Here is a 56,987-nt window from a genome sequence, read left to right on the forward strand (position 1 = left end):
GAACGAGTTCGGCTTGGTGTGGTCGAACCCGTTGTCGAGGGTGATCAGCGCGACGGGGCCGTCGATGCCGGGCACCTCGACGAGCTTGGTGTAGGCGTTCGTGACGACCTCGTCGGCGAACAGGGACGAAAGCTCGCTCATGACTACTTGTCTCCCTCGAAGTTGGGGTTCTCCCAGATCACGGTGCCGCCCATGCCGAGGCCGATGCACATCGTGGTCAGGCCGTAGCGCACCTCGGGGTGCCGGGCGAACTGCCGGGAGAGCTGGGTCATCAGGCGCACGCCGGACGACGCGAGCGGGTGGCCGCAGGCGATGGCGCCGCCCCACTGGTTGACCCGCGGGTCGTCGTCGTCGATGCCGAAGTGTTCGAGAAACGCGAGCACCTGCACGGCGAAGGCCTCGTTGATCTCGAACAGGCCGATGTCGTCGATGGTCAGGCCGGTGCGGGCGAGAACCTTCTCGGTCGCCGGCACCGGGCCGATGCCCATCACGGCCGGGTCGACGCCCTGGAAGGCGAAGCCGACCATGCGCATGCCGATCTGCAGACCGAGTTCGCGGGCGGTGTCCTCGCCGGCGAGGAGGCAGGCCGTCGCGCCGTCGTTGAGGCCGGCGGCGTTGCCGGCGGTGATGCGGCCGGCGGGGCGGAACGGCGTCTTGAGCTTCGCGAGATCCTCGAGCGTGGTGCCCGGGCGCGGCGGCTCGTCCTCGGTGGCCAGGCCCCAGCCGGTCGCCGACCGGGTGGCGACGGGCACGAGGGTCTCGGCGATGTAGCCGGCCTTCTTCGCGGCGTCGAACTTGTTCTGGCTGGCGACGGCGTAGGCGTCGGTGCGGGCCTTGGTGATACCGGGGAACCGGTCGTGCAGGTTCTCGGCGGTGTTGCCCATCACCAGGGCGCTGGGGTCGACGAGTTTGTCGGCGAGGAACCGGGGGTTCGGATCGGCGCCCTGACCCATCGGGTGGCGGCCCATGTGCTCGACGCCGCCGGCGATCACCACGTCGTACTGACCGAAGCCGATTCCGGAGGCGGTGGTGGTGACTGCGGTCATCGCGCCGGCGCACATGCGGTCGATCGCGAAGCCCGGCACGGTCTCCGGTAGGCCGGCGAGGATCGCGGCAGTGCGGCCGATGGTCAGGCCCTGGTCGCCGGTCTGGGTGGTCGCGGCGACGGCGACCTCGTCGATGCGCGCGGGGTCGAGCTGCGGGTTGCGGCGCAGCAGCTCCCGGATGGTCTTGACGACGAGGTCGTCGGCGCGGGTCTCCGCGTAGATGCCCTTCGGGCCCGCTTTCCCGAACGGGGTGCGTACGCCGTCGACGAAGACGACATTGCGTTGAGTTGTGGTGGTTGACGCCACGCGTATTCCTCCCGATGGAGCGATGCTCGCCGACGCCGGCGAGGCCAGGGTTCCGGGAACATCCCGGCGCCGGGCAGCCCGGACGCCAGCGTGTTACCGACCAGTAACTTACCATCCGCGCCGGGCGTCACCGGAGGGGTGCGCGCGCCGGGCAGCCACCGGTCTCGCCGGCGGTCTGGGCGTCCTGCGGCGAGGCCGGTGGCCGCGGGGGTTGCGGGGCGCGCTCGTGACCATCAGGGGAACTCGCCGCGCTGGTCCCGAGTACGTTGCTCTGAACAGCGGGTATGCGGAAGCGCTCGACGCCGAGGCGGTGGCGAATGCAGGGATCGGGCGTGACGCGACCGTGGGTCCGCGGGTCGGGACGGTGGGAACGGGTCAGTCCGCGGTCAGCGCCTTCGCCAGGCGCGGCGCCGTCAGCTCCCGCTGCCAGGGCCGTGCCCCGTCGGTGGCGAACCGTTCCTCGATGTACGCGACGACGTCGGTATCCGCCGACACCCGCCACTCCCAGCACAACCGGCGCACCAGTTCGGGGCCGACGAGATTCTCCACCGGCACCTGGACCTGCTCGCTGAGCTCGGCGAGCGCGGCACGGGCCGCGGTGAGCCGCGCGGCGGCGTCGGGATCGTGCCGGGCCCAGCGGTTGGCCGGCGGCGGGCCGGTGAACGGCTGTGTAACGGGTGGCAGCTCCGATTTCGGCAGCGCCCGGGCCCGCTCGATCGCTCCCAGCCACACCCGCGACGACCGGCGCTGCCGCGGCCCCCCGAAGACCGGCAGGGCGCGCAGCTCGTCGACGGTACGGGGGGCGGCCTCGGCTGCGGCGACGATCGCGGAGTCCGGCAGCACCCGGCCCGGGGCGATGTCCCGGCGTGCCGCGAGTTCGTCTCGCGCCGTCCACAGCTCGCGCACGATCGCGAGCCGCCGCGGATCCTTGAGGGTGTGGATGCGGGAGGTGCGGCGCCAGCGGTCGGGCTTGGGGGCCGGAGGCCCGGCGCGACGGATGTGCTCGAACTCCTGCGCGGCCCACTCCGACTTGCCCTGCTGCTCGAGCTCGGCCGCCATCGCGTCCCGCAGCTCGACGAGGATCTCGACGTCGAGAGCCGCATAGTTCAGCCAGGCGTCGGGGAGCGGCCGGGTGGACCAGTCGGCCGCCCCGTGGCCCTTGCGCAGCTCGAAACCGAGGGTGCGTTCGACGATGGCGGCCAGCCCCACCCGATCGAAGCCGGCGAGACGCCCGGCCAGTTCGGTGTCGTAGAGCACCGCGGGCCGCAGGCCCAGCTCGTCGAGGCCGGGCAGGTCCTGGTCGGCGGAGTGCAGCACCCACTCGAGATCGTTGATCGCCGCCGCGAGCGGCGCGAGCGCGTCGGCCGTCGGGATCGGGTCGAGCAGCACCGTGCCGGCGCCGGCGCGACGCAGCTGCACCAGATAGGCGCGCGCGGAGTACCGGAAGCCCGAAGCCCGCTCGGCGTCGACGGCGAGCGGCCCGCTGCCCGCGGCGAGCGCTTCCGCCGCCGCGGCCACCCCGGCTGCCGTGGTGACGACCTCGGGGACGCCGTCACGCGGGGTCAGCAGCGGGACCGTCGCCCCTGCGGGCTCGTGTTCGTTGGCTACCGACATGGTTCGTGACTCTATCCGGGTGGCGGTGGTCTGGGCGTCGACCCGGTCAACCGCGCGGTCGACGTGCCGATTCCCGGTGTGACGAGTGGCACACGACCGCGCGGGCTGCTGCGCGGATTCTACGGTGCGGTGTCGAGTTCGTCGAGCGCCGAAGGGAAGGCGTCGACGAGCGCCCAGACGTCGGGAACAAGTTCGGGGCACGTGAGCACGCCGACATCGAGCGCGCCGTCCAACGACATCACGGTGATGTTGAGTCCGACCCCGTGGAAGATCGGTCCCAGCGGGTACATGGCCCGGATCCGGGCCCCGAGGAAGTACAGGGGCATCGCAGGGCCGGGCACGTTCGAGACCACCAGGTTGTGGACCACGGGGTGGCGTTCCGCGAGCCGCAGCGACGCGTACGTGCGCATCGCTGCGCCGAACACCGCGGGCGCCATGAACTGCGTCCAGTCCTGCAGCAGGCTTGCGCCCAGGGCCGAATTATGTTCTTTGGCACAGGCATTCGCATCCGCGATCGCGTGCAGTCGCTCGATCGGATCGGCGATGTGGGTGTGCAGGCTCGCGAACATCGGCGAGACCTGGTTGCGTCCGGGCCGGTCCGACTTGCCGCGCACCGACACCGGGACCATGCCGATCAGCGGGGAGTCGGGGAGCTCGTCGCGGTCGGCGAGGTAACGGCGCAGCGCACCGGCGCACACGGCCATGACCACGTCGTTGACCTTCACCCCGTGCTCGTCCTTCACGGACTTGACCCGGCCCAGGTCGAACTGCGCGAATCCGACGCTGCGGTGGCCGGTGATCGTGCCGTTGAAGGAGGTGCGCGGAGCGGTGAACGGTGCCGGCATGGCCTCGCCGCGACGGGCCCGGGTGATCCACCGGGGCACCAGCTCCACGGTCTTGGGCAGCGCCCGCACCAGCCCCAGCGGGCGGGTGGCGACGTTGAACAGGCCGCCGAGGGCGATCCCGAGCGCCGAGCCGCCGCCGGCCCCGTCGGTGACGGGCTCGGGCCGTGGCGCGTCCGGTTCGAGGCTGCACAGCTGCGCCACGAGGTCCGCGCCGGTGACGCCGTCGGCGCCGGCGTGGTGGATCTTCGTCATCACCGCGACCGATCCGTCCTCGAGGCCCTCGATCACCACCATCTCCCACAGCGGCCGGGAGCGGTCGAGCGGCTGTGCGGCGATGTGCCCGCACAGGTCCGCGAGCTCCTCCCGGCGCCCGGGCGCCGGGACCGCGACCCGGTGCAGGTGGCGGTCGAGGTCGAAGTCCGGATCGTCCACCCATACCGGATGGTCGAGGTTGAACGGGCTGTCGGCGATCTTCTGGCGGAACAACGGTACGGCCGTGAGGCGGGCCGCGAGTTCCGCGCGCAGTGCCTCGTAGCGGTACCCGTCCGGAACGGTCGTCGTGTCGAGGACGATCAGTCCGCACACGTGCAGCAGCTGCGTCGGCGTCTCGAGGTACAGGAATCCGGCGTCGAGGCCGCTGAGTCGATGCATGGCCACATTCTAGAACAGGTTCTAGTATCGGCGGGGGAAGCCTGGTCCACCTGCCCGAGCGGGTCTTCGTCGCCCCGGCGGTCCGGAACCCGTTCCCCGGGCGCCGCGACGGGCGCCGGTCAGCTCGGCGCGGCGAGCGGGGCCGGCGGAGCGCCCGGCACCCGGTCGGCCAGCTCCGCGAGAGCAGCCGGGAAGCCGTCGGCCAGCCGCCACAGGTCCGGCAGCAGGTCGGGGCACGACTGCAGACCGAAGTGCAGGCCGCCGTCGAGCGACAGGACGGTGATGTTCAGGCCCGCGCCGTGGTAGATCGGCCCGAACGGGTACAGCGCGGTGATCCGCGCGCCGAGGTAGTACAGCGTGTCCGTCGGCCCGGGGATGTCGGAGACCACGAGATTGTTCAGCACCGGGAGCACGTTGGGCAGCCGCAGCGCCGAATACAACCGCAGGGCCGCCCCGAACGCCGCGCCCGGAGCCACCTGGCCCCAGCTGCCGAGCAGGTCGGGGTCGAAGGTGGCGTGGTGGGCCTTGGCCGCAGTCTCGTCCGCCGCGACGGCGTGCAGCCGCACGACGGGATCGGCGATCTCGGTGTGCAGCCGCCCCATCAGCACCGAAATCTGGTTGCCGGCGTCCCCCCGGGCGCGTCCGTGCACCGAGACCGGGACGGCGGCCACCAGGGGAGAGGCCGGCAGTTCGCCGCGGGCGGCGAGATATCGGCGCAGAACCGAGGCGCACAGGGCCAGCACGACATCGTTGACCGTGACGCCGAACGCGCGCTTGACCGCCTTCACGGCCGCGAAATCCAGCGTCACGAACGCGACGTTGCGACGGCCGGTGACGCGGCGGTTGAACGACGTCCGCGGCGCCGTGAGCGGCACCGCCATCGCCTCCCCTCGCCGCGCCCGGCCCACCCACCGGGGCACCATGGCCGCGCTGGACCGCACCGCGCGGGCGAGGTCCAGCGGCCGGGTGGCGAGATCGGCAACGCCGCCCGCGGCGACGGTCAGGCGGTTCGCCCCACCGACGCCGGGCGACTCGGGCCGCGGTGGCGGGGCGCCGGGTTCGCGGTCGCACAGCTGCGCCAGCAGGGTCGCCCCGGCGAGGCCGTCCACGACGGCGTGGTGGATGCGCGTCAGCACCGCGACCGAGCCGTCGGCCAGTCCCTCGAACACCGCGGTCTCCCACAGCGGCCCGGACCGGTCGAACCGCTGGGCGAAACGCTGCCCACAGAGCACGGCCAGTTCGGCCGCGGTGCCCGGGGGCGGCACGGTGAACCGGCGCACGTGCCGGCCGACGTCGAAATCGGGGTCGTCCACCCACACGGGATGGCCGGGATTGAGCCGGGAGTCGACCACTCGCCGGCGCAGCAGCGGCACCGCCGCAACGCGCGCCTCCAGGTCGGAGCCGAGCCGTTCGAAGGAGTAGCCGCCCGGCACGGTCGAGACGTCGAGCAGGGCCAAGCCGCCGATCTGCACGGGCAGCCCCGGCGAGTCGGTGTAGAGGAGCGCGGCGTCGAGCCCGCTGAGCCGACGCATGCCTCGATCATAGGACCGCGGGGTGCGCCGGTGCACCGCTCTCCGTGCCGTCGGCGACTCGGGACTCGGCGACGGCTCAGTGCTGCAGGCGCGTCACGCCCGCCGGGGGCAGGCCCGCCGCATACGCGAGCACCTCGCAGAACGCCTCCACGTGCGGTCCGAGCTCGCCGGACTGTGCGGTCCACGACGCCCGTAGCTCCAGCTGATGCGCCCGCGCCGGGCCGGCGATGTCGCCGAAGCGCACCGAACTCGTCGACGTCACGGTGCCGCCGAGCGCCGTCAGCGGCTCGCCGTGCGCGTCGAGCGCATCGACCAGCCAGCTCCAGGCCACCTCCGGCAGCAGCGGATCGGCAGCCAGGGTGGCGTCCACGTCGGCCTGGATGTAGGCGACGAGCCGCATGGTGCCGTTCCAGGCCTCGTCGCCCTCCGGGTCGTACAGCAGGATCAGCCTGCCGAACGCGTCGCCCTCCGATTGCTCGGGCACCAGGTCGGTGTCCGGATGGAGCACCTCCGCGCCCAGCGCATAGCTGTACGGAGCCAGCCGCTGCGGCGGCCGGATCGGACCCACCTCGATCTCCGGCCGCACGGTGGCCGCGTTCATCGAGTCGATGGCAGCGCGGAACTGGGCCGGCTCGGCGGGCGAGGTGGTCACGACAGCGGACGTTAGACCGGGTGACCGGGACCACGCGGGAGGCGCGCCGATTCCGGAGGGGTGGCCGGGCGTGGCAGCATGGGCAGCGACCCGTGCCCTTGGACGAACGAGGATCAATGACCGGCCTGGAGAACACGAACGTCGGCTCCACCCCGCGTGTGGATTACCCGACGCGGCGCCAGCTCCCGCAGGCGCCCCTGCTCGCCGCCGCGCGGGGACTCGAGCCGGCGCACCGGCCCGTGTGGTTCATGCGGCAGGCCGGCCGGTCGCTGCCGGAGTACCGCGAGATCCGGGCGAACATCGGCATGCTCGAGTCCTGCTTCGATCCCGAACTGGTCTGCGAGATCACCCTGCAGCCGGTGCGCCGGCACCGGGTGGACGCCGCGATCCTGTTCTCGGACATCGTCGTTCCGCTCAAGGCCGCCGGGATCGACCTCGACATCGTGGCCGGGACCGGACCGGTGATCGCGAACCCCGTGCGCACCGCGGCGGACGTCGCGAAGCTGCCCACCCTCGAACACGACGAGGTCGGTGCCGTCGCACGGGCGGTGGGGCTGCTCACTCGCGAACTCGGCGACGTCCCGCTCATCGGCTTCGCCGGGGCGCCGTTCACCCTCGCCTCCTACCTCGTCGAGGGCGGACCCAGCCGGAACCACGAGCGCACCAAGGCCCTCATGCACGCCGATCCGCGCACCTGGCACGCCCTGCTGGGGCGGCTCGCCGACATCACGATCGCGTTCCTGCAGGCTCAGCTGCACTCCGGCGTCGACGCGATCCAGCTGTTCGACTCGTGGGCCGGCGCGCTGTCGCTGGCCGACTACCGCGAATTCGTGCTGCCCCATTCGGAACGCGTGTTCGCCGAGGTCGAGTCCGCCGGCGTGCCGCGCATCCACTTCGGTGTCGGCACCGGCGAACTGCTCGGCGCCATGGGCGAGGCCGGCGCCGATGTGGTCGGCGTGGACTGGCGGGTGCCGCTGGACGTCGCCGTCACCCGGGTGGGGGCCGGAAAAGCGTTGCAAGGCAATCTCGATCCCGCGATCCTGTTCGCCGGACCCGAGGTGGTCCAGGCCGAGGTGCGCCGCATCGTCGCCGAGGGTGACCGCGCCCGCGCCGCGGGGGCGACCGGGCACATCTTCAACCTCGGGCACGGCGTCCTGCCCGACACCGATCCGGACGTCCTCACCGCCGTCGTCGAACTGGTGCACTCGCTGTGAGCGGTGCAGGAGCACCGAGCGTCGCCGTCGTCGGCGGCGGCATCACCGGGCTCGTCGCGGCGTACCGGTTGCGTCGCCTGCTCGGCGCGCACGCCCGGATCATCCTCCTCGAGGGCTCCGAGCGGCTCGGCGGGAAGCTGCGCACCGTGCCGCTCGCCGGGGATCCGGTCGATGTGGGGGCGGAGGCGTTCATCGGCCGCCGCCCCGAGGTCCCCGCGCTGCTCGAGGAGCTGGGCCTGAGCGACCAGCTCGTGCACCCGTCCGGGGCCCGGCCGCTGATCTACGCCGGTGCCGCGCTGCATCCGCTGCCCAGCGGCACCCTGATGGGGATCCCCGCCGACGCCGGGTCGCTGACCGGTCTCGTCGACGCCGACACCCTTGCGCGGATAGCGGCCGAGCCCACCGTCCCGCTGTACTGGGACCGCGCCGGCGACGTCTCGGTGGCCGACCTGGTCGCCGACCGGTTCGGCGAGCAGGTGGTGCGCCGCTCCGTCGACCCCCTCCTCGGCGGCGTCTACTCCGGGCTCTCCGACACCGCGGGCGTGCGGGCCACCCTGCCGACCCTGGCCACAGCCCTCGACGCGGGTACCCCGAGCCTGAGCGAGGCGGTCACCCGTGCGCTGCCGGAGCCCTCGGACGCGCCGGTGTTCGGCACCCTGCGCGACGGCTACGGCACGCTGCTCGACGCGCTGGAGAAGGCCGCCGACGCCGAGATCCGGCACGCCGCCGCGAGCGGTCTGCGCCGCGCCGGCGGCCGCTGGAACCTCGACCCGATCGGACCCGTCGACGGTGTCGTACTCGCGGTGCCGGCCGACCGTGCCGCCGAGCTGCTCGCCGACGCCGTCCCGGCGGCGGCCGCGCAGGCGTCCCGGATCCCGCTCGCCTCGTCCGCGGTGGTGGCGCTGGCACTGCCGAGCGGTGCCGCGTTGCCGCAGAACTCCGGGATCCTCGTCGCCACCGGTGAGGACCTGTCCGCCAAGGCGTTCACCCTGTCGAGCCGCAAGTGGCCCCACCTGGCCGGGCGCGACGTCGCGCTGGCCCGCGCGTCGTTCGGCCGTTACGGCGAAGCCGCGATCGTCGACGCCCCCGACGACGAGCTGATCGCCCGCGCTCGCGCCGACCTCGCCACCGTCACCGGGGTCACCGACGAGCCCGTGGCCACGTTCGTCCAGCGCTGGCACGGCGGCCTGCCCCAGTACCGGGCCGGGCACCTCGACGTGGTCGCCGTCCTCGAGGACGCGATCGCTACCGTCGACGGCCTCGAGGTCGCCGGCGCGATGCTTCACGGCGTCGGAGTCCCCGCCTGTGTCGCATCAGGCACGACGGCCGCGACGCGGCTCGCTACGCGAGTGGCAGGATGAGCGGCATGGCACGTCTCGACTTCGACAAGCTCAACTCCACCCTCCGCTACGCGATGTTCTCGGTGTTCCAGGTCCGGCCCGGTGTCCTCGGCGAGGACCGCACCGCGGCGATCGAGGACGCGCAGAAGTTCTTCGCGTCCTTCGAGAACACCGATGTGATCGTCCGCGGCATCTACGACGTCGCCGGCGTCCGCGCCGACGCCGACTTCATGATCTGGACCCACGCCGAGCGGCTCGAGGATCTGCAGAAGCTCTACTCCGATTTCCGGCGCACCACCGTCCTCGGCCGCGCCAGCGCTCCGGTCTGGTCGAACGTCGCGCTGCACCGGCCGGCGGAGTTCAACAAGAGCCACGTCCCGGCCTTCATCGCCGGCGAGGACCCCGGCAACTACATTTGCGTCTACCCCTTCGTGCGGTCGTACGAGTGGTACCTGCTGCCCGACGCCGAGCGCCGCAAGATGCTCGCCGACCACGGCAAGGCCGGCCGTGGCTACCCGGACGTGCGCGCCAATACCGTCCCCGCGTTCGCGCTCGGCGACTACGAGTGGATCCTGGCGTTCGAGGCGCCCGAACTGGACCGCATCGTCGATCTCATGCGTGACCTGCGCGCCACCGAGGCCCGCATGCACGTCCGGGAGGAGACCCCGTTCTTCACCGGTCCTCGCGTCGACGTCGAGAAGCTGATCACCGCGCTGCCCTGACCCGCGCCGCGGCGCCGCCACCGGGGACGGCGCCGCAGCCCGGGCGTGCTCAGGCGGGCAGCCCCGCGATCCGCTCACCGATCCGTTTCGCCGCCTCGCGCAGCAGTTCCAGTTCCTCCGGTGTCAGGTCCAGCTCGACGATGCGCCGCACGCCGCGGCGCCCCAGGACCACCGGGAGACCGACGAACACGTCGCCGATGCCGTACTCGCCGTTCGGGCGCACCGTCGCCGACACGACCGTTCCCGAGTCGGCGACCATCGCCAGCACCATGTGCGCGGCGGCGGTGCCGGGACCGAAGAACGCGCTGCCGGACTTCAGCAGCCCCAGAACCTCCGCGCCCGAGGTGCGGGTGCGGTCGACCAGCTCGTCGAGGCGCGCGGCGTCGAGACGCGCGGCGATCTCCGGTGCCTGCGACAGCGGGATCACCATCTCCTCGCCGTGGCTCCCGAGCGCCACGGCGCCGAGCTCCCGCGCCGCCCCGGCCCCGTCCGCGGCGGCCAGCGCCCGGAACCGCCCCGCGTCGAGCAGCCCGGCCATGCCCAGCACCTGCTCCGCCGGCAACCCCGAGCTGCGCCACGCCTGGTACGTCATCTCGTCCAACGGGTTCGTCACCACGACGAGCACCACGTCGGGGGAGACCGCCGCCGCGCGCCCGGCCACGTCGCCGACGATCCGGGCGTTCGTCGCGGTGAGGTCGCTGCGACTCATCCCCGGCCGGCGGGCCTTGCCGGCGGTGATGATCACGTAGTCCGCGGGACCGGCCTCCTCCAGCGACACCGCCCCCCGTACCCGCGTCCCGGAGCCCGTCAGCGCGCCGGTGTGGGTCAGGTCCAGAGCGATCCCCGCCGCCAGGCCGGGTTCGACGTCGACGAGCACGACCTCGTCGAACACGTCCGCGTCGGCCAGGCGCATCGCCGAGATCATGCCGACGTGCCCGGCTCCGACCACCACCGCGCGGGCCGGGGCCCCGCCGGATTCGACACCTTCCGCCATCAACGCCTCCCTCTCGTCGGGTACGGCTGTCGCCGTCCGTCGATGCCCACGCTAGGTCCCCGGGCGCCGCTCGGCTCGCCGATCGGACGCTGCGCGCCCACTGGCAGACTGTGCCCCATGAGTTCTCGAGCCGTGCGACACCAGCACATGGCGCACTGGGGGATGTTCGAGGTCGAGACGGACGAGGGCGACGTCACCGCCGTGCACCCCTTCGAAGGCGACACCGATCCGTCGCCGATTCTCGCCAACGCCGTCGGCTCGGTGCGGCACCGGTCGCGCGTGGCCGGACCTGCGGTGCGCCGGGGCTGGCTCGAAGCAGGACCGGGCCCCAGCGACCGACGTGGGGTCGACGAGTTCGTCGCGGTGTCCTGGGACGAGCTGACCGAGCTGCTCGCCGGTGAGCTGCGGCGCGTGGTCGACACGCACGGCAACCGGGCGATCTTCGGCGGCTCGTACGGCTGGTCGTCGCCGGGCCGGTTCCACCACGCGCAGAGCCAGGTCCACCGGTTCCTGAAGATGCTCGGCGGTTACACCCGATCGGTGCACAGCTATTCGCTCGGCGCGACCGGCGTGATCATGCCGCGCGTGGTCGGCACGCACTGGAAGCTGTTCGCCCGCGCCACGAACTGGGACGTCATCGCCCGCGAGACCGACCTGATGGTGTGCTTCGGTGGGGTGCCGCTGAAGAACACGGCGGTCAACGACGGCGGCACCAGCCACCACCCCACCCGCGGCGCGCTCGACGCCCTGCGCGCCCGCGGCGGGACCGTGGTGTCGATCAGCCCCCTGCACGACGACCTGCACGGCGCCGCCGAGCGGCTCGCGCCCCGGCCCGGCACGGACGTCGCGGTCATGCTCGCCCTCGCCTACGTGCTCGCCACCGAGGACCTCGCCGACCGCGACTTCCTCGACCGCTACTGCGTCGGCTACGACCGGTTCGAGGACTATCTCCTCGGCCGCACCGACGGCGTCGCCAAGACCCCGCGGTGGGCAGCCGGCCTGTCCGGCCTGCCCGCCGAGGCCATCGCCGCGCTGGCCCGGCGCATGGCCGCGGGCCGCACCCTGATCACGGTCACCTGGTCGCTGCAGCGGGTCCGGCACGGCGAGCAGGCGCCGTGGGCGGGGGTGACCCTCGCCGCGATGCTCGGCCAGATCGGTCTGCCCGGCGGCGGCTTCGGGCACGGCTACGGCTCGATGAACGAACCCGGCATCGCGCCCGTCCCGTATCCGCTGCCGACCCTGTTCCAGGGCAACAACCCGGTCGACGACCTGATCCCGGTGGCCGCGATCTCCGACCTGCTGCTGCGGCCGGGGCAGGAGTACGACTTCGACGGCCGGCGCCTGACGTACCCCGACATCCGGCTCGTGTACTGGGCCGGCGGCAACCCGTTCCACCACCACCAGGACCTGGGCCGGCTGCGCCGCGCTCTGACCCGGCCGGACACGATCGTCGTGCACGACCCCTACTGGACCGCGACGGCCAAGCACGCCGACATCGTGGTGCCGTCCACCACGTCTCTCGAACGCGAGGATCTCAGCTGCACCCGCAACGACCCGCTGCTCGTCGCGATGCACGCCGCCGCCCCGCGATTCGCCGACGCCCGCGACGACTACGACACGTTCGCCGCCCTGGCGCACCGGCTCGGCTTCGGTGAGCGGTTCACGGAGGGTCGCAGCGCCCGCGAGTGGCTCGAGCACCTGTACGGGCAGTGGCGTGGCTTCGTTCTCGCCGACGAGAACCGCGTCGAGACACCGCCCGAGTTCGACGAGTTCTGGCGGCGCGGCCACGTGCGGATGCGCAGCGAGGACGGGCTCACCCTGTTCGAGGAGTTCCGTGCCGACCCGCAGCGCAATCCGCTGGGCACCCCCAGCGGGCGCATCGAGATCTTCTCCGCCGATATCGACGGCTTCGGATACGACGACTGCGCCGGGCATCCCGCCTGGTTCGAGCCGGAGGAGTGGCTCGGGGGCCCGCGGGCGCAGCATTACCCGCTGCACCTGATCGCGAACCAGCCGAAGACCCGCCTGCACAGCCAGCTCGACCACGGCGCCACCAGCCAGGCCTCGAAGATCCGCGGGCGTGAGCCGATCCGGATGCACCCGGACGACGCGGCGGCACGCGGCGTGGCGGCCGACGACGTTGTGCGGGTCTTCAACGATCGGGGCGCCTGCCTGGCCGGCGCCGTCCTCGACGACGGCCTGCTGCCCGGCGTGGTGCAGCTGGGCACCGGCGCCTGGTACGACCCCCTCGACCCGGCCGACCCCGGCTCGATGTGCGTGCACGGCAACCCCAACGTGCTCACCGCCGACATCGGCACGTCGCGTCTCGCACGCGGTTGCACGGGCCAGCACGTGCTCGTGCAGATCGAGCGCTTCGACGGGGAACTGCCGCCGGTCCGGGCCTTCGACCCGCCGGTGATCCGCACGCGCTGACCCTCCCGGCTTCCCGTGCGCCGAGCGAATGTATCGCTCGCTACCGCTACGGAGATCGACGATACATTCGCTCGGAGCCGGGCCCGGCGGTCACAGCCCCAGCGAGCGCTGCACCTCCCGCAGCGTCTGCGCCGACGCCCGCAGCCCGGCGGCCTCGTCGGGCGACAGCGGGATCTCGAGCACCCGGCCGGCCCCGCGGCCGTCGACGATCGTCGGCAGCGACAGGCACACCCCGTCGATCCCGTGCACGCCGCGCTGCAGCGTCGAGACCGGCAGCACCCGGTGCTGGTCCCTCAGCACCGCCTCCACGATCCGGGCGGTGGACAGGCCGATGGCCAGGTTGGTGGCCCCCTTGCCCAGGATGATCTCGTAGGCGCTGCGGACCACCCGCGTGGAGATCTGCTCCCGGATCGCGGCGTCGAACGCCGCCGCACCGTTCTCGTCCCGGTACTCCGTGGCCGGCACCCCGCCCACCGTCGCGCTCGACCACAGCGTGATCTCGGAGTCGCCGTGCTCGCCGACGATGAGGGCGTGCACGTTCTCCACCGCGATGCCGACGTGCTGCGCGACGAGGAAGCGCAACCGCCCGGAGTCGAGAACCGTGCCGGACCCGAGGATCTGTCCGGCGGGGGCGTCGGTCGCGCGGATCGCCGCATACGTCACCACGTCGACCGGGTTGCTGACGAACAGCACCACGGCGTCGGGGGAGAGCGCGAGGAGGGCGGGCGTGAGCTCCTGCACGATGCGCACGTTCGCCGCCGCCAGCTCGAGCCGTGACTGGCCCGGCTTCTGCTTGGCGCCCGCCGTCACGACGATCAGGTCGGAGCCGGCGGTGACGGCGAGGTCGTCGGCGCCGTCGATGCGGCACGCCGGGGCGAACTGGGTGCCGTGGTTCAGGTCGAGCACCTCGGCCCGCACCTTGTCGGTGTTCGGATCGAACAGGGCCAGCGAATCCGCGGAGCCACGGATCAGGCACGCGTAGGCGACGGCGGTGCCGACGCTGCCGGCACCGACGATCGAAACCTTGGACTTGCGGGACGCACGGGTCGTCGACATGGACTCGATCGTCGTCGCTCCGCGCTCGATCCGCAGCCCGACCCCGCGGCCGCTAGCCTTCGAACCATGAGCGTTCCACCGTTCGACGCCGTGCTGTTCGACTTCTCCGGCACGTTGTTCCGGCTCGAGGAGGACGAATCCTGGCTGGCCGACGTCACCGACGACCGGGGCCGACCGTTCGACGTGCACCGGCAGGCCGAGCTGATGCGCCGGATGACCGCCCCGACCGGCCAGCCCGTCGAGATGGATGCCGCCGAGCATCACGCCTGGATCAACCGCGACCGGGATCCCCGCTGGCACCGCGACGCCTACCTCACGGTGCTGCGCCGCTCCGGGGTCGCCGACGAGGAGCAGGCCCTCGGCCTGTACGCGAAGCTGACCGATCCGCGGTGCTGGACGGTGTACCCGGACACGGTCCCGGTGATCGAGGCCCTCGCCGGCGAGGGCCTCGCCGTGGCGGTGCTGAGCAACATCGCCTTCGACATCCGGCCGGCGTTCGCGGCGCTCGGCATCGACGACCTGGTGTCGGAGTTCGTGTTGTCCTTCGAGGTCGGCGCGGTCAAGCCGGAGCCGGAGATCTTCCGCCACGCCGTCGATGCGCTCGGTGTGTCCCCGGAGCGCACGCTGATGGTGGGCGACAGCGAGGAGGCCGACGGCGCGGCCCGACGCATCGGCTGCTCGTTCGCCCTCGTGGAGCCGCTGCCCACCGCCGAGCGTCGCCGGGGGTTGTGGCGGGCCCTGTTCGCGGCCGGCCTCAGTCCTTCGGAACCAGGCGCAGGGAGATCGAGTTGATGCAGTACCGCTGATCGGTCGGGGTCGGGTACCCCTCGCCCTCGAACACGTGCCCGAGGTGGCTGTGGCAGGACGCGCACAGTACCTCCACCCGGCGCATGCCGAGGGAGTCGTCGGACCGCAGGATCACCGCGTCGCTCGTCGCCGGATCGAAGAAGGAGGGCCACCCGCAGTGCGAATGGAACTTCTCGGTGCTGCGGAACAGTTCGGTCCCGCAGGCGCGGCACTCGTACACGCCCTCGGTCTCCGTGTCGGTGTACTCGCCGACGAAGGGCCGCTCGGTGCCGGCCTGCCGCAGCACCGCGTACTCCTCGGGGGTGAGGCGCGCGCGCCATTCGTCGTCGCTCAGGGACACCTTCGGCGCGGGTTCGGTCGGGACAGGGTCAGCCATGCGCTCCACGCTAGCCCTCACCACGGTTCGTCGCCACGAGCTCGGCCTGCGGCGCGGTCTTGCGTTCCGGCAACAGGAACGACGGCTCGATGCCGTCCGCCAGCCGGCCCTCCCGCCGGGCGGCCAGGTACCGGTCGAGCAGCACCGCGAAGATCACGATGAGCAGCAGCGACCAGCCGAACGTCGTCTTCATGTACTCGGCGGCGCGCCCGGCCTCCGGCCACCGCCCCGACAGCCAGCTGTCGTAGCTCATGAAGCCGTAGACCGCGAGCCACGCCGGCCAGTTCCGCATCACCGAGTTGGGCAGCACCACCGTCATCAGCAGCGGGAACAGCATCATCGAGTAGTACATCTGGCCGAGCGAACCGAGCAGGAACGACGCGGTGAGCAGCACCCCGGTGCTCGTGCCGACGAAGAACAGCTCGTCGTGGCGGCAGTACCGGTACAGCAGCCACAGCGAGACGACGACCATGACACCCAGCACGACGCGCAGCGCGAGGATCAACCACGCCGGCAGGCCGTAGTACATGCCGTTGCCGACGATCGCGCTGTTGAAGTAGTCGCGCGCCTCGAACAGGTACGGCGTGGTGCGCTCGACGAACGCCCACGCATCCACCGAGAGCGGCCACGCGACGAGCGTCAGTCCGAGGGGGACCGCCGCGGCGGTGGCGAACACCTTCCACTGCCGCCGCACGAACGGAATCAGCAGCAGCGGCGCGAGGATCGGTTTGACCGCGAACGTCAGCCCGATCGCGACGCCCGCCCACAGGTCGCGCCGCCGGAGCAGCAGCGCCAGGAAGGTGACCTCGCCGAGCAGGACGAGGCCGTTGATGTTGGTGAACACCAGGGTGTTCGTCACCGTCTCGGAGCTGAACGCCGCGAGCAGCAGGATCGGCGCGAGCACCGAGTCGAGGCCGTAGCCGAACATCCGCAGCAGCAGGTACAGCGCCACGATGATCGCGATCGCGTTGGCGATGATGAACAGCCACCGCGATCGCTCCGGGTCGATCACCGCGATCGGGGAGATCAGCAGGGTCCCGGACGGCGGGTACAGGTAGTGCGGGTCCACCCACTCGAAGTTCGCGGTGTACACGGGCCGGCGGTTGAGAAACGCCAGGGCCGCGTTGTAGACGGGGGTGAAATCGTCGGTGCGGAATCCGTTGACGGCCTTGACCGCCACACGGTGCAGCACCGTGAGCACGGCCAACGGCCACACAACGCACTTGACCACCTCCGCGGTGGTGCGGGCGGTGCGGGGCTCGAGGCGGCTGAGGAACACTACGGCACGGTACACCGGGAGCCGGTGGTGGCCACCCACCGTCCCCTCCTCGCGGCGCCGGGCCCGGGCCACGTCGGACGCGGGGTCACGCCGGGCACAGGCTGCCGTTCGGCGGTAGCGCACCGGTGTCGAGATACTCCGCCACCCGTGTCTGGATGCAGCCGGAGTGCAGGGCCGCGGAGTATCCGGCGCCCTGCCACGACAGCGCCGCCCACCGCGCCGAGACGGCGGTGAGGGCTCCGGTGACCGAGTCGAGCCCCGCGCTGCCGACGAGCGGGTCGGCGGCGCCCGTCGTCACCAGCACGGGCACGCGGACTTCCGCCGGCAGCGGCGGGGTCGGCATGCTCGGCCAGGCGCTGCACGCGGTGAGACCGATCGCCGCGTCGCCACCGAACAGTGGGTAGTTCGCCGACCACGTCCGCTGCAGTTCGGCGGCCCGTGCCGTCGTGGGCCACCGCTGCCCGTCGCTGCAGCGGGAGACGAACTGCCCGTCGGACAACAGCACGGCCTCGGCGGCTCCGACGAGCTCGAGCATCGGCGTCACGTCGCCCGCGCCGGCCGCGGACAGCGCGTCGGACAGCTCGCGGACCCGGGTCGGCGCGTCGCTGCGGGGAGTCCCCAGGAACCACGTCACCGCGGTGAGCAGGGAGTTCGACGACAGCGGGGCGAGCGTGCCGGCCGCGGCCCGGGCGTGCAGATCCTCGAGCGCGGCCCGCGGATCCGGGCCCAGCGAGCACGCCAGCGCAACGCACTGGCGGGCGAACGCGTCGACCGCCGACTCTGCGCCGCGCACCCGGCTCTCGGCGAGCATCTCGGCGTCGGCGGTGGCCGCGGCGGGGGAGTCGAGGACGAGACGGCCGAGGGTCGTCGGGTACTTCGACGCGTAGGCCAGGGCGACCGTGGCGCCGTTGCCGATGCCGAGCACACCGATCCGCTCGACCCCCCACGTGGTGCGCAGCTGCTCGAGATCGTCGGCGGCGTGGGCGGCCCCGAACAGCAGTTCCTGCGGCTGCAGGTAGTCGGTGCATGCGATGGTGGCCTGCCGGCCGAGCTCGGCGACCCGGTCGGGTCCGTCGCCGGTACGACCGAACTGTCCGTGGTCGGCCAGGGCGCGTCGGTCCGCTCCGAAGATGCACTCGATCGGCTGGGACGCACCGAGGCCGCGCCGATCCACCGCGACGACCGGCCGGGAGGCCACGAGCTCGGCGAGCGAGCCGGTCGACAGCGCGGCCAGCGCCCGGGTGGAGGGCAGGTCCGCCCCTGTCGTCATGACGAGCGGGGCCGCATCGGCGGGGGTCTGCGCCAGCCGGGCACGCAGCACGTCGAGGGGGAACGAGCCCGGCACGGTGCCCGCGGCGTCGATCGCGGCCGGAATCTGGGCGCACTCGAGGACGAGACCCGTCGGGCCCGGCGGCAGGGCCTGCGCGGCGAGGGTGTCGGCGGTGCAGTCGCGCCAGTCCAGGTCCCGGGCGGGCACCGGCAACTCGGGCGCGGCGGCCGGGTCCTCGCCGGTGGGGGTGGCCCGGCCGTCCGCCTCCTGCACCACGGCGACGTCGGGACGCACCGAGGGGCCCGCCCCGCACGCGGCGGTCATCGCTCCGAGCACGACGATGCCCATCGTGAGCACACCGGTTCTGCGCATGGGCACAGCCTGCCAGGTCGGTGCGGCGGGCCGCGCACGTGACCGGATCGTCCGATCCGCCGGACGTGACGATCAGGTGTACGTGATGTGAAGTAGGTCGCAATCTGCCCTCGGTGTACCGGTCGCCTCGAGCTCCGGCCCTACCCTGGAGAAATGCACGAACGTCTCGTCGATCGCAATCCCGTGGTGCCGTCCGACCAACTGGTGGCCCAGATGGTTCCGCCCGCGATGTTCGACGACGTGAGCTTCGCGTCCTACATTCCCGATCCGAACGAGCCGAGCCAGGCGACCGCCGTCCGGACGGCGGAGGAGTTCGCCCACAAGATCGCCAAGATCCGGGGCGGTGGCCGGCGCGGCCTGTTCGGCCGCAAGGCGCCGTCCACCGGCGCCGGGCTCTACCTCGACGGCGGCTTCGGCGTCGGCAAGACCCACCTGCTGGCCTCGATCTTCCACGCGGCGCCGTCGCCGAAGGCGTTCGGCACGTTCGTGGAGCTGACCCACGTGGTCGGCGCTCTCGGCTTCAACAAGGCCGTCGAGGAGCTGTCGAACCACAGCGTGCTGTGCATCGACGAGTTCGAGCTCGACGACCCGGGCGACACGATGCTGGTGTCCCGGCTGCTGACCGAGCTGTCCGCGCGAGGCGTGTCCATCGTCGCGACGTCCAACACCCTGCCCGGGCAGCTGGGGGAGGGCCGGTTCGCGGCGCAGGACTTCCTGCGCGAGATCAAGAAGCTCGCCGCCGTCTTCGAGACCATCCGTGTGGACGGCCCCGACTACCGGCACCGCGACCTGCCCCCGGCACCGGACCCGATCAGCTCCGAGGACCTGCTCGATCGAGCCGATGCGGTGGCCGGCGCCACCCTCGACGACTTCGACGAATTGTGCGCGCACCTGAGCACGCTGCACCCGTCGCGGTACGGCAAGCTCGTCGAGGGCGTTCCGGCGGTCTTCCTCAACGGGGTCCATCCCGCCCACGACCAGTCGGTGGCGCTGCGCCTGGTGGTTCTCGCCGACCGGCTCTACGATGCGAGCATCCCGGTGACCGTCGCCGGCGCGAAGCTGGACGAGATCTTCACCGCCGAGATGCTTGCCGGCGGCTACCGCAAGAAGTACCTGCGCGCGACGTCGCGCCTGCTGGCACTGTCGCGGTTCGAGACCGCGGCCAGCTGAGTCACGCTCCCGGCGGACGCCGCCGGGAGCGCAGGACCTCGCGTCAGAGGGTGCGTTGCATGACGTAGTCGTGGTGGGTCTGCGAGCCGACCTGGAACGTCCGCGTCCCCACGACCTCGAACTCGTTCTTGGCGTAGAACCGCCGGGCGCGTGAGTTCTGTTGGTTGACCCCCAGCCACAGCCCCCGGCAGCCGGTCGCCCGGGCGTGGTCGACGATGGCAGCCATCAGTGCCGCCGCAACACCGGTGCCGTGCTTGCCCGGGAGCACGTAGAGCTTGCTGATCTCGGTGGTCGGCAGCGCCGTCACGGCTTCGCGGACCGCCGGGTCGGCCGGTTCGGCATCGATTGCCATGAGGTAGCCCACGATCTCGCCACCGACCGTCGCCTTGAGGACGATGCGGGTCGGGTCGGTGAGGTACTCGCTGAACCGTTCCGCGGACAGGGTCTCGTCGATGAAGGCGGCGATGTCCTCCTGGGAGGCATCGGACGGGCAGGCCAGGGGGAATGTGGTGGCCGCGACGTCGGCGATGGTCTCGGCATCCCAGATCCCGGCCTGCTCGACGGAGACGTTCGCGGTGGATTCCTCGAGTGACGGCGTTGGCATAGCAACCAGTAGATCACTCGGCGCTCCGCCGCGGCGACGCTCGGGGGACGGAGCACGCCCGAGGTCCGGAAATGGCTGAACCCCAGCCTTGGATGGGGGGTCATGGCTGGGGTTCATTACCATCGGGGGGATGGCACCTCCGACGATACATGAGGGATTCCTCAGGTTCCAGCCGGGTGGGTCACGGTTCGGTCACGCGCCGGTTACCGGGGTGGTTGCCTTCTGCGAGCCGACGCTCTACTGTGGGCTCTCATGAAGCGCGTACTCGTAGTTCACCGCCGTAGCGGGGTCTGATTCGGACCGACCCCTCGCTGCGGGTCGTTGAGCTACCTGTCGGTCCTTCCTTCGCGCGGAAGACCTCCTTCGATGAACGCCTTCACCTCCACCGCTCTGATTCCTGCCGCCGGCTGCACGGACACTCCCCGCTCGGCGCCGATCGATCCCTTCGCCGCACGCTACGGTCGGTTCCTGCCGCGCGAGCTGCGCGCCGAGTCCGCCGGCATGAGCTGGGCCGAGTTCACCGCCACCTATGCGCCGCAGCACGGGCCCGTGCGGCTCGGTGGCTGGTACGCCGAGGCTGCGCGCGCCGGCCGCTGCAACTACGAGGCCACCTTCGGCGTGGGGGAGACCATCCACACCGCCGCGGCGACCGCCACCGGCCCGGTGTCTGCGATGACCGCCATGATGCACACCCTCGGGATGCCGCTCGAGATCCTCTCCTTCCACCAGTTCGACCTCGGTGACACCCACGCGACATTCCTGCTGTGCGAGGCGGACGGCCGCCGGCTCTGGAGCATGGGAATCGCGGCGACCGGGACCGAATCGGCACTGCGCGCGATGACCGCCGGCGCCAACCGGCTGCACGCCTCCCGTTGACGGGGTGGCGATACGGCGAAGGCCCTCCCGGTCGGGAGGGCCTTCGCCGTGTGGATGGTGCGCGATACTGGGATTGAACCAGTGACCTCTTCCGTGTCAGGGAAGCGCTCTCCCGCTGAGCTAATCGCGCGGGTGGTGGAGCGGATGACGGGATTCGAACCCGCGACCCTCACCTTGGCAAGGTGATGCGCTACCAGCTGCGCTACATCCGCATGTGCACCTCTCTTCCCGGTGGCCGGGGTCGAGAAGTGCGGGGTGAAACCTGGTCGATCGTGGTGCGCGATACTGGGATTGAACCAGTGACCTCTTCCGTGTCAGGGAAGCGCTCTCCCGCTGAGCTAATCGCGCGAGGTGGAGACGGGAATCGAACCCGTGTGCACGGCTTTGCAGGCCGTTGCCTCACCACTCGGCCACTCCACCGTAAAAGGTCGAGTCCAACCTCTCGAGCGGATGACGGGATTCGAACCCGCGACCCTCACCTTGGCAAGGTGATGCGCTACCAGCTGCGCTACATCCGCATCGCACCGTCCGGCGTCGTGCTCTCCGTGGTGCGGTTGAGAACATTAGCCGACCATCGTCAGAACACACAAATCTGCAGGTGAGGGCGCGGACGAGGCGTCCTCGTGGGTCGTGAGGGCCCTCACCGGCGCCGGCGTGCGGGCTCCGGCGGATCCGGCGTGCGCGGCACGGGCTCCCGCGCCGGGGCCGATGGCGGTGCGCCCGGCCTCCGTCGCCACCGAAAACGGGGGTCGACCAGGCGATTCGTGTTCACCCGGTGGGCGTGTTAATGTTCCTTCTCGTTCGAGCCGCTGCGAAGCGGCCCGGTCCCGTGGCTCAGTGGAAGAGCGTCCCGTTCACACCGGGGAGGTCGCTGGTTCGATCCCAGCCGGGACCACAGCACCGACGAAGGGCACCCCCACGGGGGTGCCCTTCGTCGTTTCGGGCGCGGCTCGATGCGCGCCCGGACGGAACAGCCGTCGGCGGAGCGGTCGTGACCTGCGCGTTCATCGGACCGCACTGCGCAGATGGCAGGATTGCGGTCGGTGTGAGGAGGATGCGGCTGATGAGTGTCGCCGACAACAACTGGCCCCTGGTCGGGGCCACAGGAGCACGATTCGGATCTGCCGGCCGACGGCGGAAGGACCGCCCGGCCCCGGCCCCCGGCGCGACCGACCGGCACGAGGCCACGCCCGCGGTGGACCCGCCGGCGACGGGTGCCTTCGCGACCGTCGCCGCCCCGGCGTCGACCCCGATGCCCGCCGCCGTGACCGCGGTCCCGAGGGAAGAGGAGCCGAGCGGGGCGCAGCCGTCGTTCGTGCGGCCCTTCGTGCGCAGCCAGGGACGGACCCGCGCCGAGGTGGATCTCCCGCTCGAGGTCCTCGTCTCGGCCGTGCCCGACGCCGTGGGAGCCGCGGGCCTCGAAGAACACCGCACCATTCTGGCGCTGTGCGCCGAACCCCGCTCCATCATGGAGATCGCGGCTCTGGCCAAGCTGCCCCTGGGGGTCGCGCGGGTCCTGGTGGGCGACCTCGCCGCCACCGGGGAACTCACCGTCCACCGGACCGTCGACGGGGTCGGCCCCGACGCCCAGCTCCTGTCGCGGGTTCTCGGCGGACTGCGCCGCCTGTAGCCTGCACCGCTCCAGCCTGCACCGCCCCAGCCTGCACCGCTCCGGCCCGCACCGCCCCGGCGGTGCCCGGGTGAACGGGCGACCGGGGTGGTGTCGATAGCATGGTCTGGTTGCCGACGCGTGGCATGCCCCGCGGCGTCGGTGCACCCATCACCGGCACGAGCCCGAGGAGCCCACCACAGTGACGACGCCCGCATCCGTAGACCCAGCCGTGCTCGTCCGGGTGCCCGCGGGGACCACTGCCGGTGCCGCCCTCCGGGAGGCCGGCCTACCCAACAGCGGACCCGACGCGATCGTCGTGGTCCGCGACGGCGAGGGCCGGCTGCGCGACCTGTCGTGGACGCCGGAACAGGACACCGAGATCGAGCCGGTCGCCGCCGGTACCGAGGACGGCCGCTCCGTCATCCGGCACTCCGCGGCACACGTCCTCGCCCAGGCCGTGCAGCAGGAGTTCCCGGAGGCCAAACTGGGCATCGGGCCCCCGATCAAGGACGGCTTCTACTACGACTTCCAGGTCGACCGACCCTTCACCCCGGAGGACCTCGCGAAGCTCGAGAAGCGCATGAAGCAGATCGTCAAGGGCGCGCAGCGGTTCTCCCGCCGCGTCGTCGAGAACCTGGACGACGCACGCGAGGAACTGAAGAACGAGCCGTTCAAGCTCGAACTGATCAGTGAGAAGTCGGCCGGCAACAGTTCCCTCGACGAGGACCCCGAGATCATGGAGGTCGGCGGCGCGGAACTGACGATCTACGACAACCTCAACCCTCGGACGGGCGAGAAGATCTGGGGCGACCTGTGCCGCGGCCCGCACATCCCCACCACCAAGTACATCCCGGCGTTCAAGCTCACCCGCAGCTCCGCCGCCTACTGGCGCGGTGACCAGGACAACGCCGGCCTGCAGCGCATCTACGGCACCGCGTGGGAATCCCCGGAGGCACAGGAGCGCTACCTCGAGCTGCTCGCCGAGGCCGAGCGCCGCGACCACCGCAAGCTCGGCAACGAGCTCGACCTGTTCAGCTTCCCCGACGAGCTCGGTTCCGGTCTGCCGGTGTTCCACCCCAAGGGCGGCATCATCCGCCAGGAGATGGAGAACTACTCGCGCCGGCGGCACGTCGAGGCCGGCTACGAGTTCGTGTACTCCCCGCACATCACCAAGGGGCACCTCTACGAGGTGTCCGGTCACCTCGACTGGTACCGCGACGGCATGTTCCCGGCGATGCACATCGACGAGGAACTCAACGAGGACGGCACCGTGCGCAAGCCGGGCCAGGACTACTACCTCAAGCCGATGAACTGCCCGATGCACAACCTCGTGTTCCGTTCCCGCGGCCGCTCCTACCGGGAGCTGCCGCTGCGGCTCTTCGAGTTCGGCTCGGTCTACCGGTACGAGAAGTCCGGCGTCGTCCACGGCCTGACCCGGGTGCGCGGTATGACGCAGGACGACGCGCACATCTACTGCACCCGCGAGCAGATGCGCGACGAGCTGACCACGACGCTGAACTTCGTCCTCGACCTGCTGAGGGACTACGGCCTCGAGGACTACCACCTGGAGCTGTCGACGAAGAACCCCAAGAAGTTCGTCGGCGACGACGTCCTGTGGGAGGAGGCCACCGACACGCTGCGCGAGGTGGCCGAGGGCTCCGGGCTCGATCTCGTGCCGGACCCGGGTGGCGCCGCCTTCTACGGGCCGAAGATCTCCGTCCAGGTGCAGGACGCGCTCGGGCGCAGCTGGCAGATGTCGACGATCCAGCTCGACTTCAACCTGCCCGAGCGGTTCGAGCTCGAATACACCGGTCCCGACGGCAGCAAGCATCGGCCGGTGATGATCCACCGGGCCCTGTTCGGCTCGATCGAGCGCTTCTTCGGCGTGCTCACCGAGCACTACGCCGGCGCCTTCCCGGCGTGGCTCGCCCCCGTGCAGGTCGTCGGGATCCCCGTCGCGGAGGCCTTCGAGGATCACCTGTTCGACGTCACCCGGCAGCTGAAGGCGGCCGGGGTGCGTGCGGAGGTCGACACCAGCGACGACCGGATGCAGAAGAAGATCCGCAACCACACCACGCAGAAGGTGCCGTTCATGCTGCTCGCGGGCGAGCGTGACGTCGAGGCCGGGGCGGTCAGCTTCCGGTTCCGGGACGGCACCCAGGTCAACGGTGTGCCCGTGGCCGACGCGATCCGTCTGGTCACCGAGTGGATCGGACGGCGGGAGAACGCCTCGCCCACCGCGGAGCTCGTCGCTCCCGTCGACCGGGGCGGCGCCGCGTGAGCGGCGACTGCTCCGACGACGCCCTCGTCGATCGCGGTGCCGGAGAACCCGACCACCTGCAGCGGCTGTGGTCCCCGCACCGGATGTCGTACATCGCGGAGGCACCGCGATCCAAGGAGGCGCCGTACGAGCCCTTCACGGACATCCCGAAGATGCGGGACGAGGAGGGTCTCGTCGTCGCGCGCGGCGAGCACGTGTACGCGGTGCTCAACCTGTACCCGTACAACCCCGGTCATCTGATGGTCGTGCCGTACCGCCGGGTCGCCAACCTCGAGGACCTGACCCCCGAGGAGAGCACCGAGTTGATGGCATTCGCGCAGCGGGCGATCCGGGTCATCAAGAGCGTCTCGCGGCCGCACGGCTTCAACGTGGGCCTCAACCTCGGGGCCGCCGCCGGCGGCTCGCTCGCCGAACACCTGCACCTGCACGTGGTGCCGCGGTGGGGCGGCGACGCCAACTTCATCACCGTCCTCGGCGGCGCCAAGGTCATGCCGCAGCTGCTGCGGGACACCCGCGCGTTGCTCGCGGCGGCCTGGAACGAGTGACGCCGCACCGGGCCCCGGCCCCGGTGTCCGTCGCCGCCCCCGCCTGTATGTTTGTCGCCGTTCGCGGGCGTGGCAGGATCGTGTCCCGGACGCAACGGTGTGAACGGAAGACGGGGGTCGGTGGATGCTGAGCTTTTTCGGGCGTGCGTCGGTGTCGAAGGTCACCGCCCCGCTCGGCAGGGCCTTGATCCGCACCGGCCTCACGCCGGACGCGGTGACACTCATCGGCACCGTTGCCACGATCGCCGCCGCCGTGACGCTGTTCCCGATGGGGCAGCTGTTCTGGGGTGCGATCGTGATCTGGCTGTTCGTGATGTTCGACATGCTCGACGGGGCGATGGCCCGCGCCCGCGGCGGCGGCACCCGCTTCGGCGCCGTCCTCGACGCCACCTGTGACCGCCTCGCCGACGGCGCGATCTTCGCCGGGCTGGCCTGGTGGGCCGTCTACGGGGAACAGAGCCGACCGTTGCTGATCGCAACTCTGATCTGCCTGGTCACCTCCCAGGTCATCTCGTACGCCAAGGCCCGCGCCGAAGCGAGTGGCCTGTCCGCCGACGGCGGCCTGATCGAGCGGCCCGACCGGCTCGTCATCGTGCTGGTCGGCGCCGGCGTCACCGGACTCGGCGTGTGGTGGGCGATCCACGCCGCCATGTGGCTGCTCGCCGCCGGCTCGGTGATCACCGTGTTCCAGCGGGTGCTCGCCGTGCGCCGCTCCCCGGATGCCCGCGAGCTGCTGCCCCTGCCGTCGTCGACCCCGGCCGACGGAGAAGCCCGATGAGCGCGACCGAACGTGCCTCCGACCTCGGCTACGCCGCCGGGTGGCGGCTCGTGCGGGCGCTGCCCGAGTCCACCGCCTGCCGCCTGTTCGACCTCGGCGCCGACGTCGCCGCCCGGCGCCACGGTGGCCCGCAGCAGTTGCGCCGCAACCTCGCCCGGGTCCTGGGCGTGCCCGCCGCGCAGGTCCCGGACGAGCTGATCCGGCAGTCCGTGCGGTCCTACGCCCGCTACTGGCGGGAAGCGTTCCGGCTGCCCTCGATGGACCTGACCGTGACGGCCGCCGCCCTCGATCACGCCGTCGAGGGCCGCGAGCACATCGAGCAAGCACTGGCGGCCGGGCGCGGTGTGATCCTCGCGCTGCCGCACAGCGGGAACTGGGACATGGCCGGCGTGTGGTGCACGCAGACCTACGGTGGCCTGTCGACGGTGGCCGAACGCCTGCGCCCCGAATCGCTCTACCAGCGGTTCGTCGCGTACCGCGAGAGCCTCGGCTTCGAGATCTTCCCGCTCAGCGGGGGTGAGTCGCCGCCGTTCGACCGGCTCGCGACACGGCTGCGCGAGAACCGGATCGTCTGCCTGCTCGGCGAGCGCGACCTGGCCCGCAAGGGCGTGCCGGTGACGTTCTTCGGGGAGCCCACCCGCATGCCCGCCGGCCCGGCGAAGCTCGCCGCCGAGACCGGCGCGCCGCTGCTGCCGGTGCACTGCTGGTTCACCGACGGCGGCTGGGGTTTCCGGGTCCACCCCGAACTCGACGTCACCGGCGGGATCGGGCCGGCGACACAGGCTCTCGCCGACTGCTTCGCCGCCGACATCGCCGAACACCCCGCGGACTGGCACATGCTGCAACCGCTCTGGTTCGACGACCTCTCCGAGGCCCGCCTGGCCCGGATGGAGGCGCGGTGAAGATCGGGATGGTGTGCCCGTACTCGTTCGACGTACCGGGCGGGGTGCAGGCGCACGTCGTGGACCTGGCCCACGTGCTCATCGAACGCGGCCACAAGGTCAGCGTCCTCGCCCCGGCGTCCGACAGCACGGAGCTGCCGGACTTCGTCGTCTCCGCCGGGCGCGCCGTCGCCATCCCCTACAACGGGTCCGTGGCGCGCCTGAGCTTCGGCCCCGTCTCCTATGCGCGGGTCCGGCGGTGGATCAACGACAACGACTTCGACGTCCTGCACATCCACGAGCCGAACGCGCCGAGCCTGTCGATGCTCGCGCTGAAGATCGCCGAGGGCCCCATCGTCGCGACGTTCCACACGTCGACGACCAAATCGCTGGTGCTGAGCACCTTCCAGGGTGTGCTGCAGCCGTATCTCGAGAAGATCAGCGGCCGCATCGCCGTGTCCGAACTCGCCCGGCGCTGGCAGGTGACGTCGCTCGGCTCGGACGCCGTGGAGATCCCGAACGGTGTCGACGTGTCCTCGTTCGCTCACGCCCCGACGCTGCCCGGCTATCCCCGCGCCGGCCGCACCGTGCTGTTCCTCGGCCGGTACGACGAGCCGCGCAAGGGCATGGCGGTGCTGCTCGGCGCGTTGCCGCTGCTCGTCGAGCACTACCCGGACCTCGAGATCCTCGTGGTCGGCCGCGGGGACGAGGACCGGTTGCGCAAGGAGGCCGGCCGGTACGCCCGGCACCTGCGGCTGCTCGGCCAGGTGTCCGACGCGGAGAAGGCCTCGGCGATGCGCAGCGCCGACGTGTACTGCGCCCCCAACCTCGGTGGGGAGAGTTTCGGGATCGTGCTGGTGGAGGCGATGGCCGCCGGTACCCCTGTGGTGGCCGGCGAACTCGACGCGTTCCGCCGGGTACTGCGCGACGGGCGCGCCGGCGTGCTCGTCCCGCTGGGCGACTCGGAGGCGCTCGCCGCCGCGATCCGCGGCCTGCTCGACGACGGTGCCCGCCGTCGCGCCCTGGTGGCGGCGGCGAACGAGATCGTCGGCTCCTACGACTGGCCGGTGGTGGCCGAGCAGATCCTGCGCGTATACGAAACCGTCACCGTCGGCGCCGGGCCGGTTCGGGAGGTCCGGTCGTGAGGTGCGGGCCGGCGACGGCACCGCGTGAGGGGAGTGGGACGTGACGCTGTCCGCGGTCACCGTTCTCGTCCTGGCGCTGATCTCCGCGATCATCGTCGCGCTCGGGTTGTGGGCCTACGGCACGGCCAACCGGCTGGACCGGCTCCACGTGCGTTCGGACCTCTCCTGGCAGGCGCTCGACGCCGCCCTGGCCCGTCGCGCCGTGGTGGCGCGCGGCATCGCGGCCTCCACCCCGGTCGCCGAGGGCCGTCGGCTGGCCGCGCTGGCCGACCGCGCCGAACGGGCGGACCGTGCCGAACGGGAATCGGCGGAGAACGCGCTGTCGGCCGCGTTGGCCGCGGTGGACACCGAGCGGCTGCGCCCGCAGTTGGTGGCCGAACTCGCCGATGCCGAGGCGCGGGTGCTGATCGCACGGCGGTTCCACAACGACGCCGTCCGCGACACGCTGACGCTGCGCAGCCGCCGGCCGGTGCGCTGGCTGCATCTCGGCGGCACGGCGCCGTTGCCGAACTACTTCGAGATCGCCGAGCGCACGAACCCGGCCGCGGCGACGGGCCTGTCGCTCGACGAGACGCGCACCTCGGCGCGGGTGGTGCTGTTCGACCACGAGGGACGGGTGCTGCTACTGCGGGGCCACGACCCGACCACGCCGGACGTGCACTTCTGGTTCACCGTCGGCGGTGCGGTCGAGGTGGGGGAGACGCTGCGCGCGGCCGCCGTCCGCGAGGTGGGGGAGGAGACCGGGTTGCCGGTCGCGCCCGAGCAGCTGTGCGGGCCCATGTGGCGGCGGGTGGCGGTGTTCCCCTTCAACGGCGAGCTCATCCGCTCGGAGGAACTGTTCTTCGCGCTGCAGACGCCCGCCTTCGAGCCGGGCGACGGCGGATTCACCGACCTCGAGCGCCGCATGAGCCTCGAGCACCGCTGGTTCGCCGAGGGCGAGATCCGGGACCTGCAGCGCCACGGCGAGGCCGTGTATCCGCAGGATCTCGCAGACCTGCTGGGGGAGGCGCGCGACGTCGCCGTGCGTCGTGTGGAGCCGGAGGTCCGCGCCATCCGGTGAGCGCCGGCACTCGAGGCAGGCGGAGTCGATTGCCTGCGAGGCAGGCGGAGTCGATTGCCTACGAGGCAGGCGGAGTCGATTGCCTGCGAGGCAGGCGGAGTCCGATTGCCTGCGAGGCAGGCCAGGGCCTCGCGACTGGCTATGGGACGGTCCCCGCGGTGCCCCTAGAATCGGGAGCGGCGCCGCGACGTGCCCGATTCCGTCCGCCGCGTCAGTTTCTGCAGGCCATACCCCAGGAGTTCTTGCTGTGAGCAGCCCCGAGTCCGTTCCCACCACCGGCACCGCCCGCGTCAAGCGCGGTATGGCCGAGATGCTCAAGGGCGGCGTGATCATGGACGTGGTCACCCCCGAGCAGGCGAAGATCGCCGAGGACGCGGGTGCCGTCGCCGTCATGGCGCTCGAGCGCGTCCCCGCCGACATCCGCGCCCAGGGTGGCGTGTCCCGCATGTCCGACCCGGACATGATCGAAGGCATCATCGAGGCCGTGTCCATCCCCGTGATGGCCAAGGCCCGCATCGGTCACTTCGTCGAGGCACAGATCCTGCAGGCCCTCGGCGTGGACTACGTCGACGAGTCGGAGGTGCTCACCCCCGCCGACTACGAGAACCACATCGACAAGTTCGCCTTCACCGTGCCGTTCGTGTGCGGCGCCACCAACCTCGGTGAGGCGCTGCGCCGCATCAACGAGGGCGCGGCGATGATCCGCTCCAAGGGCGAGGCCGGCACCGGCGACGTCTCCAACGCCACCACCCACATGCGGAAGATCCGCCAGGAGATCCGGCGGCTGACCTCCCTGCCCGAGGACGAGCTCTACGTCGCGGCCAAGGAACTGCAGGCGCCGTACGACCTGGTGGTCGAGGTCGCGAAGGCCGGCAAGCTGCCGGTGACGCTGTTCACGGCCGGCGGCATCGCCACCCCGGCCGATGCGGCGATGATGATGCAGCTCGGCGCCGAGGGTGTGTTCGTCGGCTCGGGCATCTTCAAGTCCGGCAACCCCGCCGAGCGTGCCGCCGCGATCGTCAAGGCCACCACCTTCTACGACGACCCGGACGTGCTCGCAAAGGTCTCGCGTGGCCTGGGCGAGGCCATGGTCGGCATCAACGTCGACGACATCCCGGTTCCGCACCGCCTCGCCGAGCGGGGCTGGTGACCCCACCGCCGCCGGCATCCCCGCGTGCGACGGGAGCCTCCGACCGTGTCGGAGGCTCCCGTCGCTTCTCGCCGGGCCCTGCGGATAGCCTGTCGCAGGACCGGGAAGGAGCCCGCATGGCGAAGATCGAGGAGATCCTGGCGCTCGAACACCTCGAGAAGAACATCTTCCGGGGCGTGGCGACGGAGACGTCGCTGCAGCGCACCTTCGGGGGGCAGGTCGCCGGACAGGCGCTGGTATCCGCGGTGCGCACCGTCGATCCCGCGTACTCGGTGCATTCGCTGCACGGGTACTTCGTCCGCCCCGGCAACCCCGAGAAGCCGATCGTGTATCTCGTCGACCCGATCCGCGACGGCCGGTCGTTCGGCACCCGGCGGGTGACCGCCGTGCAGGACGGGCAGGCGATCTTCACCATGTCCGCGTCGTTCCACGTCCAGGACGACGGCATCGAGCACCAGGACGAGATGCCCCAGGTGCCGGATCCCGACGACCTCGCCGACCTCGCGGACTCGGACGACCCCGGAAACCTGTGGGCCAGGCGCGAGTGGCCGGAATGGGACCTGCGACGGGTGCCGGAGGATCGCCTCTTCCGGCGCGCCGGCATCGTGTCACAGCAGCAGGTGTGGTTCCGGGTCCGTGACCCGCTCCCGGACGACAACGTGCTGCACGTGTGCACCCTGGCGTACATGAGCGACATGACGCTGCTCGGCTCCGCGAGCGTCGCCCATCCCGACGAGCAGACGCAGGGCGCCTCCCTCGACCACGCCATGTGGTTCCTGCGCTCGTTCCGCGCCGACGACTGGCTGCTGTACGACCAGACGTCCCCGTCGGCAGGTTTCGGGCGGGCCCTGACGCAGGGCCGCATCTTCGACCGGAACGGGCGGATGGTCGCCGCGGTGGTGCAAGAGGGACTGGCCCGCTACCTGCGCTGATGCGCCGGCATCCGGCTCGCGGTCCGTGAGCGGGGACACCCCGCCGCGGCTGCTAGCGTTGATATCCAGGCTTCGGACGGGTGTCGTCCCGTCCCCGACAGAACAGGCGACAGTGGGAAGTTCTCCGACCATCGGCGTGCTCGCGCTCCAGGGCGATGTACGCGAGCACCTGACCGCACTCGAGGCGGCCGGCGCCCGCGCGATCGGGGTGCGCCGGACCGCCGAACTCGACGCCGTCGACGGCCTGGTGATTCCCGGCGGGGAGTCCACCACGATGAGCCGGCTGCTGCAGGTGTTCGACCTGCTCGAGCCGCTGCGCGCCCGGTTGAAGGCCGGCCTGCCCGCCTACGGGTCCTGCGCGGGCATGATCCTGCTCGCCTCGCAGGTGCTCGACACCCGCCCCGACGCCGAGCACCTCGACGCCCTCGACATCACCGTCCGGCGCAACGCGTTCGGCCGGCAGGTCGACTCGTTCGAGGCCGACCTCGACGTCGCGGGCATCGAGGGGGATCCGGTGCGCGCGGTGTTCATCCGAGCGCCCTGGGTGGAGGAGGTCGGTCCCGGCGTGCAGGTCCTGGCCACCGTCCCCGAGGGACCGGCCGCCGGACGGGTGGTCGCGGTGCGGCAGGGAGCGGTGCTGGCGACGTCGTTCCACCCCGAGGTCACCGGTGACCTGCGGGTGCATCGGCTGTTCGTCGACACCGTCCGTTCGGGGCAGGTCGGCGCGGAGTAGAATCGACCCTCCGAACCAGTCGGACCCGGTCCGACCTCACCTCGCCGGAAGGGGCTCCAATCGAATGAGCGGCCACTCCAAATGGGCCACCACCAAGCACAAGAAGGCGGCCATCGACGCCAAGCGCGGCAAGATGTTCGCGAAGCTGATCAAGAACATCGAGGTGGCGGCCCGGACCGGCGGTGGTGACCCGGCGGGCAACCCGACGCTGTACGACGCCATCCAGAAGGCGAAGAAGAACTCGGTCCCCAACGACAACATCGAGCGGGCCCGCAAGCGCGGCGGCGGCGAGGAAGCCGGCGGCGCGGACTGGCAGACCATCACCTACGAGGGCTACGGCCCCAGCGGTGTCGCCATCCTCATCGAGTGCCTCACCGACAATCGCAACCGCGCGGCGGGCGAGGTCCGCACCGCGATGACCCGCAACGGCGGCAACATGGCCGACCCCGGCTCGGTGTCCTACCTGTTCACCCGCAAGGGCGTCGTCGTGCTCGAGAAGAACGGCCGCACCGAGGACGAGATCCTCGAGGTCGTGCTCGAGGCCGGCGCCGAGGAGATCAACGACCTCGGCGACAGCTTCGAGATCGTTTCCGAGGCCGGCGATCTCATCGCTGTGCGCACCGCGCTCGTCGAGGCCGGCATCGACTACGAATCTGCCGACCCGGACTTCCGGGCCTCGGTCGAGGTCCCCGTCGACGCGGACAGCGCCCGCAAGGTGTTCAAGCTCGTCGACGCCCTCGAGGATTCCGATGACGTGCAGAACGTCTACACCAACGTCGACGTCTCCGACGAGGTCCTCGCCGAACTCGACGCCTGAGACGGACGGCTCGCGGCCGGGGCTGCGTGTCGATACGGCGACGCGCCGCCCCGGCCGCTATGCTCTCGAACAGTTGTTCGTAGCGGTCGAGAGGTGAACGGGTGCGCGTGATGGGTGTGGACCCGGGACTGACGCGATGCGGCTTCGGCATCGTGGACACCGGCCGCGGACGCGAGGTCGCCGCCGTGGCGGTGGACGTGATCCGCACACCCCCCGACCTGGAACTGCCGTCGCGGCTGCTGCGCATCTCCGCGGCCGCCGAGGACTGGCTCGACCGATTCCGGCCCGATGTCGTCGCCGTCGAGCGGGTGTTCTCCCAGCACAACGTCCGCACCGCGATGGGCACCGCCCAGGCCGGGGGAGTGGTGGCGCTCTCCGCTGCCCGACGCGGCATCCCGGTGGCGTTCCACACCCCCAGCCAGGTGAAGTCCGCCGTGACCGGGAACGGCTCGGCCGACAAGAAGCAGGTCACGGCCATGGTCACCAAGATCCTGGGCCTCGCCACCGCGCCGAAGCCCGCGGACGCCGCGGACGCCCTCGCCCTCGCGATCTGCCACTGCTGGCGTGCGCCCATGCTCGCACGCATGGCCGCCGCCGAGGCCGCCGCGGCCGAACAGAAACGACGATACGAAGCGCGGCTGCGGGAACAGGCCGCCGCGCGGAAGGCAGGTGCACGGTGATCGCCTCGGTGCGCGGGGAAGTGCTCGAGATCGCACTCGACCACGTCGTCATCGAATCCGCGGGGGTCGGTTACCGGATCCACGCCACGCCCGCCACCCTGGCCACGCTCCGCCGTGGCGAGGACACCCGCCTGGTGACGGCGATGATCGTGCGCGAGGATTCGATGACGCTGTACGGGTTCCCCGACCCCGACGCCCGGGACCTGTTCGGGTTGCTGCAGACGGTTTCCGGTGTCGGACCCCGCCTCGCCATGGCCACCCTGGCCGTGCTGGATCCGGATTCGTTGCGTGCGGCCCTCGCCGACGGCAACACCGCCGCCCTGACCCGGGTCCCGGGCATCGGCAAGCGTGGCGCCGAACGCATGGTCGTCGAACTGCGGGACAAGGTCGCCGCGTTCGCCGGAACCTCCGCCCCGGCCGCGGTGGTCGGCTCGCCCATGCGCGACCAGGTGGTCGAGGCTCTCGTCGGACTCGGCTTCCCCGTCAAACAGGCGGAGCAGTCCACCGACACGATCCTCGCGGGTGACCCGCACTCCGACACCTCCACCGCGCTGCGTTCGGCGCTGGCCTTGCTGGGCAAGAGCCGATGATCGAGGACTTCCCCCCTGCGGGTGCCCCCGACGAGGCGCCGATGACCGCCGAGTACACCCCCGCCGACGGCGACGTCGAGGCGAGCCTGCGGCCGAAGAACCTCGACGACTTCATCGGCCAGCCTCGGGTGCGGGAACAGCTGCAGCTGGTGCTGCGCGGGGCGAAGCTGCGCGGCGGCACCCCGGATCACATCCTGCTGTCGGGCCCGCCGGGCCTGGGCAAGACGTCGATGGCCATGATCATCGCCGCCGAACTCGGGTCGTCGCTGCGGCTGACGTCGGGCCCCGCACTCGAGCGGGCCGGCGACCTGGCCGCGATGCTGTCCAACCTCGTCGAAGGCGACGTGCTGTTCATCGACGAGATCCACCGCATCGCGCGTCCCGCCGAGGAGATGCTGTACCTGGCGATGGAGGACTTCCGGGTCGACGTCGTCGTCGGCAAGGGCCCGGGCGCGACGTCGATTCCGCTCGAGGTCGCCCCGTTCACCCTCGTCGGCGCCACCACCCGTTCCGGCGCGCTGACCGGACCCTTGCGCGACCGGTTCGGTTTCACCGCGCACATGGACTTCTACGACCCGGCGGAACTGCAGCAGATCCTGCTGCGCTCGGCCCGGATCCTCGGCATCGACCTGGGCGAGGAGGCGAGCATCGAGATCGCCGGCCGTTCCCGCGGCACCCCGCGCATCGCCAACCGGCTGCTGCGCCGGGTCCGCGACTACGCCGAGGTCCGCGCCGACGGCATCATCACCCGCGAGATCGCGCAGGCCGCCCTGGCGGTCTACGACGTCGACGCGCTCGGCCTGGACCGGCTCGACCGTGCCGTGCTCGGCGCGCTGGTCCGCAGCTTCGGGGGCGGGCCGGTGGGCGTGTCCACGCTCGCGGTGGCCGTCGGTGAGGAACCCGGCACCGTCGAGGAGGTCTGCGAACCGTTCCTGGTACGGGCGGGGATGATCGCGCGCACTCCGCGCGGGCGGGTCGCGACCCAGGCCGCGTGGCTGCAGCTCGGACTGACACCGCCGCCGGAGGCTGCTACCGGCGGCATCGAGGTGCGGGCCCGCGAACCGCAACCCGGCCTGTTCGACGACGAATGACCGGTCGGCCACCGGCGCCGGTACAGGAGCCGCGCCGGTAATGGCACACTGGTCTACTGCGCCGGTCCACGACCGCCGGCGCCCGATACCGGACGACCTCGAGGACTGACTTCAACGATGGAACTGCTCTTCCCGCTGCTGATCCTTGCCCTGCTGGTGCCGACGTTCCTCGGCATCCGGCGCCAGAAGAAGGAGATGCAGAAGACCGCGGAACTGCAGGACGCGCTGCGGGTCGGTGACCGGGTGATGACCACGGCGGGGCTGCACGCCACCATCGTCGCGCTCACCGACACCACCGTCGATCTCGAGATCGCTCCCGGCGTGGTGACCACCTGGGCCCGGGTCGTGGTCCGCGAGCGGGTCACCGAACTCGGCTCGGCGGCGGACGAGACCGGTGGCCTCTCGCTGGACAAGGGCGACGACACCGAGCCGCCCGCCGGCCGGCCGACCGAGCACTGAACGGTCGGACACCGACCGGTCGACACCCCGGCCGATGTGCGGGCCGCGCCGGGGGCCGCGCCCCGACGGGTGCGGTGGCCCCGTGACCAGCGCATCACTCACTCGCATCGAGGAGACTGACAGACCGTGGCACCTTCCAACGGATCGGTGCATCCAGTTCGCTCCCTCGCCCTGTTCGGGGCGATCCTGGTGGCGCTGTATGCCCTGATCTTCTTCACCGGGGACAAGTCGGCGACGCCGAAACTCGGCATCGACCTGCAGGGCGGCACCCGGGTGACCCTCACCGCCCGCACCCCGGACGGCAGCGCGCCCAGCCAGGACAGTCTCCGGCAGGCCCAGCAGATCATCGAGACCCGCGTGAACGGCCTCGGCGTGTCCGGCTCCGAGGTGGTGATCGACGGTGACAACCTGGTGATCACGGTTCCCGGCGACGACAGCTCGCAGGCCCGCACCCTCGGCCAGACCGCACGGCTGTACATCCGGCCCGTGATCGGTCAGCCCATCGCCAGCGCTAACGCCGCGCAGCCGGCGCCCGCGCCCACGGACCCGCAGGCTCCCGCCCCCGCGACGCCGGCGCCCGACGCCGCCACGCCCGCTCCCGAACCGCAGGGCCGGCCCTTCCCGGCGCAGGATCCCACCGGCGCCCCGGCGCCCGCCACCGACGCCCCGGCGCCCGCCACCGACGCCCCGGCGCCCGCCACCGACGCCCCGGCGCCCGCCACCGACACCCCGGCGCCCGCTCCCGCTCCCACGGAGGACCTCGACCCGCAGGCCCGGGCCGCCGCGGACATCGCCGCCGCCAAGGAGACCCGGCAGAGCGAGGACCCGGCCGTCCTGCAGCAGGCCATGGCCACCCTGGACTGCTCGGCCGCCGACCCGCTCGCCGGCAACGACGATCCGGCAAAGCCGCTCGTCGCGTGCTCCACCGACGGCACCGCCGTCTATCTGCTCGGCCCGAGCATCATCGACGGCCAGCAGATCACCGACGCCTCCTCCGGCTACAACACCCAGCAGTCCCGCTACGAGGTCAGCCTCACGTTCGACTCCGAGGGCAGCAGCACCTGGGCGCAGTTCACCGCCGCCAGCATCGGCCAGCAGGCCGCGTTCGTCCTCGACTCCAAGGTGGTCAGCGCGCCCGTGATCCAGGGCGCCACCCCCGCCGGCAGCGCGACCTCGATCACCGGCAACTTCACCAACACCCAGGCCACCGAGCTCGCCAACACCCTCAAGTACGGCTCGCTGCCCCTGTCGTTCGCCGCATCGGAGGCCGAGACGGTGTCCGCGACCCTCGGCCTGGCATCGCTCGAGGCCGGGCTGATCGCCGGCATCGTCGGCCTGGTCCTCGTGCTGCTCTACAGCCTCGTCTACTACCGCATGCTCGGCGTGCTCGTCGCGCTGTCGCTGGTGATGTCCGGGCTCGCCGTGTACGCGGTGATGGTGCTGCTCGGCCGGTACATCAACTTCACCCTCGACCTCGCCGGCATCGCCGGCCTGATCATCGGCATCGGCATGACCGCCGACTCGTTCGTGGTGTTCTTCGAACGCATCAAGGACGAGATCCGTGAGGGTCGGAGCTTCCGCTCCGCCGTGCCCCGCGGCTGGGCCCGGGCCCGCCGGACCATCCTGTCCGGCAACGCCGTGAGCTTCATCGCCGCCGCGGTGCTCTACGTCCTCGCGGTCGGTCAGGTCCGCGGCTTCGCCTTCACCCTCGGCCTGACCACCATCCTCGACGTCGTGGTGGTGTTCCTGGTGACGTGGCCGCTGGTGCACCTGGCGTCGACGTCGAAGTTCTGGTCCAAGCCGAGCGTGAACGGTCTCGGCGCCATTCAGCAGGTCGCCCGTGAGCGCCAGCTCGCGGCTGCCTCGGCGAAGGAGGCGTGACGATGACCGACACCACCACGACCGCACCCCGGCACAGCGTCCTCTCCCGCCTCTACACCGGCACCGGCGCGTTCGAGATCGTCGGCCGCCGCAAGTTCTACTACCTGCTCACCGGCGGCATCGTGCTGGTGGCGCTGCTGAGCATGCTGATCCGCGGCTTCACGTGGGGCATCGACTTCGAGGGTGGCACCCGTATCCAGCTCCCGGCCGCCGAGGGCGTCACCACCGAGCAGGTGGAGACGGTGTACTCCGACACCCTCGGCACCGAGCCCGTATCGGTGCAGACCGTCGGGTCCGGCGCGGGCGCCTCCATTCAGATCCGTTCGGAGGCCCTCGACCTCGAGCAGGTCCGGACCCTGCAGAACGCGCTGTACGACGAGTTCCAGCCGACCGGGCCCGACGGCGTGCCGTCGCGCGACGCGATCAGCGTCGCCGACGTCAGCGAGACGTGGGGCGGACAGATCACCCAGAAGGCCCTCATCGCGCTCGCGGTGTTCCTGGTGCTCGTCAGCATCTACATCGCGGTGCGCTACGAGCGGGACATGGCGCTCGCGGCGCTGGCCGCCCTGTTCTTCGACATGATCGTCACCGCGGGGGTGTATTCGCTCGTCGGATTCGAGGTCACCCCGGCCACCGTCATCGGCCTGCTCACCATCCTCGGCTTCTCGCTGTACGACTCCGTGGTGGTGTTCGACAAGGTCGAGGAGAACACGCGCGGCATCCTGCACCTGCATCGTCGGACCTACGCCGAGCAGGCCAACCTCGCCGTCAACCAGACCCTCATGCGGTCGATCAACACCACGGTCATCTCGGTGCTGCCGGTGCTCGCGCTGATGGTCATCGCGGTGTGGCTGCTCGGCGTCGGCACCCTCAAGGACCTCGCCCTCGTCCAGCTCGTCGGCATCGTGGTCGGCGCCTATTCGTCGATCTTCTTCGCGACTCCGCTGCTGGTGACTCTCAAGGAATGGCGCGGGCCGGTGGCTGCACACACCCGCAAGGTGCTCGCCAAGCGCGGCGCCGCCGAATCGCGGACCGTGCCCCCCGCCGGGGAGGCCGTCGGCGCGCACGTCGGCGCGACACCCGTGTCCGTGACCAAGCGCATCGGAGCGACCACGACGGCGGGCGCCGGCGCCGCGCCGGTGGCCGAGCGCACCCCCAGACCGGGCGTCCGGCCCACCGGAAAGCGCGCCAAGAGAAGGCACTGACATGTCGGCACCCGAGCACACACGTCGAGCCCGGCGCCGCCGGTCCGTCCGCGCGGCGATCGCGGGCGCGGCCGCCGCGGCGGCGCTCGCCGCGACCACCGTCGCCTGTGGCACGACGGAGGAGTCCCTGCCCTCCATCGGGTATGCCGTCGACAACACGGTGACCACCTACAACGCCAACACCGTGGACGGCGCCGCCTCGGGAGCCCGGCAGGCCCTGGCCCGCGTGCTGCCCGGCTTCGGCTACGTCGATCCGGCCGGTCAGGTGATCTCCGACACCGACATCGGGGCGGCCACCGTCGTCTCGCAGGACCCGCTGACCGTCCAGTACCGGCTGTCCCCGGACTCCGTGTACTCGGACGGGGTGCCGATGTCGTGCGACGACCTGGTGCTCGCCTGGGCCGCCGCCAGCGGCCGATTCACCGCGCCCGACGCCTCGGGTGCTCCGGCGAACCTGTTCTCCGCCGCCCGGCGCTCCGGCTACGTCGACATCGAACGGATCGACTGTCAGACCGGGTCCAAGGACGCCACCGTCGTCTTCCGCGCCGGCCGAGCCTACGCCGACTGGCGAGCCCTGTTCGGCGCCACCGAGCTGATGCCCGCGCACGTCGCTGCCCGGGTCTCGGGGGTGCCCGACGTGGTCGCCGCCATCGGCGGTGGCGACGTCGAGGCGCTGCGCCGGCTCGCCGACTTCTGGAACACCGGGTGGAACCTGACCCCCGGCCGGCTGGACCTGTCGCTGCTGCCGGCATCCGGCCCCTACCGGATCGAGTCGTTCACCGCCGAGGACGGGCTCGTCCTCGTCGCGAACGAACGCTGGTGGGGCAACAAGCCCGGCACCGACCGGATCGTGGTGTGGCCGCGCGGCACCGACGCCTCCGCGGCGGCCGCCGACGGCCGCGTCCACGTCGCCGACACCGGCACCGGGGCACTCGACCTGTCCCTCGGGGACGACGTGGAGACGACGGCCGCGGCGTCGCGCAACGTCGAGCAGCTCGTGCTGGGCACCGGCGGGGGCAGCCTCGGCGCCGCCGCCGCGCGCCGGGCGTTCGCGCTGTGCGTGCCCCGCTCGCAGTTGTTCGACGAGTTCGGCCGGGTCGGGGACGTGCCCGCCACCGGACTCGGTTCCGGGACGACGTCGTCGCGGCTGCTGCCCGCCGACTCGCCGCTGTACCCGGGCGTGTCCGGGCCCGCAGCCCGCTACGACCGGGCGGACACGACCGCGGCGCAGGCCGAGCTCGCCGCTGCGGGGACGGACCGCATCACCGTGCGGATCGGGTACCTCGGCCCGGACCCGCGCCGCGCCCGTACCGTCGAGCTGATCGCCCAGTCCTGTCGCGAGGCGGGCATCGAGGTGGTCGACGCCGCCTCGGACACGTTCACGCCGTCGCAGCTCACGGCGGGACAGGTCGATGCCGTCCTGGCCGGGACCGCCGTCGCGGCAGGGGCGGGAGGCACGGCCGACATGCAGGACGCGCGCGGCGCCCTCAACTCCGCGGCCGGCAGCAACGTCGGGCGCTTCGCCGACGCCCGGGTCGACCAGATCCTCGACGCCCTCGCCGTCACCACCGATGACGCCACCATCTCCGGCCTGGTGGGTGAGGCCGAGACGATCCTGTGGACCGCGATGCCGACCCTGCCGCTGTACGCGCAGCCCCGGGAGACGACCTTTGCCGGCGGCCTGCGTGCCGCCGTCGCCAACCCCAGCGCTGCCGGTGCGGGCTGGAACATGGACAGGTGGATCATCAACAGATGAACAGCAATCCCGCCGGAGCGCACGCTCTGATCGAACGTGCCGCCACGGCGGTCACCGCCCGTACCCGCTGGGTCGACGACTTCCCGGCGCCCGGTGTCGCCTTCGCCGACCTGACCCCGGTCTTCGCCGACGGCGAGGCCTTCGGGGCGGTCATCGCCGCGCTGGCCGCCACCGCGCCGGACGCGGAACTGGTGGCCGGCGTCGACGCCCGCGGCTTCCTGCTCGGCGGCGGCATCGCCCACGCTCTGGGTGTCGGCGTCCTCGCGGTGCGCAAGGCCGGCAAGCTGCCTCCGCCGGTGGACACCCGCGAGTACTCCCTCGAGTACGGCACCGCGGCGATCGAGATTCCGCAGGATTCGGTTCGGTTGCGCGGGCGGCGGGTACTCGTCGTCGACGACGTGCTCGCCACCGGCGGCACCCTCTCGGCGACGGCGGAGCTTCTCGACGCGGCCGGTGCCCTGGTCGTCGCGGTGGCGGTGGTGACCGAGATCGAGGCCCTCGGTGGGCGGGCGCGGCTGGAAAAGTACCCGGTGACGTCATTGGTTCGGCTCTGAGAGCTAGAGTTGGCGCAGGTGCCGGTGGTTCCGGACGACGAGGAATGTGCGGCGGCGCGTCCGGTGTGCATCGGCGACGGGAGGTGTGGGCATGACCCAGAATCTTGATCGGTCCCAGAATTCCGGTCCGACCCCGACCTCGGCGTCCACGTCGGCCTCCCGCCGGGTGCGGGCGCGGCTGGCGCGCCGCATCACCGGTCAGCGCGGCACCACTCTCAAGCCGGTGCTCGAGCCGCTGGTCACGATCCACCGCGAGCTGTACCCGAAGGCCGACCTGTCGGAGCTGCAGCGCGCCTACGACGTGGCGGAGGAGCGGCACGCGTCGCAGAAGCGCAAGTCCGGCGACCCGTACATCACCCATCCCCTCGCGGTCGCGACGATCCTCGCCGAGCTCGGCATGGACACCACGACGCTGATCGCGGCGCTGCTGCACGACACCGTCGAGGACACCGGTTACAGTCTCGAGCAGCTCACCGCCGAGTTCGGCGAGGAGGTCGCCCACCTCGTCGACGGCGTCACCAAGCTGGACAAGGTGGTGCTCGGCACCGCCGCCGAGGGCGAGACCATCCGCAAGATGATCATCGCGATGGCGCGCGACCCCCGGGTCCTGGTGATCAAGGTCGCCGATCGGCTGCACAACATGCGCACCATGCGCTTCCTGCCGCCGGAGAAGCAGGCCCGCAAGGCGCGCGAGACCCTCGAGGTGATCGCGCCGCTCGCGCACCGTCTCGGCATGGCGACGGTCAAGTGGGAGCTCGAGGACCTGTCCTTCGCGATCCTGCACCCGAAGAAGTACGAGGAGATCGTGCGGCTCGTCGCCACCCGGGCGCCGTCGCGCGACACCTACCTGGCCAAGGTCCGCGCCGAGATCAACGCGACGCTCGCAGCGTCGCGGATCGATGCCACCGTCGAGGGCCGGCCGAAGCACTACTGGTCGATCTACCAGAAGATGATCGTCAAGGGCCGCGACTTCGACGACATCCACGACCTGGTCGGCGTGCGGATCCTGTGCAACGAGATCCGCGACTGCTACGCCGCCGTGGGCGTCGTGCACTCGCTGTGGCAGCCGATGGCGGGCCGGTTCAAGGACTACATCGCCCAGCCGCGGTTCGGCGTGTACCAGTCGCTGCACACCACCGTGATCGGCCCCGAGGGCAAGCCGCTCGAGGTGCAGATCCGCACCCGCGAGATGCACCGCACCGCCGAGTTCGGCATCGCCGCGCACTGGCGGTACAAGGAGACCAAGGGCAAACACTCGGGCGACGTCGCCGAGCTCGACGACATGGCGTGGATGCGGCAGTTGCTCGACTGGCAGCGCGAGGCCGCCGACCCCGGCGAGTTCCTCGAGTCGCTGCGTTACGACCTCGCCGTGAAGGAGATCTTCGTCTTCACCCCCAAGGGCGACGTGATCACGCTGCCGTCCGGGTCGACGCCGGTGGACTTCGCGTACGCCGTGCACACCGAGGTGGGGCACCGCTGCATCGGCGCGCGGGTCAACGGCCGGCTCGTCGCGCTCGAACGCAAGCTCGAGAACGGCGAGGTCGTCGAGGTCTTCACGTCCAAGGACCCCAATGCCGGGCCGAGCCGCGACTGGCAGTCGTTCGTGGTCTCGCCGCGCGCGAAGGCCAAGATCCGGCAGTGGTTCGCGAAGGAACGCCGCGAGGAGGCGCTCGAGGCCGGCAAGGACGCCATCGGCAAGGAGGTCAAGCGGGTCGGGCTGCCGCTGCAGCGCCTGATGAACGCGGACCTGATGCAGGCCGTGGCCAAGGAACTGCGGTACGCCGACGTGTCGGCGCTCTACACCGCGGTCGGTGAGCACCACGTCTCGGCGCACCACGTCGTGCAGCGCCTCGTCGCGCTGCTCGGCGGGGTCGGTGGCGTCGAGGAGGAGCTCGCGGAGCGGTCCACCCCGTCGTCCATTCCGACCCGGTCCCGGCAGAGCGGTGACTCCGGCATCCTCGTGCCCGGCGCGCCGGGCACGGTGTCGAAGCTGGCCAAGTGCTGTACGCCGGTGCCCGGCGACGAGATCATGGGCTTCGTGACCCGCACCGGCTCGGTGAGCGTGCACCGCACCGACTGCACCAACGCCGGATCCCTGCAGCAGCAGTCCGAGCGGATCATCGAGGTCAAGTGGGCGCCGTCCCCGTCGTCGGTGTTCCTCGTGGCCATCCAGATCGAGGCGCTCGACCGGCACCGGCTGCTCTCGGACGTCACCAAGGCACTCGCCGACGAGAAGGTGAACATCCTCTCGGCGTCGGTGACCACGACCGGCGACCGGGTCGCGGTGAGCCGCTTCACGTTCGAGATGGGCGATCCCAAGCACCTCGGGCACGTGCTCAACGTCGTCCGCAACGTCGAGGGCGTCTACGACGTGTACCGGGTGACCTCCGCGGCATAGAAGGTCCGCGGCGTAGCAGGATCGGCGACCCCACCTCGCCCATCCGCACGTCGCGGTCCGCCAGCCGACGCTAAGCGCATGCTAAGCGCGCTGCGCGATCGTTCTCCTCGCCGGACGGTCCGGCACATCCTGACAGAGGAGAACGCATTGCGTAACACCGTCATCACCGCCATTTCCGCCGAGGGTGCGGAACTCGACGAGGCGCGCCTCGCGACCGTGTCCGGCGGTCGCGCGTGCGAGGATCGGTCGAGCAAGACGATCGACATGTCGACCGGCGCGGTCGGTACCGATCAGGACTTCTGACGGACCGAGGACGCCGGGTGGGGAGGCGGCTCGCCTCGCCCACCCGGCGCTCGTCCGTCGACCGATCCGATCCGATCCGCCCCGAGGAACAGCTCATGAGCGCGCATCCCGCCCGCATCCTGGTGCTCACCCAGCCGGGTGACCCGCACGCAGACCACGTCGTCGACCTGTTGCGCCGGCGCGACGCCCGGGTCGTCGTGTTCGACCCCGCCGATTTTCCTGTCCACGCGTCGATCTCCGTCGGCTACACCGCCGGCGGTGCGGTCCGCCGCACCCTCGACCACCGCGGTGGGCGGATCGACCTGTCCGCCGTCGACACGGTCTGGTTCCGCCGCCCACGCAACCCGCGGGCGCACCCGGAGGTCACCGCCCCGGCGGTCCGCGAGTACGTCGAAAGGGAATGCGAGGCAATGACCTCCGCGCTCTGGGACGATCTGGACTGTCTCGCGGTGCCGGGAACGCGGGCCGCGATCCGGCAGGCGGCCCGCAAGACCGCCCAGCTCACCCTGGCCGGCCGTCTCGGGTTCGAGCTTCCGCCCACGATCGTGACCACCTCCCCGGACGAGTTCCTCGATTTCTGGGACCGGCACGAGGGGCAGGTGATCAGCAAACCGCTCGACCGGCCGTTCCTGATCGACGGTGACGACGGCTACTTCCGCATGTGCGAGCCTGTCACGACGACGGACCTGGGGTACGCGGAGGCGATGCGCCTGTGCCCGATGATCGTGCAGGGCTATGTGCCCAAACAGATCGAGGTGCGGGTGACGGTGGTCGGGCAGCGGGTCCTCGGCGCCGCCATCCACAGCCAGGACAGCAACCACACGCGGCTCGACTGGCGCAGCTACGACCCTTCCACGACCCGCTACAGCCGGCACGAGTTGCCGGCCGCGCTCGCCGCGTTGTGCCGCAGTCTGGTGGCTGAGCTCGAATTGCAGTACGGGACAATCGATCTCATACTCACTCCGGACGGCCGCTACGTGTTCCTCGAGATCAACCCGTCGGGACAGTGGTTGTGGATCGAGGACGCGACGGGTCTGCCCATCTCCGACGCACTGTGCGAGCTGCTGCTCGACGGTGCCCACCGCTCCCGGCGCCCCGCCGTCCAGGAGGTGCCCGCATGATCGCCCCGGCCGGCGCGGAGCTCGACGACGCTGCTCTCGGGCAGGCGCTGACTCTGCTCGCGCGCCTCAACACCGACCCGGTAGCGGCCGGGTCCGCGGAGGAACTGCTGGCGGCCCTGCGGGCGGAGCACCCCGGACTGCGCCTTCGCCTGCTCCGGCACCGGGAAGCCTACGGGGACACCGTGCAGTTCGGCCTGCTCGTCTCCGGGCCCCGCGGTGGCACCGTCACGCTGTCCTGGGCGCCGCTGTCGGAGGTGCCGTGGATGTTGCGCGGCGCGCAACGCAGCGCCGAATCGATGCTGCTACGCGTCAACGGCGAGGCGCTCGACATCCAGCACGCGATGGCGTATCTGGACGTGATGTGGGAGCAGACGGCCCTGCTCGACCGACTCGTCGACGTGTGTCTCGTCCAGCAGGAACTCGCCGAGAGCCCGGTGACGCTGACCGACGGTGAGCTGCAGGACGCCATGGACGCCTTCCGTCGCGCGCGCGGCCTGCTGACCCCGGCGGCGACCGCTGCATGGATGGCACGGCGGCACCTCGACCACGCGGCGCTCGAGGAGATGGTGGCACGCGAGGCCGCCGTTGCCGCGCTGCGCACGCGGGTGACGGTCGACCGCGTCGACTCGTGGTGCGCGGCGCACCGATCGACGTACGACCGGCTCCGGATCGCCCGCGTGCGCTTCGCCGACCGCGCCGCCGCCGAGCGGTTCGTCGCCGCGTTCGCCGAGCGGCGACGCACCTGCGACACAACGGCCGACGCGTTCGGCGCGGCGCTGACGGCTGTCGCCCCGTCCCGTCCGCTGGGGGCCGAGCTGATGGAGCGGACCGTGGCCGACCTCGACCTCGGCCTCGGCTCCGGCCTGGCCGATGCGGTCGCGCCCGGTACGCTGCTGCCGCCGCGGGCGGTCGGAACGGAATGGGAAGTGGTACAGGTGCTCTCGCGCGCCGCCGCGTCCGATTCGGACCTGCTGGAGCAGGCCTCGAGGCGGTTGTTCGACGAGTGGCTCGCCGACCGGCGCCGCACCGCCCGGATCGAATGGTTCTGGGGCGAGGCGGAGAAGACGCCGCGGTGACGCGCCGCATCCGGCCGCTCGCTCAGACCGGGATGTCCGATTGCGGCGCGGCGTGCCTGGCGATGATCTTCGCCTACTTCGGCGTCCCACGCGGCGTCGCGGACCTCGTCGACGAGCTGGGGGTTTCCCGCGACGGACTCACCGCCCTGGCGCTCGTGCGATGTGCCCGCGGCCACGGGCTCGACGTCCGCGCCTTCGGCCGCTCCGCCGACGCCGTCGCCGGGGGCGGTGCACCGCTGCCCGCCGTCGTGCACTGGGACGGCAACCATTTCGTGGTGGTCGAACGGTGCACGGAGCGGCACGTGCACATCGTCGATCCGGCGCGGGGGCGCCGGCGCCTGACCCGGGCACAGTTCCGCGACGGGTACTCGGGCGTGAGCATCGAGTTCGGCCCCGGCGACCCGTCGGTCTATCCGCCGCCGGCCCCGCCCGCCTCCCGGCGACGAACGATGCCGGCCCGGTTCCTGCACGGCCACCGCGCACTGCTCGCGTCGGTCGTGGTGGCCTCGATCGCGTTGCAGGCGATCGGGATGACGCTTCCGGTGGTCTCGGCGATTCTGGTGGACCGGGTCCTGCCGAGCGCCGACCGCCCGCTGCTGTACGCCGTGGTCGGTGCGACGGTCGTCGCGTGCCTTGCGCACGGTGCGGTCGGGGTGGTGCGCAGCCGGATGCTGGAGGCGCTGCGCCGGCGCGCCGACGGTGAGCTCACCGGCGCCGCCGTCGCGCACCTGCTGGCATTGCCGTATGCATACTTCGCTCGCCGGGGAACCAGTGACGTGGTGCAGCGGGTCTCGAGCGTCGGGGCGATTCGGGAGCTGCTCACCGGACCCGTCGTGGCGGCGGTGCTCGACGGGCCGTTGGCGCTGACGTACCTCGCTCTGCTGCTGTGGTGGGCGCCGATGCTCGGCGTCACGCTGATGGTGCTCGCGACGGTGCAGATCGTCCTGATCGTGGGCACCGGCCGCCGGGTCGGTCAGCTCGGTCAGGAGGAGTTGCGCGCGCACGCCCTCGCCGAGGGACGCCTGCTCGAGACCGTGAACGGCATCGAGACGGTGAAGGCCTCCGGTTCCGAGGCGGCTGCGGCCGCGCAGTGGCACGCTCTGTTCACCACCGCCCTGGACGCGGCGTCGCGCAGCGGCCGCCTCGAGGGTGTGGTCGAATCGCTGGTGGCCGGTCTCAGGGTCGCGGCGCCCGCGGTCCTGATGATCGTCGGCGTCGTCGGCGTGCTGGACGGACGGCAGACGCTCGGTGCCATGATCGCCGCGAACGGGATCGCGCTCGCCGCGCTCGCCCCGCTCGGCTCGGTGGTGTCGGTGCTGCAGCGGCTGCAGTTCGCGGCGGCCCACCTGGCCCGGCTGCGGGACATCGTCGACAGCGACGTCGAACAGCACGGCCGGAGCGTGCGGCCCGCCCCGGCACTCAGCGGCGCGATCTCGCTGCGCGGTGTCGGATTCCGGTACGACCCGCGCTCGCCGTGGGTGGTGCGCGACATCGACTGCGACATCCCCGCCGGGTCGACGGTGGCGCTGGTGGGACCGTCCGGCTCCGGCAAGAGCACCCTCGCCCGCCTGCTGCTCGGACTCTACGAGCCGACGGAGGGACGGGTGCTGTTCGACGGACACGACGCCGCGGACCTGGAATCCCGTTCGCTGCGCGCGCAGTTCGGGGTGGTGACGCAGAACAGCGCCCTGTTCACCGGGACCGTCGCGCAGAACATCGCCGCGGGACGGGCGGCGGCTTCCCTCCCCCGCATCGTCGAGGCCGCGAAACTGGCGCACATCCACGACGCGATCGTCGCCATGCCGATGGGGTACGAGACGATGCTGCGGGACGGGTCGGGCCTGTCCGGTGGGCAGTGCCAACGGATCGCGCTTGCGCGGGCGGTGCTCGGCGCGCCCCGGGTGCTGTTGCTCGACGAGGCGACCAGCGCCCTCGACGCCGCGACCGAAGCGTCGGTCGTGGCGTCGCTGGGAGGGCTGCGCCAGACCCGGATCGTCATCGCGCACCGGCTCAGCACCGTCCGCACCGCAGATGTGATTATCGTGCTCGACGACGGCAGGATCGTCGAAAGGGGCGGCCATCACGAACTGCTGAGCCGGGACGGGCGGTACGCGGAACTCGTCGCCCTGCAGACGCGGTAGGTGGCCGGCCGCACTCACTCGGCCGCACTCACCCGACCGCGACGATCCGCATCGGGATCAGGGGGCGCCCACCGCCCAGGGGACTCGATCCGTCGTCGCCCGCCGCGGCGACCTCCTCGAGCGCCCGCAGGCCGGGTTCTCCGACGGTGCCGAACACCGAATACTGCGGCTGCAGCAGGGAATCGCCGAACACGAGCAGGAACTGACTGCCGTTGCTGTCCCGGTGCCCGGCGTTGGCCATCGCGACGGTGCCGCGCGGATACACGACGGGGGACGGCAGGTAGCCGTTCTCCCCGCGGACGACCGTGACGGGGTACTCGTCGGCGAACGTGTAGCCGGGCCCTCCCGTCCCGGATCCGGTGGGGTCGCCGCACCGGAACATCTGCATCCCCGGTTCGTCGGTCACGTGATGGCACTCGGTCCCGTCGAAGAAGCCCTGCCGGGCGAGGCCGACGAAACTCTGCACCGCACACGGCGCTGCGGCGCGCTCGAGGACCAGCGGGACCGGACCCGCGGAGGTCGTCAGCGTCAGCTCCACCGTCCCGGTCGCGGGCACGGACGTCGACGCGGGCACGGTCGCCGTCCTCGCGGCCGGCCCGGCGGCACGGAACGCGCAGGCGACGGTGGCGGCCGCCGGTTCCGGCCGCGGCGGCATCGCAACATAGGCGGACGGGTCGAAGCCGGGGGAGGTGGCGGCCGCGGTGGTCGTCGCCCGCAGCGCGGCAGGGGCGGGCCCGGTGTCGGAAGCGGCACACGCCGCAGCCGCGAGTGCTGCGCCGAGCGTCGCGGCCAGGCGCGCAGCAATGGAGGTACCTGAGGTCACAGACACGGCACAGTAGACGATCCCGTCACAATCCGACAGACCCCTGCCGGCGGCGGGGACGCGAACGCCCCGCCCACCGGCGGGTGGGCGGGGCGTTGGGAGACGCGCCGGATCAGTCCGTGCGGACGGCGGTCAGCGTCGTCGGCGCCGCCGGTGGTCCGTCGGGTCCGCCGCCGTCCACCCCGGCCGCGGCGATCTCGTCGAGGGTCGCCAGGCCGGTCTCGTCGATGGTGCCGAACACGGTGTACTGCGGCGGCAGGATCGAATCGCCGTAGACCAGGAAGAACTGGCTGCCGTCCGTGCCGGGACCGGCATTGGCCATCGCGAGCGTGCCCCGTGGGTAGATCATCGGATTCTGCGCCTGCGGATCTCCGGCCGCGTACTGGTCGGTGGGGAACTCGTTGGCGAACTCGTAGCCCGGTCCGCCGGTACCCGTGGCGGTGGGGTCGCCGCACTGCAGCACCGACAGCGTCGGGTCGGTCGTCAACCGGTGGCAGTCGGTGTCATCGAAATACCCCTGGGAGGCCAGCGACAGGAAGCTGCCGACGGTGCACGGGGACAGCTCGCCCCGCAGGGCCAGCCCGATGTCGCCCTGGGTGGTCGCCACGGTGACGTCGGTGTCGGTGGTGGGGACGGCCTCGGCGCGCGGCGGCTGCACCGGCTTCGCGGCCGGTCGCCCGTCGGACGGGTACGCGCAGCTCACCGTATCGGGCAGCGGCTCGGCCCGCTGGGCGGGCAGGGCCGGGAAGTCGGACAGCGACGGTGCGGACGTCGGTGCCGAGGCCGCGGTGCTCGACGTGGACGTCGCGGACCCGTCGTCCGGGTCGCCGGAGCAGGCGGTGAGCAGCAGCGCCACACCGACCACGGCCACGGCGGCCCGGGCAGCGCCGGATCGGGTACGGGTCATCAGTCCATCCTCACACTGGTCAGGGAGATCGGCTGGGCCGGCGCGCCGTCCTGGCCGCCGCCCTCGACCCCGGCGGCGGCGACCGTGTCGAGGGTCGCCAGGCCGGTCTCGTCGATGGTGCCGAACACGGTGTACTGCGGCGGCAGGATCGAGTCGCCGTACACGAGGAAGAACTGGCTGCCGTTGGTGCCGGCGCCGGCGTTGGCCATCGCGACGGTGCCGCGCGGGTACGTCAGCGGCTGCGTGGCCGCCGGATCCTCGGGCGCGTACTGGTCGGTGGGGAACTCGTTGGCGAACTGGTAGCCGGGGCCGCCGGCGCCGGTGCCGGTCGGGTCGCCGCACTGCAGCACGGCGAGCGAGTCGGACGTGGTCAGGCGGTGGCAGGCGGTGTCGTCGAAGTACCCCTGCGACGCCAGGGACAGGAAGTTGTTGACCGTGCACGGGGAGGTGTCGTTGTGCAGGACCAGGCCGATGTTGCCCTGGGTGGTCTCCACACTGACGCTTATGTCGGTATTGCCCTCGCCGGTGGTGAGGATGCCGTCAGTGCGCGGCGGCTGCACCGGCCTGGCCGGTTCGCCGCCGGGCGGGTACGCACAGTTCACCGATTCGGGCAGCGGTTCCGACCGGCCCGCGGGCAGCGCCGCGAACTCGGTCTGCGCCGGGTCGGTCGTCTCCGACGCCGCGGTGGAGGCGGCGTCGTCGCCGCCGCGGCCGAGCACCCAGATGCCGACGCCCGCCGCGACGACCGCGGCCACACCGAGCGCCGACAGACCGATGGTCAGCTGGCGGCGCTTGCGCGCCCGCTGTGCCCGCCGTTCGAGTTGCCGCTCGAGTTTGCGTTTGGCGGCCTGGCGCCGCTGTGCGTTGCTCGGCACTGCAGTAGTCCTCCCGTAACCGATCGTCGTTGCCGGTCCCAGCGTCGCCGCTGGAACCCGGCTCGAGCCGGATCGAGTCTGCCACCCCAACCTGAGAACCGGGCGACGGGGAGCCCGGCCTAGGCTGTAGGGGCCACGCGAAGGCCCACACCGTAGGAGCGATGCCCGTGCTCGTCACCGGATTCCCCGCCGGGATGTTCCAGACCAACTGCTACATCCTCGCGCAGGACGACGCGAAGGAATGCGTCGTCGTCGACCCCGGGCAGGATGCCGCCGAGCCCCTCGCCGACTTTCTCACCCGGTCCGGACTGACGCCGCGCGCGGTGCTGCTCACCCACGGGCACCTCGACCACATCTGGTCGGCGCAGGCCGTCGCCGACCGCTACGACATCCCGGCCTATATCCATCCGGACGACCGCTACATGCTGACCGATCCCGGGCGCGGCATCGGCCCGACGTTGAAGCCGTTCCTCGAGGGCGCCGAATTCGCCGAGCCGCGGACCGTGATCGAACTGGCCGACGGGGACGAGATCGAGCACGCCGGCATCCGGTTCGCCGTCGATCACACCCCGGGGCACACCCAGGGCTCGGTGGTGCTGCGCACCCACGCGACGACCCCCGACGGCGGCGACGTCGAGATCGCCCTCACCGGCGACACCCTGTTCCAGGGGTCGATCGGCCGCACCGACCTGCCGGGTGGCAACCACGAACAGCTGCTCGCGTCGATCGCGGCGAAACTGCTCGTGCGCGACGACGCCACCGCGATCCTGCCCGGCCACGGCCCGTCCAGCACCATCGGCCAGGAGCGGGTGTCGAACCCGTTCCTGGTGGGGCTGGCCGGCTCCCGCTGACCCCGGCCCCGGGCCGGCCCGGCCTCCGATCCACCGACGAGAGAAAGCAGCGACAGTTGAGCAAGCCCTCCACGTTCTCGGCGCCCAAGGGTGTACCCGATTACGTCCCCCCGCAGTCCGCGGAGTTCGTCGCCGTGCGCGACGGGCTGACCCGCGCGGCGCGGCTGGCCGGCTACGGGCACATCGAGCTGCCGATCTTCGAGGACACCGGACTGTTCGCGCGCGGCGTCGGCGAGTCCACCGACGTCGTCAGCAAAGAGATGTACACGTTCGCCGATCGCGGCGACCGGTCCGTCACGCTGCGCCCGGAGGGCACCGCGGGTGTGATGCGGGCGGTGATCGAGCACGGCCTCGACCGTGGCCAGCTGCCCGTCAAGCTGAGCTACTCGGGCCCGTTCTTCCGGTACGAGCGCCCCCAGGCCGGCCGGTACCGCCAGCTGCAGCAGGTGGGCGTCGAGGCGATCGGCGTCGACGATCCGGCCCTCGACGCCGAGGTCATCGCCGTCGCCGACGCCGGATTCCGCAGCCTGGGCCTCGAGGGGTTCCGCCTCGAGATCACGTCCCTCGGCGACGAGACGTGCCGCCCGCAGTACCGGGAGTTGTTGCAGCAGTTCCTGTTCAAGCTGGACCTGGACGAGGAGACCCGCCGCCGCGCCGAGATCAACCCGTTGCGGGTGCTCGACGACAAACGCCCCCACGTGCGGGAGATGACGGCCGACGCGCCGCTCATGCTCGACCACCTTTCCGACACGGCCAAGGCGCACTTCGACGAGGTGCTCTCGCATCTCGACGCGCTCGGCGTGCCGTACACGATCAACCCGCGCATGGTGCGCGGCCTCGACTATTACACGAAGACGACGTTCGAATTCGTCCACGACGGGCTCGGCGCCCAGTCCGGGATCGGTGGCGGCGGCCGCTACGACGGCCTGATGGCGCAGCTCGGCGGCCAGCCGCTCTCCGGTATCGGCTTCGGGCTCGGCGTCGACCGCACGGTCCTCGCGCTCGCCGCCGAGGGCAGGACCGCGGGCAGCCCCGCCCGCTGCGAGGTGTTCTGCGTGCCGATGGGCGAGGCCGCCAAGTCGACGCTGGTGCCGATCGCCCACCGGCTGCGCGCCGCCGGCATCCGCGTGGACCTGGCGTACGGCGGTCGCGGCGTCAAGGGCGCGATGAAGGCCGCCGACCGTTCCGGTGCCGTGGTCGCGCTCGTGCTGGGGGAGCGCGAACTCGAGGCCGGCGAGATCGTCGTCAAGGACCTGCGCACCGGCGAACAGCACACCGTGCCGCTCGACGACGTGGTCGCCCGGGTCGGGGACGTCGTTGCCCGCACCTGACCCGTCGGCCCGTCCCGCGCCGACCCGTCTGGACCTGATCCCCGCGCGGGTGCTCGCGCCCCGCGCCGGGAGAGTCGCGGTGTTCTCCCTCCTGATCGGCGTGGTGGCCGGTCTGCTGGTGTACCTGGTGTCCAGCCCGCTGGTTGCGGTCGTGTTCGGTGTGCTCGTCGGGGTGCCGCCCGCGGTGGGCGCCCTGGCGGTGCTGCGCCGGCACCGCTGGATCGACGGCACCACGGTCACCGCGAAGGGGGCGCTGCGCACCCGGCGGGTGGAGCTGCGCAACCTCGCCGGGGTCGAGCTGGTGGTGTCGGCGCTGCGGGTGAGTCAGGTGGTGTTGCGGCTCAACGACGGGGATCGGCTCGTGTCGGTTCCGCTGGCGTTGTACGCGAACGGCGGCTGCCGGGAGCTCGACGTACTGGCGTTGCGCCGACTCGCCGACGCGCTGGCGGCGAGCGAGCTGGCCTCGGCCGCCGCGATGTCGTCGGTGCTGGTGGAGCAGCTGCGGGCGGAGGCCCGCGACGCCGGGCTCGAGCAGCGGCCGCTGTACCGGGCGGTGCTGCTGGCCCGTGACGCCGGGCGCGTGCCGCAGACCACGCTCACCGACCACGAGGTGGCCTCGCTCGTCGAGTGAGCGCGGACCGATTGGGCTGTGGGTACCCCGGGTATGCGGGGCGCATGATCTCGCTGCACTCGGTGTTCTCCGGGCCGTTCCGAGCCGCCTCCGCGCTGCGCGGGGCGCGGGTGTTCCATCCACGTGGGGTGCTCTTCCGGGGCGTCGCGGAACTGGATTCGCGGTGGTGGCCGGTTCCGGCACCGGCGCGGGTGCCGGTCACCGCGCGGCTGTCCGGCGCCGTGGGCACGCCCGACGGCGTGCCCGACATCCTGGGTCTGGCGTTGCGGTTCTCCCTCGAGGACGGCCCGTGGGACATCCTGCTCGCCACCCTGCACGTGCCCACCAGGGCGGTCCTGCTGCCGGCCCGGGGCTGGTCGACCGCGCGGTACGGCTCCCTGATGGCCTATCGCACGAATGTCGACCTCGCGCCGCGGTGGATCTTCGCGTTCCCGGAGGGCGACCAGCCGTCCTCGACGTCCGTCCTGGAACTGGCCCGGCACGGCGTCCCGTTGCTGTTCTCGTTGCACGTGGCCTCGGCCCGTGGGCCGCTCGTGCCGGCCGGCCGCGTCACGCTCGAGTCCGCGGTGCCCGCCTCCGACGAGGCCCAGCCGTCGTTCGATCCGGTGCTCAACCACCCGGCGGCCGTCGAGCTGTGGCCGCGCTGGCTCGTGCCGTTCCGCCGCGACGCATACCGCGGCAGCCGCTCGGGACGCGGGGCATCCGACGCGTCCGCGCGGAGCGGTTTCCTCGACACCGCCGGAACGTAGTAGCCGGGGGTGCAGAGCAACTCTGCACCCCCGGCCTTCGTGGGCCGGACCGGAACCGGTCCGGCGACGCGTCAGCTCACGACGGCGTCGATCGTCTTCTTCAGGGCCGAGGGCTGCGCGGGGGAGTGCGGGGCCTTCTCCTTCAGCTCGAGCATCCGCGCCCCGATCTCCTGTAGCTGCTTACGGCCGAGTGCCTCCCGCACCCTCGGGAACCACTCCTCTTCCTCCTCCTCGATGTGGTGCTCGACGTTCTCGATGAGGACGGTCGTCTTCGCGTCGAACCGCTCGGCGTCGGGTTTCATCCCGGCCAGTTCCGTCACGAGGACGTCCGCGACGTGGTGCTCCTCGAACGATTCGAGGATGTCCGATTCGAGGTCGGGCAGCAGCGCGCGCACCTCGGGGTACATGCCCTCGTTCTCGATGTAGGTGTGCACCGTCAGCAGTTCGATGATCCGGCCGACGATCCGGCCCTTCTCGTCGCCGTCGTCCGCTCCGCGGAACTCGCGGAACAGCTTCCGGATCTCCTTGTGGTCTTCCTTCAACAACACGATCGCGTCAGTGGACACCAGGCCTCCCGCCGAAGTGGTTCTCGAATGCCCGCCGCCGTGAGGGGCGTGCGCTCCAGATACCCCGGCAGGAGCCCGATTACACCGATCCGTCCGAATCAGGTGCTCGGCGGTGTCCGCTCGGCGGTGTCCCGGACGTGGGGCTCCTCGGCCACCTCGGCGGCGTGGCGCCGGCCGACGCCGACGTGCGCCTCCGCCCGCATGGTCTCCACCATGTGCGGGTAGTGCAGCTCGAACGCCGGGCGCTCGGAGCGGATGCGCGGCAGCTCGTAGAAGTTGTGCCGCGGCGGCGGGCAGGTGGTGGCCCACTCGAGGGAGTTGCCGTAACCCCACGGGTCGTCGACGATCACGACCTGCCCGTACCGGTAGCTCTTGAACACGTTCCACAGGAACGGCAGGGTCGACACGCCGAGGGTGAAGGCACCGATCGTCGAGATGGTGTTGAGGGTGGTGAACCCGTCCGACGGCAGGTAGTCGGCGTAGCGGCGCGGCATGCCCTCGTTGCCCAGCCAGTGCTGCACCAGGAACGTGGTGTGGAAGCCGAGGAAGGTCAGCCAGAAGTGCCACTTGCCGAGGCGCTCGTCCATCAGCCGCCCGGTCATCTTCGGGAACCAGAAGTAGATGCCCGAGTAGGTGGCGAACACGATGGTGCCGAAGAGCACGTAGTGGAAGTGCGCGACGACGAAGTAGGAGTCGTGGACGTGGAAGTCCAGCGGCGGGCTGGCGAGGACCACGCCGGTCAGGCCGCCGAAGAGGAAGGTGATGATGAAGCCGACCGCGAACAGCATCGGGGTCTCGAACGTCACCTGCCCCCGCCACATGGTGCCGATCCAGTTGAAGAACTTCACGCCGGTGGGCACCGCGATCAGGAACGTCATGAACGAGAAGTACGGCAGCAGCACGGCGCCGGTGGCGTACATGTGATGCGCCCACACGGCCATCGACAGGGCGCCGATCGCCAGGGTCGCGTAGACCAGGCCGGTGTAGCCGAAGATCGGCTTACGCGAGAACACCGGAATGACCTCGGAGATGATGCCGAAGAACGGCAGCGCGATGACATACACCTCGGGGTGGCCGAAGAACCAGAACAGGTGCTGGTAGAGCATCACCCCGCCGTTGGCCGGGTCGTAGATGTTGCCGCCGAGCACGCGATCGACCAGCACTCCCATGAACGCGGCGGTCAGCAGCGGGAAGATCAGCAGGATCAGAATCATCGTGATGAAGATGTTCCAGGTGAAGATCGGCATCCGGAACATCGTCATACCGGGGGCACGCAGGCACACGACCGTGGTGATCATGTTGACCCCGCCGAGGATGGTGCCGAGACCGGCGACGGCCAGACCGGCGAACCACAGGTTTCCGCCGACACCGGGGCTGTGCAGGTCGTCCGCGAGCGGAACGTAGGAGGTCCACCCGAAGTCCGGGGCGCCGCCCGGGGTGACGAGGGAGAAGGCCACGACGGAGGCGCCGAACAGGTACAGCCAGTAACTGAACGCGTTCAGCCGGGGGAACGCGACGTCGGGCGCGCCGATCTGCAGCGGCAGGATGTAGTTCGCGAACCCGAACACGATCGGGGTCGCGTACATCAGCAGCATGATGCCGCCGTGCATGGTGAACAGCTGGTTGTACTGCTCGTTGGACAGGAACTGCATGCCCGGGACGGCGAGTTCGCTGCGGATCAGCAGGGCCATCAGCCCGCCGATCAGGAAGAAGGCGAACGAGGTCACGATGTACATCAGCCCGAGCATCTTCGGGTCGGTCGTCGTGACCAGCTTGTAGAACGTCGAGCCCTTGGGCGCATACCGCGGCGGATACGGGCGAACGGCCTTCGTCTCGGTGACAACCATGGTGCCTCCTTGCGCCTCCCGGGGGCGGCGATGTCGCTGCGGCGCCGGGTGCTCCGCTC

Annotated in this window: 52 protein-coding genes and 6 tRNA genes (1 of these 58 cut by a window edge); 36 read left to right on the plus strand and 22 right to left on the minus strand. The window is 71.5% G+C overall.

Going from position 1 to position 56,987, the window contains the following annotated elements; all coding sequences use genetic code 11:
- The 6 genes from KZJ41_RS13515 to KZJ41_RS13540 form a co-directional block, all read right to left on the minus strand.
- Positions 1-141: the 5' end (the start) of a 3-hydroxyacyl-CoA dehydrogenase NAD-binding domain-containing protein gene (locus tag KZJ41_RS13515; protein WP_251550891.1), read on the minus strand. 1,965 nt of this gene lie to the left of the window's left edge; the window shows 141 of its 2,106 coding nt (coding positions 1-141); the start codon lies at positions 139-141; its stop codon lies off the left edge, out of view.
- A 2-nt stretch (positions 142-143) separates the two neighbouring features.
- Positions 144-1,352: a thiolase family protein gene (locus tag KZJ41_RS13520; protein WP_006938095.1), complete on the minus strand. Its 1,209-nt coding sequence runs from the start codon at positions 1,350-1,352 to the stop codon at positions 144-146.
- 375 nt (positions 1,353-1,727) lie between these two features.
- Positions 1,728-2,966: a ribonuclease D gene (locus KZJ41_RS13525; RefSeq protein ID WP_006938094.1), complete on the minus strand. Its 1,239-nt coding sequence runs from the start codon at positions 2,964-2,966 to the stop codon at positions 1,728-1,730.
- Between the two features lie 119 nt (positions 2,967-3,085).
- Positions 3,086-4,462: a wax ester/triacylglycerol synthase family O-acyltransferase gene (locus tag KZJ41_RS13530; RefSeq protein ID WP_006938093.1), complete on the minus strand. Its 1,377-nt coding sequence runs from the start codon at positions 4,460-4,462 to the stop codon at positions 3,086-3,088.
- A gap of 119 nt (positions 4,463-4,581) precedes the next feature.
- Entirely contained in the window at positions 4,582-5,994 is a 1,413-nt protein-coding gene (locus KZJ41_RS13535) for a wax ester/triacylglycerol synthase family O-acyltransferase (protein WP_029543440.1), read from the minus strand.
- A gap of 76 nt (positions 5,995-6,070) precedes the next feature.
- Positions 6,071-6,646, minus strand: coding sequence for a DUF3000 domain-containing protein (locus KZJ41_RS13540; RefSeq protein WP_006938090.1), 576 nt, complete (start codon positions 6,644-6,646; stop codon positions 6,071-6,073).
- Positions 6,647-6,762: 116 nt separating this feature from the next.
- On the opposite strand from KZJ41_RS13540, the gene hemE reads away from it, so the two are divergent.
- Genes hemE through hemQ form a run of 3 tightly spaced genes read left to right on the plus strand, consistent with a single transcriptional unit; the run spans position 6,763 to position 9,922 of the window.
- The gene (gene hemE, locus KZJ41_RS13545) at positions 6,763-7,860 is read left to right on the plus strand and encodes a uroporphyrinogen decarboxylase (RefSeq protein ID WP_043798170.1); all 1,098 of its coding nucleotides are present in this window, start codon (positions 6,763-6,765) and stop codon (positions 7,858-7,860) included.
- A complete protein-coding gene (locus KZJ41_RS13550) occupies positions 7,857-9,221 on the plus strand; it encodes a protoporphyrinogen oxidase (protein ID WP_251550893.1) in 1,365 nt (454 codons plus the stop codon). Before hemE ends, KZJ41_RS13550 begins: the two co-directional genes overlap by 4 nt.
- A 5-nt stretch (positions 9,222-9,226) precedes the next feature.
- Positions 9,227-9,922, plus strand: coding sequence for a hydrogen peroxide-dependent heme synthase (gene hemQ, locus KZJ41_RS13555; protein ID WP_006938082.1), 696 nt, complete (start codon positions 9,227-9,229; stop codon positions 9,920-9,922).
- A 49-nt stretch (positions 9,923-9,971) separates the two neighbouring features.
- On the opposite strand, the gene KZJ41_RS13560 is transcribed toward hemQ, so the two are convergent.
- Complete coding sequence (locus KZJ41_RS13560; protein WP_043798166.1) at positions 9,972-10,916, minus strand: lactate dehydrogenase; 945 nt, start codon at positions 10,914-10,916, stop codon at positions 9,972-9,974.
- A gap of 147 nt (positions 10,917-11,063) precedes the next feature.
- Between KZJ41_RS13560 and KZJ41_RS13565 the strand changes: the two genes are divergently transcribed.
- Positions 11,064-13,349 (plus strand): molybdopterin-dependent oxidoreductase, encoded by a 2,286-nt coding sequence (locus KZJ41_RS13565; protein ID WP_081636981.1) that lies wholly within the window; start codon positions 11,064-11,066, stop codon positions 13,347-13,349.
- Positions 13,350-13,439: 90 nt separating this feature from the next.
- Here KZJ41_RS13565 and KZJ41_RS13570 read toward each other — a convergent pair whose 3' ends face one another.
- Complete coding sequence (locus KZJ41_RS13570; RefSeq protein WP_029543449.1) at positions 13,440-14,405, minus strand: L-lactate dehydrogenase; 966 nt, start codon at positions 14,403-14,405, stop codon at positions 13,440-13,442.
- 66 nt (positions 14,406-14,471) lie between these two features.
- Here KZJ41_RS13570 and KZJ41_RS13575 point away from each other — a divergent pair, with 66 nt between their 5' ends.
- A complete protein-coding gene (locus tag KZJ41_RS13575) occupies positions 14,472-15,197 on the plus strand; it encodes an HAD family hydrolase (protein WP_006938076.1) in 726 nt (241 codons plus the stop codon).
- On the opposite strand, the gene msrB is transcribed toward KZJ41_RS13575, so the two are convergent.
- Genes msrB through KZJ41_RS13590 form a run of 3 tightly spaced genes read right to left on the minus strand, consistent with a single transcriptional unit; the run spans position 15,160 to position 18,509 of the window.
- Entirely contained in the window at positions 15,160-15,588 is a 429-nt protein-coding gene (msrB, locus tag KZJ41_RS13580) for a peptide-methionine (R)-S-oxide reductase MsrB (protein WP_037201669.1), read from the minus strand. The two genes, KZJ41_RS13575 and msrB, sit on opposite strands and share 38 nt — an antisense overlap.
- Positions 15,589-15,598: 10 nt before the next feature.
- Positions 15,599-16,906 (minus strand): glycosyltransferase family 87 protein, encoded by a 1,308-nt coding sequence (locus KZJ41_RS13585; RefSeq protein WP_006938070.1) that lies wholly within the window; start codon positions 16,904-16,906, stop codon positions 15,599-15,601.
- 46 nt (positions 16,907-16,952) lie between these two features.
- Entirely contained in the window at positions 16,953-18,509 is a 1,557-nt protein-coding gene (locus tag KZJ41_RS13590) for an alpha/beta hydrolase (protein WP_180987016.1), read from the minus strand.
- Between the two features lie 153 nt (positions 18,510-18,662).
- On the opposite strand from KZJ41_RS13590, the gene zapE reads away from it, so the two are divergent.
- A complete protein-coding gene (gene zapE / locus KZJ41_RS13595) occupies positions 18,663-19,679 on the plus strand; it encodes a cell division protein ZapE (protein WP_029543454.1) in 1,017 nt (338 codons plus the stop codon).
- A 43-nt stretch (positions 19,680-19,722) separates the two neighbouring features.
- Here the strand turns inward: zapE and KZJ41_RS13600 are convergent, their stop codons facing one another.
- Positions 19,723-20,283, minus strand: coding sequence for a GNAT family N-acetyltransferase (locus tag KZJ41_RS13600; protein WP_006938062.1), 561 nt, complete (start codon positions 20,281-20,283; stop codon positions 19,723-19,725).
- 366 nt (positions 20,284-20,649) lie between these two features.
- Here KZJ41_RS13600 and KZJ41_RS13605 point away from each other — a divergent pair, with 366 nt between their 5' ends.
- Positions 20,650-21,159, plus strand: a complete 510-nt coding sequence (locus KZJ41_RS13605; RefSeq protein ID WP_006938061.1) for a hypothetical protein — start codon at positions 20,650-20,652, stop codon at positions 21,157-21,159.
- Between the two features lie 55 nt (positions 21,160-21,214).
- Here the strand turns inward: KZJ41_RS13605 and KZJ41_RS13610 are convergent.
- The 5 genes from KZJ41_RS13610 to KZJ41_RS13630 form a co-directional block, all read right to left on the minus strand.
- Positions 21,215-21,289, minus strand: a tRNA-Val gene (locus KZJ41_RS13610).
- Between the two features lie 6 nt (positions 21,290-21,295).
- A tRNA-Gly gene (locus KZJ41_RS13615) sits at positions 21,296-21,371 on the minus strand.
- Positions 21,372-21,432: 61 nt separating this feature from the next.
- Positions 21,433-21,507: transfer RNA gene (locus KZJ41_RS13620), tRNA-Val, on the minus strand.
- A gap of 1 nt (position 21,508) precedes the next feature.
- A tRNA-Cys gene (locus KZJ41_RS13625) sits at positions 21,509-21,579 on the minus strand.
- Between the two features lie 25 nt (positions 21,580-21,604).
- Positions 21,605-21,677, minus strand: a tRNA-Gly gene (locus KZJ41_RS13630).
- A gap of 305 nt (positions 21,678-21,982) precedes the next feature.
- Here KZJ41_RS13630 and KZJ41_RS13635 point away from each other — a divergent pair.
- The 25 genes from KZJ41_RS13635 to KZJ41_RS13755 all read left to right on the plus strand — a co-directional run bounded on the left by KZJ41_RS13635 (position 21,983) and on the right by KZJ41_RS13755 (position 48,348).
- Positions 21,983-22,054: transfer RNA gene (locus tag KZJ41_RS13635), tRNA-Val, on the plus strand.
- A gap of 168 nt (positions 22,055-22,222) precedes the next feature.
- Complete coding sequence (locus KZJ41_RS13640; RefSeq protein WP_050035141.1) at positions 22,223-22,789, plus strand: DUF742 domain-containing protein; 567 nt, start codon at positions 22,223-22,225, stop codon at positions 22,787-22,789.
- Between the two features lie 181 nt (positions 22,790-22,970).
- Positions 22,971-25,052, plus strand: coding sequence for a threonine--tRNA ligase (gene thrS, locus KZJ41_RS13645; RefSeq protein WP_043798154.1), 2,082 nt, complete (start codon positions 22,971-22,973; stop codon positions 25,050-25,052).
- Positions 25,049-25,597: an HIT domain-containing protein gene (locus KZJ41_RS13650; RefSeq protein WP_006943832.1), complete on the plus strand. Its 549-nt coding sequence runs from the start codon at positions 25,049-25,051 to the stop codon at positions 25,595-25,597. Before thrS ends, KZJ41_RS13650 begins: the two co-directional genes overlap by 4 nt.
- A 124-nt stretch (positions 25,598-25,721) precedes the next feature.
- Positions 25,722-26,375: a phosphatidylinositol phosphate synthase gene (pgsA, locus tag KZJ41_RS13655; RefSeq protein WP_006943830.1), complete on the plus strand. Its 654-nt coding sequence runs from the start codon at positions 25,722-25,724 to the stop codon at positions 26,373-26,375.
- Positions 26,372-27,277 carry a phosphatidylinositol mannoside acyltransferase gene (locus KZJ41_RS13660; protein WP_006943828.1) on the plus strand — a complete coding sequence of 302 codons (906 nt, stop codon included), beginning with the start codon at positions 26,372-26,374 and terminating at the stop codon, positions 27,275-27,277. The genes pgsA and KZJ41_RS13660 overlap by 4 nt, the downstream gene beginning before the upstream one ends.
- Positions 27,274-28,401: a glycosyltransferase family 4 protein gene (locus tag KZJ41_RS13665; RefSeq protein WP_006943827.1), complete on the plus strand. Its 1,128-nt coding sequence runs from the start codon at positions 27,274-27,276 to the stop codon at positions 28,399-28,401. The genes KZJ41_RS13660 and KZJ41_RS13665 overlap by 4 nt, the downstream gene beginning before the upstream one ends.
- Positions 28,402-28,441: 40 nt before the next feature.
- Positions 28,442-29,461 carry an NUDIX domain-containing protein gene (locus tag KZJ41_RS13670; RefSeq protein ID WP_006943826.1) on the plus strand — a complete coding sequence of 340 codons (1,020 nt, stop codon included), beginning with the start codon at positions 28,442-28,444 and terminating at the stop codon, positions 29,459-29,461.
- A 247-nt stretch (positions 29,462-29,708) separates the two neighbouring features.
- The gene (pdxS, locus tag KZJ41_RS13675) at positions 29,709-30,611 is read left to right on the plus strand and encodes a pyridoxal 5'-phosphate synthase lyase subunit PdxS (protein WP_006943825.1); all 903 of its coding nucleotides are present in this window, start codon (positions 29,709-29,711) and stop codon (positions 30,609-30,611) included.
- Positions 30,612-30,727: 116 nt separating this feature from the next.
- The gene (locus KZJ41_RS13680; RefSeq protein WP_006941032.1) at positions 30,728-31,543 is read left to right on the plus strand and encodes an acyl-CoA thioesterase II; all 816 of its coding nucleotides are present in this window, start codon (positions 30,728-30,730) and stop codon (positions 31,541-31,543) included.
- Between the two features lie 112 nt (positions 31,544-31,655).
- Positions 31,656-32,276, plus strand: a complete 621-nt coding sequence (gene pdxT, locus KZJ41_RS13685) for a pyridoxal 5'-phosphate synthase glutaminase subunit PdxT (RefSeq protein ID WP_006941031.1) — start codon at positions 31,656-31,658, stop codon at positions 32,274-32,276.
- 64 nt (positions 32,277-32,340) lie between these two features.
- Positions 32,341-33,093 (plus strand): YebC/PmpR family DNA-binding transcriptional regulator, encoded by a 753-nt coding sequence (locus tag KZJ41_RS13690; protein WP_006941030.1) that lies wholly within the window; start codon positions 32,341-32,343, stop codon positions 33,091-33,093.
- A gap of 101 nt (positions 33,094-33,194) precedes the next feature.
- Entirely contained in the window at positions 33,195-33,773 is a 579-nt protein-coding gene (gene ruvC / locus KZJ41_RS13695; protein ID WP_006941029.1) for a crossover junction endodeoxyribonuclease RuvC, read from the plus strand.
- The gene (ruvA, locus tag KZJ41_RS13700; RefSeq protein ID WP_251550895.1) at positions 33,770-34,363 is read left to right on the plus strand and encodes a Holliday junction branch migration protein RuvA; all 594 of its coding nucleotides are present in this window, start codon (positions 33,770-33,772) and stop codon (positions 34,361-34,363) included. Before ruvC ends, ruvA begins: the two co-directional genes overlap by 4 nt.
- Before the next feature lie 41 nt (positions 34,364-34,404).
- The gene (ruvB, locus tag KZJ41_RS13705; RefSeq protein WP_373566474.1) at positions 34,405-35,454 is read left to right on the plus strand and encodes a Holliday junction branch migration DNA helicase RuvB; all 1,050 of its coding nucleotides are present in this window, start codon (positions 34,405-34,407) and stop codon (positions 35,452-35,454) included.
- Positions 35,455-35,571: 117 nt separating this feature from the next.
- Positions 35,572-35,913 carry a preprotein translocase subunit YajC gene (yajC, locus tag KZJ41_RS13710; protein ID WP_029543473.1) on the plus strand — a complete coding sequence of 114 codons (342 nt, stop codon included), beginning with the start codon at positions 35,572-35,574 and terminating at the stop codon, positions 35,911-35,913.
- A gap of 126 nt (positions 35,914-36,039) precedes the next feature.
- Positions 36,040-37,794, plus strand: a complete 1,755-nt coding sequence (secD, locus tag KZJ41_RS13715; RefSeq protein WP_251550898.1) for a protein translocase subunit SecD — start codon at positions 36,040-36,042, stop codon at positions 37,792-37,794.
- Positions 37,795-37,796: 2 nt separating this feature from the next.
- Positions 37,797-38,999, plus strand: a complete 1,203-nt coding sequence (gene secF / locus KZJ41_RS13720) for a protein translocase subunit SecF (protein WP_251550901.1) — start codon at positions 37,797-37,799, stop codon at positions 38,997-38,999.
- Between the two features lies 1 nt (position 39,000).
- Entirely contained in the window at positions 39,001-40,755 is a 1,755-nt protein-coding gene (locus KZJ41_RS13725; RefSeq protein ID WP_251550903.1) for an ABC transporter substrate-binding protein, read from the plus strand.
- Complete coding sequence (locus KZJ41_RS13730; protein ID WP_251550905.1) at positions 40,752-41,309, plus strand: adenine phosphoribosyltransferase; 558 nt, start codon at positions 40,752-40,754, stop codon at positions 41,307-41,309. The genes KZJ41_RS13725 and KZJ41_RS13730 overlap by 4 nt, the downstream gene beginning before the upstream one ends.
- Positions 41,310-41,400: 91 nt before the next feature.
- On the plus strand, positions 41,401-43,707 hold the full coding sequence (locus KZJ41_RS13735; protein WP_006941018.1) for a bifunctional (p)ppGpp synthetase/guanosine-3',5'-bis(diphosphate) 3'-pyrophosphohydrolase: 2,307 nt from the start codon (positions 41,401-41,403) through the stop codon (positions 43,705-43,707).
- A 147-nt stretch (positions 43,708-43,854) separates the two neighbouring features.
- A complete protein-coding gene (locus KZJ41_RS13740; RefSeq protein WP_006941017.1) occupies positions 43,855-44,010 on the plus strand; it encodes a putative ATP-grasp target RiPP in 156 nt (51 codons plus the stop codon).
- A gap of 95 nt (positions 44,011-44,105) precedes the next feature.
- On the plus strand, positions 44,106-45,131 hold the full coding sequence (locus KZJ41_RS13745) for an MvdC/MvdD family ATP grasp protein (RefSeq protein WP_231772869.1): 1,026 nt from the start codon (positions 44,106-44,108) through the stop codon (positions 45,129-45,131).
- On the plus strand, positions 45,128-46,207 hold the full coding sequence (locus KZJ41_RS13750; protein ID WP_251550907.1) for a TIGR04500 family putative peptide maturation system protein: 1,080 nt from the start codon (positions 45,128-45,130) through the stop codon (positions 46,205-46,207). The genes KZJ41_RS13745 and KZJ41_RS13750 overlap by 4 nt, the downstream gene beginning before the upstream one ends.
- The gene (locus tag KZJ41_RS13755) at positions 46,204-48,348 is read left to right on the plus strand and encodes a peptidase domain-containing ABC transporter (protein ID WP_251550909.1); all 2,145 of its coding nucleotides are present in this window, start codon (positions 46,204-46,206) and stop codon (positions 48,346-48,348) included. The genes KZJ41_RS13750 and KZJ41_RS13755 overlap by 4 nt, the downstream gene beginning before the upstream one ends.
- 28 nt (positions 48,349-48,376) lie before the next feature.
- Here the strand turns inward: KZJ41_RS13755 and KZJ41_RS13760 are convergent, their stop codons facing one another.
- The 3 genes from KZJ41_RS13760 to KZJ41_RS13770 all read right to left on the minus strand — a co-directional run bounded on the left by KZJ41_RS13760 (position 48,377) and on the right by KZJ41_RS13770 (position 50,953).
- Positions 48,377-49,171 carry a peptidylprolyl isomerase gene (locus tag KZJ41_RS13760; protein ID WP_006941010.1) on the minus strand — a complete coding sequence of 265 codons (795 nt, stop codon included), beginning with the start codon at positions 49,169-49,171 and terminating at the stop codon, positions 48,377-48,379.
- A 112-nt stretch (positions 49,172-49,283) separates the two neighbouring features.
- Positions 49,284-50,078, minus strand: a complete 795-nt coding sequence (locus KZJ41_RS13765; protein ID WP_065922606.1) for a peptidylprolyl isomerase — start codon at positions 50,076-50,078, stop codon at positions 49,284-49,286.
- The gene (locus KZJ41_RS13770; protein ID WP_043798139.1) at positions 50,078-50,953 is read right to left on the minus strand and encodes a peptidylprolyl isomerase; all 876 of its coding nucleotides are present in this window, start codon (positions 50,951-50,953) and stop codon (positions 50,078-50,080) included. Before KZJ41_RS13770 ends, KZJ41_RS13765 begins: the two co-directional genes overlap by 1 nt.
- A gap of 167 nt (positions 50,954-51,120) precedes the next feature.
- Between KZJ41_RS13770 and KZJ41_RS13775 the strand changes: the two genes are divergently transcribed.
- Genes KZJ41_RS13775 through KZJ41_RS13790 form a run of 4 tightly spaced genes read left to right on the plus strand, consistent with a single transcriptional unit; the run spans position 51,121 to position 54,515 of the window.
- The gene (locus tag KZJ41_RS13775) at positions 51,121-51,804 is read left to right on the plus strand and encodes an MBL fold metallo-hydrolase (RefSeq protein WP_029543491.1); all 684 of its coding nucleotides are present in this window, start codon (positions 51,121-51,123) and stop codon (positions 51,802-51,804) included.
- A gap of 56 nt (positions 51,805-51,860) precedes the next feature.
- A complete protein-coding gene (gene hisS, locus KZJ41_RS13780; protein WP_006940998.1) occupies positions 51,861-53,135 on the plus strand; it encodes a histidine--tRNA ligase in 1,275 nt (424 codons plus the stop codon).
- Complete coding sequence (locus KZJ41_RS13785) at positions 53,122-53,766, plus strand: hypothetical protein (RefSeq protein WP_373566475.1); 645 nt, start codon at positions 53,122-53,124, stop codon at positions 53,764-53,766. The genes hisS and KZJ41_RS13785 overlap by 14 nt, the downstream gene beginning before the upstream one ends.
- A 44-nt stretch (positions 53,767-53,810) precedes the next feature.
- A complete protein-coding gene (locus KZJ41_RS13790; RefSeq protein ID WP_006940995.1) occupies positions 53,811-54,515 on the plus strand; it encodes a hypothetical protein in 705 nt (234 codons plus the stop codon).
- A 71-nt stretch (positions 54,516-54,586) separates the two neighbouring features.
- Here the strand turns inward: KZJ41_RS13790 and KZJ41_RS13795 are convergent, their stop codons facing one another.
- A complete protein-coding gene (locus KZJ41_RS13795) occupies positions 54,587-55,081 on the minus strand; it encodes a hemerythrin domain-containing protein (RefSeq protein WP_043798129.1) in 495 nt (164 codons plus the stop codon).
- A 98-nt stretch (positions 55,082-55,179) separates the two neighbouring features.
- A complete protein-coding gene (ctaD, locus tag KZJ41_RS13800; RefSeq protein ID WP_029543495.1) occupies positions 55,180-56,928 on the minus strand; it encodes a cytochrome c oxidase subunit I in 1,749 nt (582 codons plus the stop codon).
- Positions 56,929-56,987: the final 59 nt, after the last annotated feature.

The sequence above is a fragment of the Rhodococcus sp. 11-3 genome, from assembly GCF_023704055.1.
Lineage (GTDB): Bacteria > Actinomycetota > Actinomycetes > Mycobacteriales > Mycobacteriaceae > Rhodococcus > Rhodococcus aetherivorans.

What these genes read in the sequence shown, in the direction of transcription:
- KZJ41_RS13525 (WP_006938094.1), bottom strand. Translation starts at nt 2,966, where the DNA reads ATGTCGGTAGCCAACGAACACGAGCCCGCAGGGGCGACGGTCCCGCTG.
- KZJ41_RS13530 (WP_006938093.1), bottom strand. Translation starts at nt 4,462, where the DNA reads ATGCATCGACTCAGCGGCCTCGACGCCGGATTCCTGTACCTCGAGACG.
- KZJ41_RS13535 (WP_029543440.1), bottom strand. Translation starts at nt 5,994, where the DNA reads ATGCGTCGGCTCAGCGGGCTCGACGCCGCGCTCCTCTACACCGACTCG.
- hemE (WP_043798170.1), top strand. Translation starts at nt 6,763, where the DNA reads ATGACCGGCCTGGAGAACACGAACGTCGGCTCCACCCCGCGTGTGGAT.
- hemQ (WP_006938082.1), top strand. Translation starts at nt 9,227, where the DNA reads ATGGCACGTCTCGACTTCGACAAGCTCAACTCCACCCTCCGCTACGCG.
- KZJ41_RS13560 (WP_043798166.1), bottom strand. Translation starts at nt 10,916, where the DNA reads ATGGCGGAAGGTGTCGAATCCGGCGGGGCCCCGGCCCGCGCGGTGGTG.
- KZJ41_RS13565 (WP_081636981.1), top strand. Translation starts at nt 11,064, where the DNA reads ATGGCGCACTGGGGGATGTTCGAGGTCGAGACGGACGAGGGCGACGTC.
- KZJ41_RS13570 (WP_029543449.1), bottom strand. Translation starts at nt 14,405, where the DNA reads ATGTCGACGACCCGTGCGTCCCGCAAGTCCAAGGTTTCGATCGTCGGT.
- KZJ41_RS13575 (WP_006938076.1), top strand. Translation starts at nt 14,472, where the DNA reads ATGAGCGTTCCACCGTTCGACGCCGTGCTGTTCGACTTCTCCGGCACG.
- msrB (WP_037201669.1), bottom strand. Translation starts at nt 15,588, where the DNA reads ATGGCTGACCCTGTCCCGACCGAACCCGCGCCGAAGGTGTCCCTGAGC.
- KZJ41_RS13590 (WP_180987016.1), bottom strand. Translation starts at nt 18,509, where the DNA reads ATGCGCAGAACCGGTGTGCTCACGATGGGCATCGTCGTGCTCGGAGCG.
- zapE (WP_029543454.1), top strand. Translation starts at nt 18,663, where the DNA reads ATGCACGAACGTCTCGTCGATCGCAATCCCGTGGTGCCGTCCGACCAA.
- KZJ41_RS13600 (WP_006938062.1), bottom strand. Translation starts at nt 20,283, where the DNA reads ATGCCAACGCCGTCACTCGAGGAATCCACCGCGAACGTCTCCGTCGAG.
- KZJ41_RS13605 (WP_006938061.1), top strand. Translation starts at nt 20,650, where the DNA reads ATGAACGCCTTCACCTCCACCGCTCTGATTCCTGCCGCCGGCTGCACG.
- KZJ41_RS13640 (WP_050035141.1), top strand. Translation starts at nt 22,223, where the DNA reads ATGAGTGTCGCCGACAACAACTGGCCCCTGGTCGGGGCCACAGGAGCA.
- pgsA (WP_006943830.1), top strand. Translation starts at nt 25,722, where the DNA reads ATGCTGAGCTTTTTCGGGCGTGCGTCGGTGTCGAAGGTCACCGCCCCG.
- KZJ41_RS13660 (WP_006943828.1), top strand. Translation starts at nt 26,372, where the DNA reads ATGAGCGCGACCGAACGTGCCTCCGACCTCGGCTACGCCGCCGGGTGG.
- KZJ41_RS13680 (WP_006941032.1), top strand. Translation starts at nt 30,728, where the DNA reads ATGGCGAAGATCGAGGAGATCCTGGCGCTCGAACACCTCGAGAAGAAC.
- KZJ41_RS13690 (WP_006941030.1), top strand. Translation starts at nt 32,341, where the DNA reads ATGAGCGGCCACTCCAAATGGGCCACCACCAAGCACAAGAAGGCGGCC.
- ruvB (WP_373566474.1), top strand. Translation starts at nt 34,405, where the DNA reads ATGACCGCCGAGTACACCCCCGCCGACGGCGACGTCGAGGCGAGCCTG.
- yajC (WP_029543473.1), top strand. Translation starts at nt 35,572, where the DNA reads ATGGAACTGCTCTTCCCGCTGCTGATCCTTGCCCTGCTGGTGCCGACG.
- secF (WP_251550901.1), top strand. Translation starts at nt 37,797, where the DNA reads ATGACCGACACCACCACGACCGCACCCCGGCACAGCGTCCTCTCCCGC.
- KZJ41_RS13725 (WP_251550903.1), top strand. Translation starts at nt 39,001, where the DNA reads ATGTCGGCACCCGAGCACACACGTCGAGCCCGGCGCCGCCGGTCCGTC.
- KZJ41_RS13730 (WP_251550905.1), top strand. Translation starts at nt 40,752, where the DNA reads ATGAACAGCAATCCCGCCGGAGCGCACGCTCTGATCGAACGTGCCGCC.
- KZJ41_RS13735 (WP_006941018.1), top strand. Translation starts at nt 41,401, where the DNA reads ATGACCCAGAATCTTGATCGGTCCCAGAATTCCGGTCCGACCCCGACC.
- KZJ41_RS13745 (WP_231772869.1), top strand. Translation starts at nt 44,106, where the DNA reads ATGAGCGCGCATCCCGCCCGCATCCTGGTGCTCACCCAGCCGGGTGAC.
- KZJ41_RS13750 (WP_251550907.1), top strand. Translation starts at nt 45,128, where the DNA reads ATGATCGCCCCGGCCGGCGCGGAGCTCGACGACGCTGCTCTCGGGCAG.
- KZJ41_RS13765 (WP_065922606.1), bottom strand. Translation starts at nt 50,078, where the DNA reads ATGACCCGTACCCGATCCGGCGCTGCCCGGGCCGCCGTGGCCGTGGTC.
- KZJ41_RS13790 (WP_006940995.1), top strand. Translation starts at nt 53,811, where the DNA reads ATGATCTCGCTGCACTCGGTGTTCTCCGGGCCGTTCCGAGCCGCCTCC.
- ctaD (WP_029543495.1), bottom strand. Translation starts at nt 56,928, where the DNA reads ATGGTTGTCACCGAGACGAAGGCCGTTCGCCCGTATCCGCCGCGGTAT.